Here is a 54,839-nt window from a genome sequence, read left to right on the forward strand (position 1 = left end):
GCCGAGCACCACGGGCTGCTGTGGGGCGCCGGCTTCGTGATCGGCGGCGCGGGCGGGGCGGTCTACACGCTGGTCGTCATCGCGCTGGGGCACCACCTGCGCGGCAGCGGCCTGGTCAAGGCGATGGGGCTGCTGGTCACCGCCTACACCATGGGCACGGCCGGCGGACCGGCGGCCGGCGGCTGGCTGTTCGACCAGGCCGGCCTGCGCGGCCTGGCCGGCGTGCTGCTGGCGGTGGCGCTGCTGGGCTGCGTGCTGACCTGGCGGGCGGTGCCGGCCACCCGCGCATCAGCCTGACCGCGTCGGCCGGCCGGCCGCATGCCGCACCGCCGGGCGGTGCCCGGGCAGCTGCCGCAGCAACTGGCGCACCACCGCATCCACCTTGCCGGCGCGGCAGGTGAGCACGATGTCCTGCTGGAACGACAGCCCGTCGGGCCACACCCGGCGCAGGCTGCGCAGCGCCTGCGACTGCGCGACCAGGTGGTCGGGCAGCACGCCGGCATGGCAACCGGTCAGCACCAGCAGGGCCACGCCCTCCAGGCTGTCGGCCTGTGCCGACGGCCGGGCCTGGCGCCAGGCGCTGCGCAGCGGCTCGGGCACATCGTCGCCGTAGGGATCGGCCACGAAGGGCAGCTGGGCCAGCGCCTGCAGGCTGCGCGCGGCGGCAGCGTCGTCGTGCCAGGGGTGGCCCGGCGCCACCCACAGGCTGTTGGGCTCGCTGTACAGCGGCAACTGCTGCAGGCCAGGCGCTGCCGCGCGGGCGCCGATCACGCCAGCGTCCAGCTGCCCGGCCAGGATGTCGCGCTCGATCTGCAGCGGCCGCAGCGCGCTGATGCGCAGCTGCAGGCCCGGCATGGCGTGGCTGCAGCCGGCCAGCATGTCGGCCAGCAGGTTGTTGCCGGCCAGCGTGGTCAGGCTCATCAGCGCGTCCACCACGCCCAGGCGCAGCAGCGGAGGCGGCGCCTGGCCCAGGGCGGCCACGCCGCTGTCGAAGCTGCGCATGGCCGCCAGCAGCGGCAGGGCCAGCGCATGCAGCTGGCGGCCGTCGGCCGTGAGGCGGAAGCCGCCGCGGCCGCGCTCGGCCAGCCGCAGGCCCAGGCGGGCCTCCAGCGCGGCCATCTGCTTGCTGACGGTCGACAGATCGACCCGCAGCGCCGCCGCCGCGGCCGAGAAGCCGCCGGCCGCCACCACCGCCACGAAGACCTGCACCAACCGCCAGTCGGCCTCGCCCAGCGCGGGCAGGGCGCCGTCCGCGAACATGGCGTGCGGATCCAGTGAACGTGGCGGTGCCGGCATGTGTGGCGCTGGGTTGTCTGGCTAGGCTGCCGGTCTTGATTCTCGACGCTGTGCCGCCGCCGCGGCCCGCCCCCTGCCATGCATGATTTCGCCTTCCTCTCCGACAGCAGCTTCCTGCGCGTGCCACGCCAGGCCGCGCCGGCCGAGCGCCCGCTGGCCATCGCCGGCATCGCCTGGGATGGGTCCACCACCAACCGACCCGGCGCGCGCTTCGGCCCGCGGGCCATCCGCCAGGCCAGCCACATGCTGTGCGACGGCATCCACCCGGTGCTGGACAGCAACCCCACCCCGCTGCTGACCGACCTGGGCGACCTGCTGCTGCCCAACACCAGCCTGGCCGGCATGCGCGCCGCGCTGGCGCCGCAGCTGCCGGCCCTGCTGGCCGCGCACCACATGGTGTGGCTGGGCGGCGACCACTCCATCACCCTGCCCATCCTGCGGGCGCTGGCCGCCCACCACGGCCAGCCGCTGGCGGTGGTCCACTTCGACGCGCATTGCGACACCTGGCAGGACCACTTCGGCGAGCCCAGCGGCCACGGCACCTGGGTCAGCGAGGCCATCCAGGAAGGCCTGGTGCACCGCAGCTGCTTTACCCAGCTGGGCATCCGCTCGGCAGGTGATCCGGCGGCCACCCGCTATGTGCGCGACCAGGGCGGCCTGCTCTACACCGCCCGCGACCTGCGCGGCCGCGAGAGCAGCGCCCAGCTGGCCGAGGTGGTGCAGGCCATCCGCCAGCGCCTGGACGCGCAAGGCCGCCCGCCGGTCTACCTGAGCCTGGACATCGACTGCCTGGACCCGGCCTTCGCCCCCGGCACCGGCACGCCCGAGCCAGCCGGCATGACCAGCGCCCAGGTGATGACCCTGCTGGAAGACCTGGCCGACCTCGACTTCGTCGGCATGGACTGCGTGGAGGTGGCACCGCCCTACGACCATGCGGAAATCACCGCCAGTGCGGCGGCTGGCTTCATCTGGACCTACCTGGCGGGGCGGGCGCGGGCCGTCAGCGCTCGGCGCGCGGGGTGAGCGCCAGGTCGGTGATGAAACCCAGGCTGTCGCCGCCCGTGTTGTCCGCATCGGCGCCCACGGCGATGGCCAGCAGCGGCGGCACGCTGGTGGTTTCGTCGCCGAAGGCGCGGAGGAAGTCCGCCGCCAGGTCACGCTGCACGGCCTGCCAGGACCGCACGGCGGTGCCGAGGGTGAGGTAGCGGACCCGACGGGTGTAGGCATTCGGCACCACCGTGCCCTCGGGCCACGACGGATCCCACACGTAGCACACGGTGGCCGACGGCAGGCGCTCGCCGGTGCGGCTCTCGGCCAGCCGCAGCAGCTGGCGTTCCAGGAACGGCACGGCGGCGCGGGGCATGTCGAACAGGGCGCAGACCTTCAGCGCCACATCATCGCCCTGGCGGCTGCGCAGGTCCGCCGCGGCCAGCGGCTGGTCGACACGCCAACGCCAGGCCAGCCGCCCCGCGGCGCCGTCCTTCAGCGGATGCACCAGGTTGCCGTAGGACGCCACCGCCTGGATGCGCAGCACCACACCGCCGTCCAGCGGCGCCAGCTGGAAGCGGGTGACCGGCAGCGTCTGCGCCGGAAGCTTGGCCAGCACCCAGGGCGCTGGCGGCAGGGAACCGGGCGACCCCGCCAGCGGCGCCAAGGGCGGCACCAGCAACTGCGCCGCCGCCAGGCAGGGCGCCAGCGCGCCGATCAACCCGGCCCAGCGCCGCACGTGGTGGTGGCGCATGCGGTCAGGCCAGCGGTCGCACCGCATCGCCGGCACCGCCATCAGGCCCGCGCAGGATGCGGTCGAGACGGGACACATCGGCACCGCTGCCCGCGGGCCACCAGGCCTCGACGTCGGTGCGCCAGCCCGGCGGCAGGTGCACCAGGTCGGCCGGCTCGTCGATGTCGGCCACCGGCGCCAGCTCGGCCCAGCGCACGCCGGCGGCACGCAGCCGTTCGCGGGTGTCGTCCATCACGCGGGCATGGCTCCAGGCCATGCCGTCGAAGCAGCGCGCATCGGCCCGGCGCTGACCCACCAGGACGTAGCCGCCATCCAGCGCAGGCACGAACACGGCATCGTGGTCCTGCAGCGCCTGGGCGGCCTGGCGCAGCACGGCTGCATCCAGCCCCGGCGCATCGGTGCCGATCAGCAGCGCGCGGCCATGCGCCGCCAGGCTGCGCGCCAGGGCGCGGTGCATGCGCTGGCCCAGGTCGCCGCTGCCTTGCGCAGCCAGGGTGGCGCCGTGCTGCGCGGCTGCGGCCTGCAGGGCAGGGTGCCCGGCATCGGGCGTGGCGCACAGTTCCACCGGGCCCACACCAGCCGCCGTGGCCTGGGCCAGGGCATGGCGCAGCATGCGCTCGGCGAGCGCCGCGGCGCCGGCCGTGCCCAGCACGGGGGCCAGGCGTGTCTTGGCCAGGCCGGGCACGGGGGCCTTGGCAAACACGATCACCGCCGTGCTCACCGGTAGGCCTCCGCCAGGCGTGCCGCCGATTCGCCACGCCAGTAACGCCAGCGCAGCCGCCACATCAGCAGGATGGTGCGCCAGACGCCGCGCTGCTCCCAGCGCCGGCCCGAGGTGCAGACCCGCGCACGCAGGCAGGCCGGCGGCCCCAGCCGCTTGAGCCGCCGCGAGATCTCGATGTCCTCCATCAGCGGCTGGACCGGGAAGCCGCCCACCTGGTCGAAGGCATCACGGGTGACGAAGATCGCCTGGTCACCGGTGGCGATGCCGCTGCAGCGCGAGCGCAGGTTCATCAGCGCCGCCACCACGCGCAGCATCCAGGGCCGGCCGGCGATGCGCACGTCGAAGCGGCCCCAGGACGCGCCGGCGGCCAGGGCCTGCGCCACCAGCACATCGGCCAGCGGTGGCAGGCGGGTGTCGGCATGCAGGAACAGCAGCGCCGCCCCGCGGGCCTGCGCGGCGCCGGCGTTCATCTGCAGTGCACGTCCGCGCGGTGCGTCCACCACGGCATCGACCCAGGGCCGGGCCAGTGCCGGCGTGGCGTCGCTGCTGTGGCCATCGGCCAGCACCAGCTCGACACCCCGCGCCCGCAGGGGCTGCAGGGCCTGCAGCGTGGCCTCGATGCCTGCGGCCTCGTCCAGGGCCGGCACCACGATCGACAGTGCCGGTCTCATCGTGCGTCGTTCAGCGCCCAGTCGTAATCGGTGAAGGCGATGTCGACACTGCCGGCGCGGATGCGCGCGCGGTCGGCCGGCGCGTCCGCCAGCTGGTCGGCGTAGCGCGCGGCAAACGCCGGCAGCGAGGCGATGCCGCGGTGGCCGAGGCGGAAGTCCTCGCCATACCAGTCGAAGATCTTCGACAGCTCCAGCCGGCCGCGCTGGGCGTTGTAGCGGTTGCGGGTGCGGTCGCTCATGAAGCGCAGCGTCTGCTCGTCCATCTGCGCGTCCAGCCGGGCGGCGACGAAGGCCTCCTCGCGCAGCGCCGGGCAGCCGATGCTGGCGCAGTTGACCGCGAAGTGCACCCGCGGATCGTCGTATTCACCGCGCTTGCGCAGCATGGCGTGCTCGATGTCGTCCAGCGACACCTTGCCGCCCAGCAGGCTGATCCACTGGGGCTTCCAGGGGCTGCTGAGCAGGCTGCCGAGGTCCTTGATCGACTTCAGATCCGGGTAACGGGTGAGGATCAGCTCGACCGTGAAGGCGTTGTAGGCATTGGTGAGGAAGGCCTGGCGCTCGGCCTTGGACCAGGCGCCGAAGCTGCCCGACGCCACCGCCGACAGGCTGTCGAGGTAAGTCTTCAGCGCCGCGCGGTCGGCCTTGAAGCCGGCATAGGCCACCTGCGTGGCCTGGCCGCCGCGCAGCAGCCGCACATGCTTGCGCAGCAGCGCCGTCCAGGCCGCGTGGCTGTGGTCGAAGCCGGCGGACTGCGCCCGCAGCGGTGGCGGCAGCAGGGCCGCGGTGCTGGCCAGTGCCAGGCCCAGCCAGTGGCGTCGTGGCAGTGTCGTCATGCCCGCTCCCAGGCGTGGTAACGCCCCACCCACTGCAGCAGCGTCTGCGGCGCATGGGTGCGCTTCCATTCGCCGGCCACCGCCTTGTTGGCCTCGGCCAGCGTGGGGTAGGTGTGGATGGTGCCGAGGATCTTGTTCAGGCCCAGGCCATGCTTCATGGCCAGCACGTATTCGGCCAGCAGGTCACCGGCGTGCTCGCCGACGATGGTCACGCCCAGGATCCTGTCCTTGCCGGGCACGGTGAGCACCTTGACGAAGCCGTGCGCCGCACCGTCGGCGATGGCGCGGTCGAGGTCGTCGATGCCGTAGCGTGTCACCTCGTAGGCCACGCCCTGCTCCCGGGCTTCCACCTCGCTCAGGCCCACCCGCGCCACCTCGGGGTCGGTGAAGGTGGCCCAGGGGATCACGCGGTAGTCGGCCTTGAAGCGGCGGAAGCGGCCGAACAGCGCATTCACCGCCGCATACCAGGCCTGGTGGGCGGCGGTGTGGGTGAACTGGAACGGCCCGGCCACATCACCCACGGCATAGATGTTGGGGTACAGCGTCTGCAGGTAGGCATTGGTCTCGATGGTCTTGCGCGGGGTCAGCGGGATCCCCAGTTCCTCCAGCCCGTAGCCGGTGACACGCGGGCTGCGGCCCACCGCGCACAGCAGGTCGTCGAAGGGAATGGCCACCTCCACGCCGCCGGCCTTGGCGATCAGCCGTTTCTCCCCGTCCACCACCTCGACCCGCACCGCCTGGTGGCCGGTGAGCACGTTCACGCCATCGGCGCGCAGCGAGGCGGTCACCAGGGCCGAGACCTCGGGGTCCTCGCGCCCCATGATGCGCGGCGCCATCTCCACCTGGGTGACGGCACTGCCCAGCCGGGCAAAGCTCTGCGCCAGCTCGCTGCCGATGGGACCGCCGCCCAGCACCACCAAGCGCTTTGGCAACTTGGTCAGGCCCCACACCGTGTCACTGGTGAGGAAGCCGGCTTCCTTCAGCCCCGGGATCGGCGGCACGAAGGGGCTGGCCCCGGCGGCGATGACGATGTTCTTCGTCGTCAGGGTCTGCTGGCTGCCATCGGCCAGCGCCACCTCCACCGTCCAGGGGCTGGTGATGCGGGCGTGGCCCTGCAGCACCTCCACGCCCAGGCCGGTGTAGCGTTCCACCGAGTCGTGCGGCGCGATGTCGGCGATGACCCGGTGCACCCGCTGCATCACCGCGGCGAAGTCGACCCGGCCGGCGGCATCGGTCACGCCGAGCTCGTGGGCCTTCTTCAGCTGCTGCGCCATCTTGGCCGAGCGGATCAGCGCCTTGCTGGGCACGCAGCCGAAGTTCAGGCAGTCGCCGCCCATCTTGTGGCCTTCGATCAGCGTCACCTTGGCCTTGACGGCCGCGGCAATGTAGGCCGAGACCAGGCCACCGGCGCCGGCGCCGATCACCACCAGGTTGCGGTCGAAGGACCGTGGCCTGGTCCATTTGGCGTAGACCTTGCGCTGTGCCAGCCAGCCCACGCCGGCCTTGGCCAGCAGCGGGAACAGGCCCAGCAGCACGAAGCTGCCCCACAGGCCCGGCGAGAGGATGTCGCCGGCCGACTGCACCGCCGCCAGCTGCGTGCCGGCGTTCACGAACACCGCGGTGCCGGCCAGCATGCCGACCTGGCTGACGGCATAGAAGCGGCCCGCGCCGATGGGCGTCAGGCCCATCATCAGGTTCACCAGCCAGAACGGGAACACCGGCACCAGGCGCAGCGTCAGCAGGTAGAAGGTGCCGTCCTGGCGCACACCCTCGTTGATGGGTGCCAGCGCCTGGCCGAAGCGGGCCTGGATGGTGTCACGCAGCAGGTAGCGCGCCGCCAGGAAGGCCAGCAGGGCGCCCAGGCTGGACGCGAAGCTCACCAGCAGCAGGCCCCAGCCCAGGCCGAACATGGCGCCGGCCGCCAGCGTGAGGATCAGCGCGCCGGGGATCGACAGCGCCGCGGCGGCCACATAGATGGCAAAGAAGATGGCGGCGGTGGTGATCGGCTGGGCCTGCACCCGCGCCTGCAGCGCATCGCGGCTGGCCTTGAGGTTGTCCAGCGTCAGCAGCGCACCCAGGCCGAAGTGCTGCCAAGCCCACACGGCCGCCAGCACCAAGGCCGCCGCGCCGGCCCACAGCAGGGCTTTGGGGGGGCGGGCCATCAGCGGGCGCCCTCGGCCTCGGCCGCCGCCGCTTCCAGCGCACCGCCGCAACTGCTGCCCTGGCCGGCCGTGCAGCCGTAGCAATGGTCGGCGATGCGGATGTCGGTGCCTGCCGCGCCGTGTTGCAGCAGGTCACGCAGGTGCGGCTGCGACTGCCCGCCGATGCTGGCGCGCAGGCCCAGCATCTGGTTGAAGTCGCAGTCGAAGAGGAAGCCCTGCCAGTCGACGCTGAGCAGGCTGCGGCACATCACGGTGTCGAGGTTCTCGGCGCGGTAGCTGCCATGCAGCAGCTGCATGTAGCTGCCGAACGTGCCCTGGCTGACCAGCGTGCTGCCGAAGCGCTGGATCGGCATGTTGGTCAGCGCGAACAGGTGGTCGAAGCGGATGCCGAAGTGCAGCAGCAGCTCGCGCTTGTAGTCGGCCTCCAGCGGCCCCTGCGGTGGCGGCAGCACCGGGCCCTGCGGGTTGTAGACGAGGTTCAGCACCAGACCGCGGGCGGGGTCACCGTAGCCCAGCGCATTGAGCTGGCGCAGCCCGGCGATGCTGCGCTCGAACACGCCGTCGCCGCGCTGCCGGTCGACATTGGCCGGCGAGTAGCAGGGCAGCGAGGCGGTGACCTCCACCCCCTGCCCGGCCAGGAAGGCCGCCAGATCGTCCTGGCCCGGCTCGGACAGGATGGTGAGGTTGCAGCGGTCGATGACCCGCACGCCCAGTGCCCGGGCCTGGCGCACCAGGTGGCGGAAGTGCAGATTCAGCTCCGGCGCCCCGCCGGTGAGGTCCAGCGTCGCCACCCGGCGGGTGCGCAGCACCTCGATCACCAGGGCGACCGTGTCGCCGTCCATCATCTCGGTGCGCTGCGGGCTGGCCGCCACGTGGCAGTGCAGGCAGCTCTGGTTGCACTTGTAGCCCAGGTTCACCTGGAGGGTGTCCAGCGAGCGGCGCCGGATCGGCGGGAAGTCGGTGGCGGCGAGCAGGGGCAGGGTGGCGTGCATGGGTGTCCGGTTCGGCAGGAAGCGACACCCGGTATTCGCGCCAGCGCGCCGATCGGTTACAGCCGGCACCGCCGCCGCGGCCTGGGTGCCTTGGGCGGCACAATGGTCTCACTGAACCGGCACACCGACCCACCCATCCTGCGGGCCGGTGTAACCAAAGGGGCTTGCGCCGCGACATGCCTGTTGACGACAGCCACGGCGACTTCGAGTCAGCCCTCAAGCCGCTTTGGCTGCGTGCGCAGTCGGGCGATGACGCCGCCTACCGGCAAGCCTTGGGCCTGCTGGCGGCGCGGCTGCGCGCCTACTTGAAGCGCCGTCTCGCGGGCTGGCCCGACGAGGTGGAAGACCTGGTTCAGGAGACGCTGTTGGCCCTGCATCTGCAACGTGGCACCTACGACCCGACGCTGGCTGTCAGCGCCTGGGCCGTGGCGATCGCACGCCACAAGCTGGTCGACCTGTGGCGCCGGCGTGGCCGGCGCGACAAGCTGCACGACGCCATCGACGATGTGGACGAGCAACTGCTGGCGGCCGAGCCCGACGACGGCGGCGCCCGGCGTGATCTGGAAACGCTGTTCGGCGCCTTGCCGCAGGCCCAGCGGCAGGCCATCGTGCTGACCAAGCTCGAAGGCCTCTCGGTGGCCGAAGCGGCGGCGCGCACCGGCGCGTCCGAATCGGCCATCAAGGTGCAGGTGCACCGCGGCCTGAAACGCCTGGCGGCCCTGGTCCGCCAGGACACCCGGGATGACCCAGGCACGCACCAGCCTGGTCCAGCACGCCCGACATGAAGACCGATGCCCTGATCGACCTGCTGGCCCGCGACGCCGGCCCCGCACCCCGTGCGCTGGCGGCGCGCCGGCTGTCGCCTGCCGCCGCCGCCGGCCTGCTGATGAGCGCAGCGATCTCGATCGCCTGGTTCGGCGTCATCCCGGCGCCGATGTTCGCCACCGCCGTGCCGTGGACGAAGATGGCCTATGCCGGCGCCCTGGCGCTGGCCGCCGGCTGGCTGACGGCGCGCCTGTCGCGGCCGGCGGCGCCGACCGCCCAGCCGCGGCGCCTGACCGTCCTGGTGCTGCTGGCCATGGCGGCGGTGGGTGGCGTTTCGCTGGCCGCCACGCCACCCGGTGCGCGCCTGGATGGCCTGCTCGGCCATTCCTGGGCCTCGTGCCCCTGGAGCGTGTTGGCGCTGTCGCTGCCGGCGCTGGCAGCCGCGCTCTGGTCGGTGCGCGGCCTCGCGCCAACGCGGCCCCGGGCCGCCGGGTTCGCGGCCGGGCTGTTGGCCGGCTCGGTGGGCGCCTTCGGCTATGCCTTGTCCTGTCCCGAGGCCTCGCCGGCCTTCGTGGCTGTGTGGTACACGCTGGGCATCGCCGTCACCGGCGCTGTCGGCGCCGCCCTCGGGCCCCGGCTGCTGCGCTGGTGAGCGGCCTGGCCGCGCGGCGCCGTCTGCCGGGCGCAGCCGATCGGGTCAACGACCGGCGGCCGCCGTTCACGTGCCGTGGGACTTGCCGGTGTCCAGGTTGTAGTCCTTGGCCGACAGGCTGGTCTTGGCCCTCTGCTTGGGCTTGACCTCGATGACATTGCGCTTGACCTTGCGGCGGACCTGGCCGTCCCGCAGCTTCGCGGCCACCACGTTGTCCGCAATGTCGTAGTCCTTGTCGAAGGTTTCGGCCCAGGTGATCCACAGGGTCTTGAAGTCGATCGCCAGCACCTTGTTGGCATCGGTGGCGTGGGCGGTGTAGAACAGCGAGTCGTCGTGCAGGTTGGCGGCATGCCGGCGCACACACTGCCAGCGTGCACCCTCGCCGGCCAGCTTGGTGTAGGCGTCCAGGTTGTGTTCGGCGCCGCCCAGCGTCTCGGCCAGGATGTTGGGCGCCGGCAGGGGGCTGTTGCCGTCGTGCTTGTCGTGCACGTTCGAGAACTTCAGGTGGCGGTAGTGGTCGCCCACCAGGCCGGAGGTGTCCTTGAGCGCCGCTTCCGTGCCCACGTCGTACATCGACGGCACCGCGCGGGTGTCGGCATTGGTGCTGTCGTAGATGGCCTCGACATAGCCCGTCCAGTGCTTGGCATGCTGGAAGATCAGCTCCAGCCGCTGGTCATGGCCGCCATCGTCGAAGGACACCATCACGCCGAACATGAACGGATCCACCTTGTCCAGGTCCTTGTCGTTCAAGGCCTGGTGGCTGGGCGTCCACTTCTGGTTCTTGTCGGCGATGCGCAGTTCGTTCCTGGCGTACTGGTCGACGGCCACGCCCACCGCGGCATTCAGGGTGGCGGCCTGCTGGATGGCGGCGATCCTGCTGGCGGCCTTGGTGGCATGTTCCTTCACATAAAGGTTGACCTCCCGGCCGTCGGACACGGCGTTGCGCTTGCCGTCGTCCGTGTAGCCGGTGGCCAGCTTGGCCTGCGCCAGGTTCTTGCCCTGCACCACGGTGGACGCAGGCGCAGCGGTCGGCAGGCGGGCCGCCAGGCTGGTGGAAGGCCGATCCGGACCGGCGGCCCAGGCCGCTGCACGCGCGCCCATCGCATCGGCCTCCTGCTCCAGCTGCTGGTCCTGGTTGACTGCCCAGCCACCGGCCATCTGCAGGCTGGGCGCCACCCGGCCCTGGGCCTGCTGCACCACATGCCAGGCCTCGTGCGCCAGGTGGTGGTCCTGGCCCGGCGCCAGGTGGATGTCATGGCCCTGCGCAAAGGCCTGCGCACCCAGCGCGGCCGGCATCGGTGAACCACGGTGCACCCGCACGCCGCCCAGATCGAGCCCGGACAGCGCCTGGATGCCCTGGCGCAGCGGCGCCGGCAGGCTGCCCACCTGGGCAGGCCCGGGCGGCTGGCGGGCCAGGCCGCGATGCCCGGCTGTGCTGGCGGGCTCAGGGTGGTTCGCGGCCTTCCGGCTCGCTGGCAGATGCTGGCGCATGGGCGGGGGCTCCTGGTGGCAGACGGGGCCGCCCAGCCTGGCTGCGCCCCCGCGCAGCGCACTGTAGGCACCGCCCGGGCGCACCACAAGCCGCCCGTCGGTCCGGACCCCTAGGTTCAAGCCTGGGTGCGCTCAGGCGGTGCCGCCATGGGGCAACGCCAGGAAGAACCGCACCATTTCCGCCGAGGCATCCGGCCCGGCGCCGTCGGTGTGGGACCCGCTGGCATGGCCGCCAGACCAGGCATGGCCCGCGCCGTGCACCGTCCAATGCTCGATGCGGGTGTGGCCCAGCGCGTCGGTGTGCACAGCGCGGCTGTAGCGGCGCCCGCCGGGCGCCTGGCCGGTGTGGGTGACGGCCTGCAGGCCGCCACCTGCTTCGGCGGCATGGGCTGCCCGGGCCTGCTGCACGATGGCTTCGCCATTGGCGGGCTGCACGGTGTGGTCCCGGTCGCCATGGAAGACGATGACCGGCACCGCCTGCACCGCCTTCCTGCCGCCACCGGCCGCAGCGCCGGGCAGGTTCTTCAGGGCCGGCAGGCCGCTGCGCCCGCCCTTCATCGCGGCCAGGGCCGACGGGATGTCGTGCGCGCTGGCATAGGGCAGGCCGGAGTGGGCGCCGACGCCGGCAAACAGATCGGGGCAGGTCTCGCCCAGCACCACGGCCATGGCCGCGCCGGCCGACAGACCGGCCACGAAGATGCGCCGGGGGTCGGCACCATGCCGCTGCGCCACCTCGCGGACGATGCCCGCGATCAGCGACGGCTCGCCGCCATCGCCGGCCTGGTCCTGCGGCCGGAACCAGTTCCAGCATGCCGACGGGTTGGCCTGCGCCGGCTGCTCGGGATAGACCACCAGGAAGCCGTGCGCATCGGCCAGCCGGTTCATCTGCGTGCCTGTCGCGAAGTCGTCGGCGGACTGGGTGCAGCCGTGCAGCATCACCAGCAGCGGGGGTGGCCCGTCCGGCAGGACCGCCGGCACATGCAGCTTGTAGGCCCGGGTGCCGGCGGCGTTGCTGAAGTGGTGCGTGGCCAGACCGCCCGGACGCTGCGGTGCCTCGGCCAGCGGCCCGGGGGCCAGGGCGCGCCGGAGGGTCTCGGTCACGCCACGCATCGGCCCGGTGCCGGTGTCGAGGCCGGCGGAGGCCAGCGCCCGCTGGATGGTCGCGTGGATCGCCTGGCCGTCGAACGACGGCGCACGGGCGTGGAAGGGAGGCTTCATGGTGGGCTTTCTGCGGGTGGTGTCGGGGGAAGGAGGGCGGTCAGCGGATGCGGTCGGCCAGCGCCCGCCGCACCGCCGGGCTGGCCTGGAACGCGCCCAGCACGGTGACGGAGGCGATGGCCGCGCGTGCCAGCACGGGCGGCACGTCGTCGGCGATGCGGGCGAGGCCGACGACCTGCACCTGCAGCGTCTGGCCCGCCGCCACCACCTGCTCCAGGTCGGCGCGGCTGAAGTGCTGCAGGCCGACGGTGAGCGTGCGGCGCGAGACGGTCTGCTTCAGCGTGTCGGCATGCAGGGCCAGCTGGTTGCGCAGCGCCGTGCGCACCAGGTCCGAGCGGTTGGAGTAGAAGCCTTCCTGGACCAGCAGGTCCACCTGGCCCAGGTCGACGACGCCGACGTTGACGGTCATCTTCTCGGTTTCGCCGGCGCGCTGGCGGGGTTCGATCGCTGCTGATTTCTGCTGCATGTCATCCATCTGGATTCCAATTGGAATCCCATTGGAGCATGAATCGGCAACGGACGGACCGAAGCGACGGTTTTGCCGCCACCCGGCCGCCACGTCGAGGTGGTGGACTTCGCCGCCGCGCCGGCGTCGCGCCTCAGGGCGCCAGGTAGCGCAGCAGCCGCGGATCGTCCTTCACCTGGGCCACCGGGCCATCCAGCGCCACGCGGCCGCGCTCCATCACATGGGCGGTCTGCGCCACGCGCATCGCCAGCTCGATGTGCTGCTCCACCAGCACCACCGCCATCGTGGTGGCCAGCTTCTGCAGCTGCTCGGCGATCTCCTCGATCACGCCGATCCACACGCCTTCGGTGGGCTCGTCGAGCATCAGCAGCCTGGGCCGGCCGAGCATGGCGCGGCCGATCGCCAGCATCTTGCGCTCGCCGCCCGACAGCGTGCCCGCCGCCTGGTTCAGCCGGCTGCCCAGCTTGGGGAAGACGGCCAGCACCTCGTCGATGCCGCTGCGGTCCTTCTGGCGGATGGCGCCGAGCTGCAGGTTCTCGCGCACGCTGAGGTTGGAGAATGCAGCGTTCTCCTGCGGCACATAGCCCACGCCGATGCGGGCGCGTTGCTCCATCGGCATGGTGGTGATGTTGCGGCCGTCGAACTCGATCGTGCCCGACATCGCCGGCAGGTCGCCGGCCAGCGCCTTGAGCAGCGTGGTCTTGCCGGCGCCGTTGCGACCCAGCACGCAGACGGCGCCTTGCGCTGGCACGTCCAGCGACAGGCCGAACAGGACCTGGCTGCGGCCGTAGCCGGCACACAGGTCGGTGACTTTCAGAAGGGGCGGGGGCACGTCAGACTCGTGTGGTGTAGACCTGCTGGACCTTCGCGGACTGCTGGATCTGGTCGACCGTGCCCGAGTCCAGCACCTTGCCCTGGTCCAGCACGGTCAGCACGTCGCAGATGTCGCGGATGAAGTCGAGGTCGTGCTCGACGATCACCAGCGCGCAGGTGGACTTGATCGGCATCAGCAACTCGCCGGTCACCCGGCGCTCCTCGGGGCTCATGCCGCCGGTGGGCTCGTCCAGCAGCAGCAGCTGCGGCTTGGGCGCCAGCGCCATCGCGATCTCCAGCCACTGCTGCTCGCCGTGCGACAGCGCGCCGGCGAGCTCGTCGGCACGGTCGGCCAGGCGGAAGCGCTCCAGCGCATGCATCACCTCGCCGCGCATCCTGGTGCGGCTGCGCGAGCGGATCAGCGCCCACACGCCCTGCTCGGCCTGCAGCGCCAGCAGCACGTTGTCGTAGACCGACAGCTCGGGCAGCACCGCGGTGATCTGGAACTTCAGGCTCAGCCCCAAGCGTGCGCGCTCGTAGGGCGTGGCGTTGGTGATGTCGGTGCCACCGAAGTGCACCGTGCCGCTGCTGGGCAGGTGGGCGCCGGCGATGGCCTTCAGCAGCGTGCTCTTGCCCGAGCCGTTGGGTCCGATCAGGCCGTGGAAGGTGCCGGCGCGCACGGTGACATCGACGCCGCCCAGCGCCTGCAGCGTGCCGAAGCGCTTGGTGACGCCGCGGACTTCCAGCAGTTCACTCACTTGGGGCCCTTCCGCCCGCCGAAGGAGCCGATGCGCTCGCGCGGCGAGACGAAGAAGCCGAGGATGCCGGTGGGCTTGAACACCACCACCACCAGCAGCACCACGCCCAGGATCACCGGCCAGTACTGCTTGATCGCGTCCTGGTCGGCCAGCACATAGCTGATGGTCTCGATCAGGAAGGCGCCGATCACCGGCCCGATCAGCGTGCCGCTGCCGCCGAACAGCGCGTACAGCACCGCGGTGGTCGACAGGCCCGGCCCCATGTTGCCCGGGCCGATGAAACCCTGGTGGTACGAGTAGAGCGCGCCGGCCAGCCCCGCCAGCAGGCCGGCGAAGGAGAAGATCAGCGCCTTGAACACCTGGGTGCGGTAGCCGAAGAAGGCCAGCCGCTCCTCGTTCTGCCGCATGCCGGCCAGCACCAGGCCGAACTGCGAGCGCACGATGTAGCGCGAGGCGCCGTAGCACAGCGCCAGGATGGCCAGCACCATGTAGTAGAAGGCCGGCCCCTCGACCATCTCGAACGATCCCCACTGCAGCAGCTTGACCGACGACAGGCCGTTGCCCGCGCCCACGTACTGCCAGCCCGAGACCAGCCGCTCGGCGGCATAGGCGCCGGTCAGCGTGCCCAGCGAGACGAAGATCACCGTCGGCGTGCGCCGCCCCAGCAGCAGGAAGGCGGCGAACGCGAACGACAGCAACAGCCCCACGCCCATGGCGATGGGCAGCGTGCCCCAGCCGTGGCTGAACTCCAGGTCGCGCCCGATCAGCGCGATGGCATAACCCGCCACGCCGAAGAACAGCGCCTGGCCGAAGCTCATGATGCCGGAGTAGCCCCAGCACAGGTCGAAGCTGATCGCCAGCAGCGACAGGATCAGCACATTGGTGGCCAGCGTGATCAGCTCGGGCTTGCTCGTCAGCAGCAGCGGCGTGGCCAGCGCGATGGCGAAGACCGCGATCTCGATGACCGGCAGGATGCGCCGGGGGGGCCGGGTCAGCACGGGATCAGCACTCCTTGGGGTCGACCATGCCGTGCTTGGAGATGATGTCCCAGCGCAGCTTGTCGCCGTCCTTCTTGCACTGCGCCACGTACATGTTCATCTTCGCGTGCATCTTGCCCGGCACCATCTCGGCGCCGCCGCCGGGGCCCTTGTCGATCTTGGCCTTGTCCAGCGCGGCCGACACCGTCTCGCGGTTGGTGTCGCCCTTGGTGGCCTTGACGGCCGCCTCGTACAGGCGGATGCCGCGGTACATGCCGGTGGCCGCGCTGCCGGCGGTGAACTGGTACTTGGTGCCGGGGAACTTCTTGGCATAGGCGGCCAGCAGCTCCTTGCTGAACGGGTCGTCCACGGTGTGGAAGAAGTCCAGACAGGAGTACACGCCTTCCAGCTCGCGCGCCGGCACGTAGTTCAGCGAGTTCTCGTCGAAGTAGACGCAGGCCTGCGCACCACCGCGCTGCGGGAAGCCCGATTCATACAGCTGCTTCATGAACGGCTGCAGGCCCGGGGGAATGATGGTGTTGAACACGCAGTCGACCTTGCCGTCGCGGATCTTGTTGATCGTGGCCGAGTACTCGGCCTGGTCCAGCGGGTAGTACTCCTCGAACACCACCTCGCCGCCGTTGGCCTGGATCACCTTGCGGGCGTACTTGTTCAGCAGCTGCGGCCACACATAGTTGGCCGAGGGCATGGCGAAGCGCTTCTTGCCCACCGTCTTGATCAGGTAGGGAATCAGCTCGTCGATCTGCTGCGCCGGCGACGGGCCGGTGTTGAACAGGTGCTTGGTGCACTCCTGGCCTTCGTACAGCTGCGGGTAGATGTAGAGCGTCTTGCCGCGGTTGACGATCGGGTCCTTGATGGCCTGGCGCATCGCCGAGGTGATGCCGCCGAGCACCACGTCGACCTTGTCGCGCTGGATCAGCTTGCGCACATTGGCCACGGCCGCCTTCGGGTCGGAGGCGGTGTCCTCCAGGAACAGCTCCACCGGCCGGCCGGCCATGCCGCCGGCGGCATTGATCTGCTCGACCGCCAGCTGCGCGACCTGCCAGTTGGAGTTGCCCGATGGCGCGATGGCGCCGGTGATGTCGGTGGCGATGCCCAGCTTGATGGCGTTCTTGCCCTGGCCCCAGGCGGCCGGCAGGAACCAGCTGCCGGGTCCGCCCGCCGTCCAGCCGGCCAGCGCCAGCGCGGCCGACCGGGTGACGATGCGGCGGCGGTCCGGACGGGCCGGTTGGTTGGAAGCGTCGTCGAACTTGTCTTGGCTCATTTTCTTGCTCCTGCGATGAAGCCCTGTGGGCGTAACTTGACGATGACCAGCGCGATGAGGAACACCAGGGGATCGGCCAGCACGGGCGGCACGGCCCATGGCAGGCCGGCGGCCATCGCGCCGATGGCCGCCGCTCCCAGCACCGGCCCTTCGAAGGTGCCGACGCCGCCCAGCATCACCGACAGGAAACCCTGCACGAGGAAGCGCAGGCCCATGTCGGCCGACAGCTGGTACAGCGGCACCACCAGTGCACCGGCCAGGCCGGCCAGCGCGGCACCGAAGGCGAAGGTGGCGGTGTAGAGGGTGCCCGTCGAGATGCCGCAGGCGCGCGCCAGCATCGCGTTCTCGAGCGAGCCGCGGATGCGCAGGCCGAACGAGGTGCGCACCAGGAACAGCCAGCTGCCGGCGATGACCGCCCCCGTGGTGACGATGATCACCGTGCGCCAGATCGAGAAGTCCAGCCCCAGCATCGACCAGGAGCCGGGCCAGGGCTCGGCCACCGAGCGGTAGTGGCCGCCCAGCAGGCCGCGCACGATCTCGCGGATGATCAGCCCGATGGCATAGGTGCCCAGCATCGCGATGATGGGCGACGCATAGAAGCGGCGGATGATGGTGCGCTCCAGCACCACGCCGAACAGGCCGACGACGATGGGCGCCGCGATGATGCCCACCCAGATGTTCAGCCCCGCCTCGCTGACCACGAACACGGTGTAGGCGCCCAGCAGCACCAGCTCGCCATGGGCGAAGTTGAAGATGCCCATCATGCTGGCGATCACGCCCAGGCCCAGCACGATCAGCACCATCACCGCGGTGAAGGCCAGGATGTCGAAGGCGAAGCGGACGATGTCGAGCATGGCGATCCGCTCAAAACCAGCCAGGCTTGACGCCGGTGCCGAGCATGGCGTCGTAGTGGTCGGTGCGGCGGTCGCGCAGGATCTGGTTGAAGTCGTTCCAGTTGCGCGCGCGCCGGGCCAGCGACAGGTTCAGGTCGGCGATCAGCGTCTCGGGCTCGGTGCGGCTGGCCGGCCCGGCCACCGGCCAGCCGGTGTGGGCGCAGATCAGCGAGCTGCCGAGGAAGGGCTGGCCGCGCTCGGTGCCCACCCGGTCGGCGCAGGCGACGAACAGCGAGTTGACATGGGCCGCGCCCATGGCCAGCACATTGGCCATCGCCGGCTGGGCCGGGTCCTGGCCGGGGATCGGCACCCAGTTGGTCGGCACGCAGACGATGTCGGCGCCCTGCAGCGCGCACAGCCGCCAGGCCTCGGGGAACCAGCCGTCGTAGCAGATCAGCATGCCGATGCGCCCGATCGGCGTGGCGTAGACCGGAAAGCCCAGATCGCCCGGCTCGAAGAACAGGTTCTCGGCCGCCCACAGGTGCATCTTGCGGAAGGTGCCGATGTGGCCATCGGGCCCGACCAGCACCGCCGCGTTGTACAGCCTGGGGCCCACCCGCTCGGCCAGGCCGGCGACGATCCAGGCGCCATGCCGCTTCGCCGCCGCCATCCACGCGGTGCAGGCGGGGCCGTGCGGAATCTCCTCGGCCAGTGCAAAGGCCTCGTCGCGGGTGGCGAAGACATAGCCCGACGACGTCAGCTCGGGCAGCACCATCAGCTTGGCGCCCTGGGCGGCCGCGGCATCGATGCGGGCGACGCTGTCGGCGATGTTGTCGTGCAGCGCACCGACGCGCGGCTCCATCTGGATGCAGGCGACGCGGACCGGGCTTTCGGCGGGCAGGGTGCGCATCGGACGTCTCAGCGCTGCGGCTGGCGGGTGTGCCAGTCGGTGGCGCGCTCGTAGGCACGGGCGATGCGCAGGATGCGGGCCTCGCCGAAGGGCCGGCCCATCACCTGGAAGGCGGTGGGCAGGCCGCCCTGGCCGAAGCCGCAGGGCACCGACACCGATGGCGTGCCGGTGACATTGGCCGGCGCCGACAGCCGCACATAGACCCCCGATGCGGTCTCCTCGACCCCATCGGGCCAGGTGATGGTCGGCTGGTCGCGGCGCATCGCCACCGCCGCCACGGCCGGGCCGATCAGGGCATCCAGTCCGTCGAACATCGTGGCCCAGGCGGCCTGGATCAGCGTGCGCTGGCGCAGCGCGGCGATGTAGTCGACCGCGGGGATCAGCATGCCGGCCTCGAGAAAGGTGCGCACATCCGGCTCATAGAGATCGGCCCGCTCGCGCAGCATGCTGCGGTGGTAGGCCGAGGCCTCGGGCATGCACAGGCCGAATTCGATGGCCGAGATCATGTCGGTCATCGGCACCGTGACCTCCACCAGCTCGGCGCCCTGGCTCTCCAGCAGCGCCAGCGCGGCGCGCACGTTGGCCGCCACCTCGGGCTCGACATGGTCGAAGAAGAAATTGCGCGGCACGCCGATGCGCAGGCCCTGCACGCCCAGCTCCAGCTCGGCGGTGTAGTCGGCCACCGGCACATCGGCGCTGCCGGGGTCGCGTGGATCATGGCCGGCCAGGGCGCCCAGCGTCACCGCGCAGTCGCCCACCGTGCGGGCCAGCGGGCCGGCATGGTCCAGCGACCAGCTCAACGAGGCGATGCCGACGCGGCTGACCCGGCCGTAGGTGGGCTTCAGGCCCACCGTGCCGCAGACCGCGGCGGGGATGCGGATCGAGCCGCCGGTGTCGGTGCCCATGGCCATGAAGCAGCCGCGCGCCGCCAGCGTGGCGCCCGAGCCGCCCGACGAGCCACCGGGGATGTGCGCGGTGTTCCAGGGATTGCCGGTGGTGGGCGTGGCGATGCCGTAGGCGAACTCATGCGTGTGGGTCATGCCGACGATGCAGGCGCCGGCCTGCTCCAGCCGCTGCACGCAGGCGGAGTCGGCCGCGGCGATGTGGTCATGCCGCACCTTGGAGCTGCAGGTGGCCGGCAGGCCGGCCATGTCGTAGAGGTCCTTCACCGCGACGGGCACGCCATGCAGTTCGCCGCGCCAGTGGCCGGCCAGGATCTCGCGCTCGGCCTGCCGCGCGGCGGCCATGGCGCGGGCCTCGGTCAGCCGCGCGTAGGCGTTGATGCGTGGCTCGTCAGCGGCGATGCGCTCCAGCGACAGCCGGGCCAGTTCCACCGGCGAGACGTCCTTCGTGCGGATGGCCGCGGCCACCTCGCGCATCGACAGGTCGAGCAGGCCGGCCATGTCAGCGCCCCGTCCAGCTGGCGTGGAAGGCGATGGCCGGCGGCGTCTCGCCCAGCTCGGTGCTGTGCAGCACATCGAGCAGGGCATAGAAGCCGTCCATCGCTGGCACGAGTTGTGCGACGCGCTCCGCATCGAGCGTCAGGTCTGCGAGTGTCGCGGCGGCCTCGACCAGCGGGGCGTTGGTGGGTGTGCGCATGGACATGGTGGCAATCACTTTCCCAGGCAACTATTTCGGCCCATGCTACGCCGCGACTTCGGGCGCCGTCAACCGTGTTCTTGCCCCGCGTTGCGCGGGCCCTGGCGGCGGTATGCTCGGCCGGGCGTCGGGCGCAGGCGCCGGTCGGCTGACCGGTGGTCACGACGCAGACGGGGGCATCGGGTGGGGCAGTTGAAGCCAAGCGATGTGTTCGGGCGCGGGCTGCTGCAGCGGGCCCGCGTGCACCGGCGCGGGCCGTTCCATGTCGGCGTGCTGATCCCCACGTCGGGTGCGATGGGGCTGCTCGGGCCGTGTGCGCTGGCCTGTGCGGCGCTGGCGCGCGACAGCTGGAACGCCCAGGGCGGCCTCGATGGGCGCGAGGTGCGGTTGACGCTGCTGAACGCCAGCGAGGCCAACACCGGGCTCGACGACGACGTGCGCGACCTGGTCGCCGATGGCGCGGTCGATGCCCTGGTGGCGCTGAGCAACACCGCCGTGTGCCGGCGCATTGCCGGCGTGGTCGATGCCCGCGTGCCGCTCATCTACACGCCCTTGTACGAGGGCTGCGGCCTGCCGGCCTGGGTGCATGCCATCGGCGAGACGCCGGAACGCCAGCTGCTGCCGGCCATCGACTGGCTGGCCGGGCGCTACCGGCCGCGGCGGTGGTACCTGCTGGGCAACGACTACAGCTGGCCGCGCCGCACCCATGCGCTGGCGCTGCCGGCCATCCGCACCAGCGGTGCCGAGGTGGTGCGCGAGCGCTACGTGCCGCTGGGCGAGCGCGACTATGACGCCATCATCGACGACGTGATCGCCAGCCGTGCGCAGGTGGTGCTGCTGTCGCTGCTGACGGCCGACGCGGTGCACTTCTGCCGTGCCTTCGAACGCGCCGGGCTCGGCGGCAAGGTGCTGCGGCTGTCGACCTGTGTCGAGGAGAACACCGTGCTCGGCGTGGGCGATGCCAACTCCGAGGGCATGTTCGTCGCCGCGGGCTACTTCGATGCGCTGGATTCCGATGCCAACCACGCCTTCAAGGAGCGCTACCGCGCCCGCTTCGGCGACCGCGCGCCGGCGCTGAACTCCGCCTCGCAGTCGGTCTACGAGGGCTTCGCCCACCTGCAGCGGCAGGCGCAGACCCGGCGCGGCCCGCTGCTGCCGGGCGCACGCGACACCCAGCGTGGCGCCTACGACGCCGGCCGCAGCCCGATCTACCTGGGCGAGGTGCGCGGCCTGGGCATCCGCCCGCTGCGCACGCTCACCGATGCGCCTGGATGAAGGCGCTGAGCAGTTCGCGCAACTGCGCCTCGCGCTCGGGCCCGAAGCTGTCGCGCAGGCGGTCCTGGTGGGCGCGCACATCGGCGCGCAGCGCGGCCACCTTCTGCAGCCCGAGGTCGGAGATGTGCAGGATCACGCGGCGCTGGTCCTGCGGATCGACCGCGCGCTGCACCAGCGCGGCCTCGGTCATCCGGTCGACCAGTTTGCAGGTGGCCGGCAGCTGCATGCCGGCCTGCTCGGCCAGCGCCGACATCGACCGGCCCTGCTCGTCGGCCAGCACCTCCAGCACCCGCCAGAACTCGGCCGGCAGGCCTTCGGTGCCGACCAGCCGCCGCAAGTCCAATGTGGCCTGGCGGCTGGCCTGGCTCAGCAGACTGTGCAGGGCCTGACCGGCAGGCTGGGGTTCGGATTTCCGTCGGGTCGCCATGGGATGCGGAGGTCGCACCGCCCTGGTGCGAAACGGGCTGACAGGCACCAAACCAGTATAGCCACCGGCCTGTTCTTCACCGTCACGGGCCGCCGCGCAGCTGCCACCAGGCCGGCAGCAGATTGACGACCTCCGGCCGCCGGTAGCGGTCATCCAGCAGCCACAGCCAGCCGCGGTCGTCGGGTGTGCGCAGCACCCGGCCGGCCGCCTGGGTGACACGCTGCATGGCCGGCACCAGATCGGCATGGGCGCCACCGGCGCCGAACAGCGCGGCCAGCCGGGCCTGGATGGCGTCCTGCGCGGGTGACACCGGCGGCAGGCCCAGCGTGGCGATGAAGGCCCCGATCAGCAGCGGCCCGGGCAGATCCACGCCTTCGGCAAACACGCCACCCAGCACGGCAAAGCCGATGCCCCGGCCCTGCGGCTGGAAGCGCGCCAGGAACTCGCTGCGCGCGCCGCTGTGCATGCGGCGCGCCTGCCGCCACTGCGGGATGTCCGGCCGCAGTCTGGCCAGTTGCGTCGCGGCCTGGTCCAGGTAGTCAAAGCTGCTGAAGAACGCCAGGTAGTTGCCCGGGTGCTGGTCGAACTGGCGGGCGACCACGGTCAGCAGCGCCTGCAGCGAGCGGGCGCGGTGCGCGTAACGGGTCGACAGGCCGTCGGCCACACGCACCGTCAGGTGCTCGGCAGGGAAGGGCGGCGGCACGTCCAGCCAGGCGGTGTCGGCCGGCAGGCCCAGCAGCTGCATGGCATGGGCCGGCGGCGCCAGCGTGGCCGAGAACAGCGTGGTGCTGTGCAGCGCCTCGAAGCGCCGGCGCAGAAAGCAGGCCGGCGCCACGTTGCGCACGCCCAGCACGGCATCGGCGGCCACCGGCGTCGGGGTCTGGACCTCGAACAGCGCATGGTCGTTCAGGGCCTCCACCAACCACTGGAAGCGCTGCAGCGCGAAGTGGAAGTCCAGCAGCGTGCCCACGCTCAGCGGGTGCTGGTGGAAGTGCTCCGACAGGGCGCCCGCTGCCGTCTGCAGGGCCTGCACGAAGGCGTCGGGCGGGGCATCCAGCACCGCATGGGGCGGGTCGGCCGCAGCGACGACGTCGTCGCTGGCTTGCGCCAGCCGGTCCAGTGCGCCGCGCACCGTGGCCGGCGCGGTGTCGGCCGCGCCGCGGATGTCGCCCAGCCGCAGGTCGGCGCTGTACATCTGCCGCACCCGGTCGACCAGGTTGTGCGCCTCGTCCACCAGCACCGCCAGCCGCCAGTCCAGCGCCTGGTTCAGCCCCCACAGCAGGCCGTGGCTGTCGAACAGGTGGTTCACGTCGCCCACCAGCACGTCGGCCCAGCGCACCAGCTCCTGACCCAGGTAGTAGGGGCAGATGCCGTGGCGCAGTGCGGTTTGGCGCTGGCCGGCCGCATCCAGCCAGCCCTGGTCCACGGCCTCCTGGCGGGCGGCGGGCAGGCGGTCGTAGAAGCCGCGGGCCAGCGGACAGGCGTCCCCGTGGCAGGCCTTGTCGGGGTGCACGCAGCCCTCGTCCTTGGGCACCAGGGTCAGCACCCGCAGCGCCGTGCGGGTGGTGCCGGCGCGCAGGCTGTCCAGCGCGTCCAGCGCGGCCAGGCGACCGGTGCCCTTGCAGGTGAGGTAGGCCAGCTTGTCGATGCCGTGCACCGGCATCGCCCGCAGCAGCGGGAACAGCGTGCCGATGGTCTTGCCGATGCCGGTGGGCGCCTGGGCCAGCAGGCAGCCGCCGCGCGCCGCCGTCCGGTAGACCGCTTCGGCCAGCACCCGCTGGCCGGGACGGAAGGCCGGTTGCGGAAACGCCAGCGCCTGCAGCGCCCCGTCACGCGCGCTGCGGTGGCCGGCTTCCTGCTGCGCCCAGGCCAGGAAGGCGTCGCAGCGCTGCGCCAGCAGGGCGTCCAGTTCTTCGGCACCGCAGACCTGGCGCAGTTCCACCTCGGACTGGCTGGCCACGTCGAAGTACACCAGGGCCAGCGCCAGCTCCGGCAGGCCCCGGGCGCGGCAGAACAGCGCGCCGTAGGTCTGCAGCTGCGCCCAGTGCAGCAGCCGGCGGTTGGCGGGAATCGTGTCCGGGTGGCCGCGGATGGTCTTGATCTCTTCCAGGCAGCGGCGGCGCGGGTCATGGCCGTCGGCCCGGCCACGCACCCGCAGCGGGCCGCAGGTGGTCTCCAGCGCGATCTCGGTCTCGTAGTCGGGGCCGCGGCGCAGCGCCACGGTGGATTGGCCCATCAGGCCCTCCAGCGCGGTGGCCGACGGCGTGAAGCGCCGGTCCAGATCGCCACGCTTGGCGGTGAACTCGCACAGCGCGCGGACGGAGACGGTGTAGGTCCAGGCGGCTGGCGTCTGGTCGGGCGCTGGATCCGGCGGCATGGCGCGATTGTCAGGACACCGGTGAACAACGGGCGCCGGCCCTGGCGCCCGGCCAGATCGGCCCCCCCGGTTGGGGATCCAGGCCGGGCGGGGATTGCCCTAGGATGGTCTCGTGCGCCTCACCCACCTCTTCTGGCCCCCTGATCGCAAGCTGTTCCGCCGGCATTCGCGCTGGCGCGGCGCGTTGCCGGCCATCGCCGCCATGCTGGTGGCGGTGCTGGCCGTGGCCGTGGGGCATGTCAGCTGGCGCTGACGGCCGCCACCTGGTCATCGCCGAACAGCTGGAACACCAGGCCGCGCAGCCACTGGTGCATCGGTGACCGGTGCACCTTGGCGTGCCAGAACACATTGATCGCCACATCGGGCAGATCCACCGGATGCGGCAGGTGGCGCAGCCCGAAGGGCGCTGCCAAGCGGTCGGCCAGGCGTTCGGTGACCGTAGCCACCAGGTCGGTGTGCTGCAGGATGTGACCCACGCTGACGAAGTGCGGCACGGTCAGGCGCATGTGGCGCTGCACGCCGGCGCGGCGGATCAGCGCATCCACCTGGCCATGCCCGGTGCCCGCCGACACGATGACCAGGTGCTCGGCCGCCTGGAAATCGGCCAGCGACAGGCGCTGGCGGTCCAGCGCATGGCCCTGCCGGAACAGGCAGACATAGCGCTGGCGGAACAGGCACCGCTGGAAGAACCCGGCCTTCAGCTGCGGCAGCGGCCCGATGGCCAGGTCGACCTTGCCGGCCTCCATGTCCTCGCGCAGGGTGCTGGTGGTGGTGCGCACGGTCGTCAGCGTGGCGCCCGGCGCCACCTGCCGCAGATGCGCCAGCAGCGCAGGCAGGAAGATGATCTCGCCGATGTCGGTCATGCCGATGGTGATCGACCGCTGCACGCTGGCCGGATCGAAGCGGCTGTGCTGGTTCAGGCCGCCGTGGATCAGCGCCAGCGCCTCGCCGATCGGCCCGGCCAGCTGCTCGGCGAACGGGGTGGGCTGCATGCCCTGGGGCGTGCGCACGAACAGGTCGTCACCGAACTGGCGGCGCAGCCTGGCCAGGGTGTTGCTGACCGCCGGCTGGGTGATCCCCAGGTTCTCGGCCACCCGGGACACCCGCCGCTCGACCATCAGCTGCTGGAACAGCACCAGCTGGTTGAGGTCGATGTCCGACAGCTCCATGGGGCCTCCATCACCAGCGGTGATACATCACATTCACGAGATTCTATTTTCCGAATGGGCTGAACCGGGAATGATCCGCCGGGCCGGCGGCAGCACCGCTGCCGGCCCCGACGATGCCGACGCCTCGACCATCCGAGGCCCCCAGGAGACAGCCCATGCACGCCGCCAACCCAGCGCCCGAGGCCCAGCGCCAGCGCGCCGACTACTACGGCCGCATCGGCACCCGGCACATGACGCCGCTGTGGGAGGTGCTGGGCGCCCTGGTGCCGCCGCAGCCGCGCTCCCCTGCCCAGGCCCACCTGTGGCGCTATGCCGAGCTGCGTGAGCAGGTGATGGAGGCCGGCCGGCTGATCACCGCCGAGGAGGCCGAGCGCCGGGTGCTGATCCTGGAGAACCCGGCGCTGCGCGGCCAGTCCTGCATCACCCCGTCGCTGTATGCCGGGCTGCAGCTGATCATGCCGGGCGAGGTGGCGCCGGCGCACCGCCACACCCAGACGGCCCTGCGCCTGGTGCTGGATGGCGCCGGTGCCTACACGGCCGTGGACGGCGAGCGCACCACCATGCGCCGTGGCGACTTCATCATCACGCCTGCCTGGACCTGGCACGACCACGGCAACCTGGGCAGCGAGCCGGTGGTGTGGCTGGACGGGCTGGACATCCCGATCGTGCGCTTCCTGGACGCCGGCTTTGCCGAGCGCAGCACCCAGCAGAGCCAGCAGCCGCTGCGCCCGGAAGGCGACGCGCTGGCCCGCTACGGCGCCAACATGCTGCCGCTGGATGAGCAGCCGCGGCCGGCCGATCCGGCCAAGCTGTTCATCTACCCGTTCGACCGCACCAAGGCGTCCCTGGTGGCCATCTCGCAGGGCACGCCCGACGCACACCACGGCTTCAAGCTGCGCTACGTGAACCCGGCCACCGGTGCCTCGCCGATGCCGACGATGGGTGCCTTTGCCCAGCGGCTGCCGGCCGGCTTCGAGACACAGCCGGTGCGGGCCACCGACGGCACGGTGCATGTGTGCCTGGAAGGTGGCGGCGAGGCGCGCCTCAGCGGCCCGTTGGGCGACGTCACCTGGCGCTTCCAGGAGAACGACGTCTTCGTCGTGCCATCGTGGCATGCGCTGCAGCTGCGCGCCGATCGTGATGCGCTGCTGTTCAGCTTCTCGGACCGCCCCGTGCAGCAGGCCCTGGGCCTGTGGCGCGAAGAGCGGCTCTGACCCTCCGGAGACAGGCCATGGCCACGACAACCACCATCTTCCCCGACCAGCCGGTGTGGGAGGGCGACGGCACCCACCGCATTCCGTTCCGCGCCTACACCAGCGACGCCATCTACCGGCAGGAACTGGAGCGCTTCTTCTACAAGGCCCACTGGTGCTACGTCGGCCTGGAGGCCGAGGTGCCGAACCCCGGCGACTTCAAGCGCACGGTGATCGGCGAGCGCTCGGTGATCCTGGCGCGCGATGCCGACGGCCAGCTCAACGTGGTGGAGAACGTCTGTGCCCACCGCGGCATGCGCTTCTGCCGCGAACGGCATGGCAACCGCAAGGAGTTCGTCTGCCCCTACCACCAGTGGAACTACACCCTGAAGGGCGACCTGCAGGGCGTGCCGTTCCGCCGCGGCGTGAAGCAGGACGGCCAGGTGCATGGCGGCATGCCGGCCGACTTCAAGACGGCCGACCATGGCCTGACCAAGCTGAAGGTGGCCACCCGCGGCGGCGTGGTGTTCGCGTCCTTCGACCCCGATGTCGAGCCCTTCGAGGACTTCCTGGGCCCGACCATCCTGGGCTACTTCGACCGGCTGTTCAACGGCCGCCAGCTGAAGATCCTGGGCTACAACCGCCAGCGCATCCCCGGCAACTGGAAGCTGATGCAGGAGAACATCAAGGACCCGTACCACCCGGGCCTGCTGCACACCTGGTTCGTCACCTTCGGGCTCTGGCGGGCCGACAACAAGAGCATGCTGCGCATGGACGACAAGCACCGCCACGCGGCCATGATCTCCACCCGCGGCACTGGCGGCCAGGGCGGCCAGGTGACCCAGGTGTCCAGCTTCAAGGAAGGCATGCAGCTGCAGGACCCGAGTTTCCTGGACATCGTGCCCGAGCCCTGGTGGGGCGGTCCCACCGCTGTCATGACGACCATCTTCCCCAGCGTGATCCTGCAGCAGCAGGTCAACAGCGTGTCGACGCGCCACATCCAGCCCAACGGCACCGGCAGTTTCGACTTCGTCTGGACGCACTTCGGCTTCGACGACGACAGCGACGAGATGACCCACCGCCGCCTGACCCAGGCCAACCTGTTCGGCCCGGCCGGCTTCGTGTCGGCCGACGACGGCGAGGTGATCGAGTTCAGCCAGCAGGCCTTCGAGAGCAAGCCCTTCCACCGCGCCGTGGCCGAACTGGGCGGGCGCGAGGTGGGCGACACCGAGCACATGGTGACCGAGACGCTGATCCGCGGCATGTACGCCTACTGGCGCAACGTGATGGAGGCCTGAGCGGTGGGCACCATGACCTTCGACGACTGGCTGGCGCTGAACCAGCTGTATGCCGACTACGCCAGCGCGGTCGATTCCAACCGCTGGGACCTCTGGCCCGAGTTCTTCACCGACGACTGCGTCTACCGGCTGCAGCCGCGCGAGAACCATGAGCGCGGCTTCCCGCTGGCCACGCTGGCGTTCACCAGCAAGGGCATGCTGAAGGACCGTGCCTACGGCATCCAGGAAACCCTGTTCCACGACCCGTACTACCAGCGGCATGTCGTCGGCGCACCGGTGGTGCGTGAGGCCGCGGACGGCCGCTGGCGCTGCGAGGCCAACTATGCGGTGTTCCGCACCAAGCTGTCGGAGGTGTCCACCGTGTTCAACGTCGGCCGCTACCTCGACACCGTGGTGCGCACGCCGGCCGGCCTGAAGTTCGCGGTCCGCGAGTGCATCTACGACTCCGAGATGATCCCCAACTCCATCATCTACCCGATCTGAGGCCGCCATGGACAACACCACCTGGGTCGACGCGCTGTCGGCCACCGAGCTGCCGGCCGACGATGTCACGGGCGTCATCGTGGCCGGGCGCGACATCGCGGTCTACACCGTCGGCGATGCGGTCTATGCCACCGACAACCTCTGCACCCACGGCCACGCCCGCCTGTGCGACGGCTTCCTGGACGGCCATGAGATCGAATGCCCGCTGCACCAGGGCAAGTTCGACGTGCGCGACGGCCGACCGGCCTGTGACCCGGTGACCGAGGCGGTGCGCAGCTACCCGGTGAAGATCGAGGGTGGCCGGGTCTTCGTGGCGCTGGACTGACCACCCGTTGTTGACATAATCCATATCGTCGCGGTTGCGTGGATGCTGCAGCGTCCGGCAGGCGCTGCAGCATCAGCGCGTCTGCGACGGCCCGGTGGCGGCAGGTGCCAGGCCCAGGGGCTGCAGGCGGTCCAGCAGCCGGGGCAGCTGGCGGCGTGCGCTCGCTTCGCCGGTGCTGCGGGCCTCGCGGAAGTAGCCGGGCCAGGGCGATGCCTGCCAGCCCAGCCCCGCGTCGATCACGAAGTCCGCCTGGGCGGCCTCCGGTGCGATGCGTGCCAGCCGTTGGCCGATGCGCGCGCGCTGCGACGGCGAGGCATCCGCCGGCGCCGTCTCCAGCCGCGGCGTCACATCCACCGCGATCACGAACTGCGCGCCGGCCTGGCGGGCGGCCCGCACGGCCAGCGGCAGGGATTCATCGCCGTCCTCGTACTCGGTGCCCTGGATGCCGACCGGCGACAGCACGCCCGGCACCGCGCTGGACGCCCGCACCGCCACGCCGGCGTTGCCGCTGGTGAAGAACACCGGCGCCTTGTCGGTGCGGCGCGTGGCGCCGATCACCACGCGCCGCGGCAGCTGTTCGATGCGGCGCTGCCCCAGCCCGGTGTTCACGTAGTCCTGCAGGCGCTGGCCGTGGATCCAGCCGCGGTCGGCCAACGGCGAGAGGTCGAAGAGCGTCAGCGGGCCGCCGTCCCGGGACAGCGCATCGATCTCCGCGGCCGATCGGCCGTCGGCCCAGAACACGCCCAGCAGCGACCCGACGCTGGTGCCGACCACCAGATCGATTGTGACCCCGGCTTCTTCCAGCACGCGCAGCACGCCGATGTGGGCATAACCGCGCGGCCCGCCGCTGCTCAACACCAGGGCCACCCGCGGCGGCGGCACCAGGGGCTGCAGCGTGGTCTGGGCCACCGGGCTGTCGGGCCCGGTGTGGTTGAAGGCAGTGCAGCCGGCCAGGGCCAGGCTGGCCAGCAGAGGCAGGGCGCGCCTTGTCAGGCCGGGCGTCAGCAGGGTCATCGGTTTCACTCCACAGCGGCCACCTGCAACACGGCAGTCTCATGTTGACAGCGTCAACCATTGTTCCTGCAGCCGTAGACACTGTCAACTTTCGATGTCTGCCGAACGCTGTTCCGGCGCATCACATCCCTGGGAGTGCTTGGATGGACGTTCTTCGCCCTGCCCCCACCACCGGCCGCCAGTGGACTCGACATCCCGGTGGCCACGTGAGCGACGGCCGCAGCCGAGCCGCGCAACGCGACGGGCCGTGGGCCGTGGTCTTCATGAGCTCGCTGCTGGGCATCGACGTGGTGGCGCAGGTCACGATGCGCGCGCTGGGGCCAGGTGCAGGTGATCGCGCAAGTGATGAAGGGCATGCCCGCCCACCGGGCGGGCACCAAGGGCCCGCTGCGGCCCTGAGCTGCCGCGGCGCAGGCGCCGGGAGCCACGGAACGCCTGTGGTAGCTTCACCCGCGCCCGCCACCGCGATCCGAGCCCCATGCCCTCGAAGAAGACTGCCGCCACGCCGCCGCTCGAACTGCGCGACGCCTGCATCGTCGCGGCCCAGCAGGTCATCGCCGAGCGCGGCATCGAACACCTGAGCCTGCGCGAGGTGGCGCGCAGGCTCGGGGTCTCGCACCAGGCGCCGTACAGGCACTACCCCAGCCGCGACCATCTGCTCTCCGAGGTGATGCGGCGCTGCTTCCAGCGGTTTGCGCAGCATCTGGACAGCCGCGCCCGCTTCGACGATCCGGTGCAGGACCTGGAATCGCTGGGGCAGCAGTACCTGGCCTATGCCCAGCAGCATCCGCTGGAATACCGGCTGATGTTCAGCACCACCTGGCCCGAGGCCGCCGGATCACCGGCGCTGGTGCGCGATGCCACCCACGCCTTCGACGTGCTGCGCAGCGTGCTGCGGCGCCTGCATGGCGACACCGCCAGGGCGCGCGAGGCGGTGGAGCTCGATGCGCTGTACATCTGGTCGACCATGCACGGCCTGGCCGGGGTGATGAACGGGCCCTGCATCGGCCAGCTCGATCTCCGGGCCAAGGTGCTGAAACAGGCCGTGCCCCACGCGATGGACCGCCTGCGCACCGGCCTGGGCCAGCCGCCTGGCGGCTGACCAGGCAGGCGGGACGGCAGGCGGCGCTGGTGCAGAGACGACCATTGGAACGGGAGCCGACGCGATGAACAGACTGCGGCCTGGCGCCTGGCTGGGCGCCGCGCTGACGGCCATCACCCTGCACGCCACCGCCCAGGCCCCGGGCCTGAAGCTGCATGTGCCCTCGCCCGACTGGCGCGACCAGGTCATCTACTTCGTGCTGACCGACCGCTTCGACGACGGCAACCCGCGCAACAACGACCAGGGTCTGGGCGAGTACGACCCGCGCCAGAGCCACACCTACAGCGGCGGCGATCTCGCGGGCCTGCAGCGCCGATTGGACTATGTGCAGGCCCTGGGCGCCACCGCGCTGTGGCTGACGCCGCCGGTGCTGAACCAGTGGCACGACGCCACGCACGGCTTCTACGGCTACCACGGCTACTGGGCCAGCCACTTCAAGCGCATGGACCCGCACGTGGGCACGCTGGCCGAGTACCAGCGCCTGTCGGACGCCCTGCACCGGCGCGGCATGTACCTGGTGCAGGACGTGGTGGTCAACCACACCGGCAACTTCTTCAGCCACGGCCCGGGCTGGCGCGCCGACGATCCCGCCGCCGACTACCGGCCCAACACCGGTTCCCGGCCGCAGCGCCGGCCGCTGCAGCCGCCCTTCCACCTGAACGACCCGCGTCGCGCCGCCGACCGCGCGGCCGGCATCTACCACTGGACGCCGGAGATCCGCGACGTCACCGTGCGCCGCGAGGAGCTCGACTTCCAGACCTCGGGGCTGGACGACCTGAACACCGAGAACCCGCGGGTGCGCCGTGCGCTGCGCGACAGCTTCGGCTGGTGGATCCGCTCGGTGGGTGTCGACGCCTTCCGCATCGACACGGCCTACCACGTGCCGCCCGAGTTCTTCGAGGACTTCCTGTACGCCGACGACCGCCAGGCGCCCGGCATGGCCCGGGTGGCCGAGCGCACCGGCCGGCGCGACTTCCTGGCCTTCGGCGAGGGCTTCGGCATCGATGCGCCTGGCCAGACCCGCTACACCCGCAAGCTGGAGAGCTACATCCGCGGCGACGACGGCCGCGCCCGCCTGGGCGGCATGCTGAACTTTCCGCTGTATGCCGGGCTGGTGGATGTGTTCGCGCGTGGCCGGCCCGCCACCGACCTGCAGCGCCGGGTGCAGGACATGGTGGCCGCCGATGCCCGCGGCATCGATCCGCGGCGCCTGCCCACCTTCATCGACAACCACGACGTCGACCGCTGGCTGGCCGTCAGCGGCGAGGCGGCGATGAAGCAGGCGTTGCTGGCGATGATGACGCTGCCCGGCATCCCGGTGCTGTACTACGGCACCGAGCAGGGCCTGGTGGCGCAGCGCGCGTCGATGTTCGCCGCCGGCTGGGGCTCGGGCGGCCGCGACCGCTTCGACACCGCATCACCGCTGTTCCGCTACACCCAGTCGGTGGTGGCGCTGCGCCAGGCCAACCGCGGCTTCTCGCGCGCACTGCCGCAGGTGCTGCAGGCCAGCGGCGCCGGCCCCGGCGTGCTGGCCTGGCGCACCGCGCATGACGGGCAGGTGCGGCTGGTGGTGTTCAACACCGCCGACACGCCGCGCTTCGTCGACAACCTGCCGGTGGGCCCGGCACAGGCGCGGCTGCGCCGGCTGTTCGACATCCACGGCGATGCGCCCGCCACACTGGCGGCCGATGCCGGCGGCCAGGTGCACCTGCGGCTGCCGGCGCGCAGCGGCACGGTCTGGGCGGTGGAGCCGGCCACCGACGGCCCGGCTGTGTCCGCGGAAGAAGCACCCCGGCTCGACCCGCTGCCGGCCGAGCCGATGACTGGCGACTTCAGCCTCACCGGGCAGGCGCGCCCGGGCACCGAACTGGCCCTGATCGTCGATGGCGACGAGTCCCGGGCGCAGCGCGTGCACGCCGGCGCCGACGGCCGCTTCACCGCACGCATCGACACCCGGCGCATGAGCGATCCCGCGTTGGCGCACCGCGTGGTGCTGCGCACGCTGGACGGCAGCCGCGTCAGCAATGCGCTGAGCTTCCGGATGGCGCTGCCCTGGCAGACCCTGGCCGACGTGCCGCAGCCTCTGCAGGCCGGCGGCGGGCCCACGGGAAGCTACCGCTATCCCACCCACGAGAGCTTCACGCAGCAGATGGACCTGCGCCGCACCCGGGTGCTGGCCGCCGGCGGCGCCCTGCGCATCGAACTGGACATGGCCGATCTCACCAGCGTCTGGGCGCCGGCCAACGGCTTCGACCATGTGGCCTTCTCCATCTTCGTCGAGCTGCCGGGCCGCGCGGGCGGCGCACGCGTGATGCCCGGCCAGAACGCCGAGCTGCCCGACGGCATGCACTGGCACCTGCGGCTGCGGTCGCACGGCTGGAGCAACGCGCTGTTCGGCCCCGAGGGCGCCAGCGCCACGGCCGACGGCCGCAGCATCACGCCGGCCGCCGCCATCCACACCGATGCCGCCCAGCGGCGGGTGGTCTTCACCCTGCCCAGCGAGGCACTGGGCGACCCGGCCAGCTTCAGCGGCGCACGGGTGTTCGTCACCACCTGGGACTGGGACGGCACCTGGCGCCCGCTGGCCCCGGAGGCCGGCAGCTTCACCATGGGCGGCGGCATGGCCGACGGTCCCAAGGTCTGGAGCGCCAGCCCGGTCATCCGCCTGCCCTGACACCGCCCGCCTCAGGCACCGGCGCGCTTGCGGGCCTCCAGCGCATACGGGATGCCACCGTCCTTCAACGCCGCATTGAAGGCCGACAGCGCGGCGGCGTCCGCCTGCAGCCCGCCCACCAGCAGGGCCAGCATCTCGGCGGGCGACGACTCCAGGCCGGCCAGGGCGTCACGCAGCCGCACATCGATGCGCGACACCTCGAACGGCTGCAGCACCAGCGGGCCACCCGGTTCCGGCGGCAGCGACACCACGGCCGCACCGCTGGCCAGCGGCAGCGTGGCCTGCAGCTGGCTGGTGATGGTGTTGGCCGCGGAGAAGAAGGTGGCGCGGCTCTGCGGCGTCAGCAGCACCTTCACCGGCGCGGCCGCCTGCGGCACGGTGAACAGCGAGAACGGCGGCCCGGGCGGGAACACCGCCGGCAGCTTGATCACCACATGGCCGCGCACCTCGAAGTTGGGCACCAGCAGCGGCGTCGGGTCGAAGGCATTGCCGAACACGCTGGGCAGCACCGCCACCAGCGCCGTGCCCTTGGGCGGCACCAGGATGCTGCCGCGGCTGGGCCGGAACACCGTGGCGCTGACGCCGCCGTTGAGCACGCCCGACTGGTTGTCGGTGCCCGGCGGCGTGTCGACGAAATAGATGCAGTTGCCCGCCAGGCTGCGCTCGGGCCGCGTCGGGTCGGCCGGCGAGACCACGAACTCCAGCGCGTAGCGGTAAGGCTGGTCCTCGAGGTTGGTGATCTCGAGAAAGTAGCCCTGCACCACCCGGTCCACGTTCACCCCAGCCGCGGGGCCTGGCGCCTGCGGCTTGAAGATCAGCTCGAAGTGAGAAACGATCATGGCAGCTCCCTGTTGCGCCGCGGGCCCCGGCCTGCTGGTTGCAGGCCACCCTGGGCCGGGCTGCCGCCATCGTGGGCGCCGGTGCGCGGCGCGGCATCCGCCAGGCAAGGGACCGCAGGCGGCCGGCAGGGCCTGCCATGCCCCCGGTTGATGACGGCCGGCGCCGCTACAGTCGGCCACCGTTGCCACCCACCCCGCACGCCATGCCCGACACCGCCCAGCCGATCTCCGCACGCGCCCTGGCGGCCCTGCTGCAGCAGGGCGCGCTGGCGCCCGATGCGCTGGCCCGCCAGACCCTGGCCGCGATCGCCGCGGCCGAGCCGGCGCTGCAGGCCTTCACCTGCGTGCTGGACGCCGACACCGCCGCCGCCCAGGCGCGCCAGCTGCAAGGCCCGCTGGCCGGCCTGCCGGTGGCGGTGAAGGACATCTTCGACACCCGCGATCTGCCCACCGCCTACGGCAGCCCGGCCATCTACCCGCCGCGCCCGGCCGGCAGCGATGCGGCCCTGGTGGCGCTGCTGCGCCGCGCCGGCGCGCTGGTGATCGGCAAGAGCAGCACCACCGAGTTCGCCTACCTGCACCCCACGGCCACCACCAACCCGCGCGCGCCGGGGCGCACGCCGGGCGGCTCGTCCTCGGGGTCGGCCGCGGCGGTGGCCGCGGGCCTGGTGCCGCTGGCCGTGGGCACGCAGACCGGCGGTTCGGTGGTGCGGCCGGCGGCCTACTGCGGCGTGGTCGGCTACAAGCCCACCGCCGGCTGGCTGCCCACCGGCGGGCTGAAGTGCTTCTCCTGGTCGCTGGACACGGTGGGCCTGTTCAGCCGCGACGTGGCCGACATGGCCTGGTTCGCCGAGGCGCTGACCGGCCGCGCGCTGGCACGGCCGGCCGCGCCATCGGCCGACCGGCTGGTGGTCGGCGTGCCGACCGACTTCCCATGGGAGGGCCTGTCGGCCAATGCCAGCGCCGCCATCGCGCACGGCTGCCGCGCGCTGGCCGCCGCCGGGATCGAGGTGCGCCCCTGCACCCTGCCGGCCTGGGCCGCCACCGGCTTCGACGACCATGCCGTGGTGCAGGGCCACGAGGCCTGGCGCTGCCTGGACTGGGAGTTCGACTACCATGCCGCGCAGCTGTCACCGGTGCTGCGCGACTACCTGGCCAGCACCCGCCGCATCACGCCAGCAGCCTACGAGGCGGCGCAGCTGCGCACCTTGCAGGCCCGCGCCGACGCCCAGGCCTGGCTGGCCGGCGTCGACGCCCTGCTCACGCCCAGCGCACCCGACGAGCCGCCGCCCGGCCTGGGCAGCACCGGCCACTCCAGCTTCAACCGCCTATGGACCCTGCTGGGCCTGCCCTGCATCAACGTGCCCGGCGCCGTGGGCGACCACGGTGCGCCGATGGGCCTGCAGCTGATCGCCGCGGCGGGCGCCGATGCCCGGCTGCTGCAGGTGGCACAGCGGCTGGAGCAGGCACTGGCCGCCGCCGCCGGGCCGGCACCGTCAAGCCTCTGAGGCCTGCGGCACCCGCGCCGCGCGTGGCGGCAGCGCCGCCGCCACATGGTCGACAAAGGCCCGCACCCGCGCCGCCAGCTGGTGGCGCTGCGGGTAGACGGCATAGACATCGGCATCGGGCGTGCGGCACTGCGGCAGCACCTGCACCAGCCGGCCGCTGGCCAGGTGGTGGGCGATGTCCCATTCGGCGCGCATCAGGATGCCGTGGCCGTCCAGCGCCCAGTGCACCGCGATCTCGCCGTCGTTGGTGCTCAGGTTGCCGCGGGTCTTGATGGCATCGGTGGTGGCGGCCTTGCCGCGGCCGCTGGTCAGCCGCCACAGACCGTAGGCCTCCTCGCCCTGGCGGATGCCGATGCAGGGGTGGCGCACCAGATCATGCGGCACCCGCGGCGTGCCGTGGCGCGCCAGGTAGGCCGGCGCGGCGCACAGCAGGCGGCGGTTGGGCGCGATGTGCCGGGCGATCACCCGCGCCTCCGGCGGCGCGCCGAAGCGGATGCAGACATCGAAACTGTCGTCGGTCAGCGGCGGCGGGTTGACCGACAGCTGCAGCTGCACCTCCAGCTGCGGGTGCCGGCGTGCGAAGTCGGAGATCAGCGGCGCCACATGGCTGCGGCCGAAGCCCAGCGTGGCATTCACCCGCAGCAGGCCGGTGGGCATGCCGCGCGAAGCGCCCAGCAGCTGCTCCAGGTCGTCGATCTCGCCGAGGATGCGGCGCGCATGCGCCAGGTACAGCTCACCCTCGGGCGTGAGGCCCATGCGCCGGGTGGTGCGCACGACCAGCGGCACGCCGAGGCGCCGCTCCATCAGCGCCAGGTGCTTGCTGACCGCCGGCGTGGTGATGCCCAGCTCGCGCGCGGCCGCGCCCAGGCTGCCGGCGCCGGCCAGCACCGAGAAGAACCGCAGGTCACCCGGCTGGACGCCACTGCCCATCGCCAATGCACCGCCCATTGATTGTGAACTTCAGGTGAACAATGCCTGAACTTTAGCCCCGACCCTGTGCCCGGTCCAGTGCCTACAGTCCCGCCCACTGCAACCCACGGACGGAGACCCCGCATGAAGATCTACAAGATCGCCACCATTCCCGGCGACGGCATCGGCAAGGAAGTGGTGCCCGCCGGCCAGCAGGTGCTGGAGGCGCTGGCCGCCGGCAGCCGCGGATTCGGCTTTGCCTTCCAGAACTTCGACTGGGGCGGCGACTTCTACCGGGCCCACGGCGTGATGATGCCGGCCGACGGCCTGGACGCACTGCGCCCCATGGACGCCATCCTGTTCGGCTCGGCCGGCGACCCGCACATCCCCGACCACATCACGCTGTGGGGCCTGCGGCTGAAGATCTGCCAGGGCTTCGACCAGTACGCCAATGTGCGGCCCACCCGCATCCTGCCCGGCATCGACGGGCCGCTGAAGCGCTGCGGACCGAAGGACCTGGACTGGGTGATCGTGCGCGAGAACTCTGAGGGCGAGTATTCCGGCGTGGGCGGCCGCGTGCACCAGGGCCACCCGATCGAGGCGGCCACCGACGTGTCGATCATGACCCGCGCCGGCGTCGAGCGCATCATGCGCTACGCCTTCAAGCTGGCGCAAAGCCGCCCGCGCAAGCTGCTGACGGTGGTGACCAAGAGCAATGCCCAGCGCCACGCCATGGTGATGTGGGACGAGATCGCGGTGCAAATCTCCAAGGAGTTCCCCGACGTCACCTGGGACAAGGAACTGGTCGACGCCTGCACCGCCCGCATGGTGAACCGCCCGGCCACGCTGGACACCATCGTCGCCACCAACCTGCATGCCGACATCCTGAGCGACCTGGCCGCCGCGCTGGCCGGCAGCCTGGGCATCGCGCCCACCGGCAACATCGACCCCGAACGCCGCTACCCCAGCATGTTCGAGCCCATCCACGGCTCGGCCTTCGACATCATGGGCCAGGGCCTGGCCAACCCGGTGGGCACCTTCTGGTCGGTGGTGATGCTGCTGGAGCACCTGGGCGAGGCAGCCGCCGCCCAGCAGGTGATGGCCGCCATCGAGCGTGTGACCGCCGACCCCACGCTGCACACCCGCGACCTGGGCGGCCGGGCCACCACCGCCCAGGTCACGCAGGCGGTGTGCCGGCTGCTGGCGGACTGAACGGCGTCAGAACGAGGAGACAACCATGCAAAAGAATTCCCTGCGCCGCCACCTGGTGGGCGCTGTTGCCCTGGCCGCCATCACCGGGGCCCTGCCGGCCCTGGCCGACACCTGGCCCAGCAAGCCCATCACCCTGGTCGTGCCCTTCCCGGCCGGCGGCACCACCGACGTGCTGGCCCGCGCCCTGGCCGAGAAGCTCACACTCAGCCTGGGCCAGCCGGTCATCGTCGAGAGCAAGCCGGGTGCCGGCGCCACGCTGGGTGCCGACATGGTGGCCAAGTCCCGGCCCGACGGCCACACCCTGCTGGTCGGTGCGGTGCACCACACCATTGCCAGCAGCGTGTACAAGAAGCTGCCCTACGACTTCCAGAAGGACTTTGCGCCGATCACCACCATCGCCCTGGTGCCCAACGTGCTGGTGGTCAACGCCGCCACCCCGGCGAAGAACGTGGCCGAGCTGGTGGCCCTGCTCAAGGCCAAGCCGGGTGAGTCCAACTACGGCTCCAACGGCAACGGCACCGCGCAGCACCTGATCGGTACCCAGTTCGAGAACATGACCGGCACGAACTTCGGTCACATCCCCTACAAGGGCAGCGGGCCGCTGACCACAGACCTGCTGGGTGGCCAGATCACGATGTCGTTCGACACGGTGACGCCGGTGCTGCCGCACATCAAGGCCGGCAAGCTGCGGGCACTGGCCGTCACCACGGCCAGGCGCTCGTCGGCCCTGCCCGACGTGCCCACGCTGGACGAGGCTGGCCTGAAGGGCTTCAACATCGGCACCTGGTTCGGCGTGCTGGCACCGGTGGCCACGCCCAAGGATGTGCTGGCCCGGCTGAACACCGAGATGGTCAAGGTGATCCAGTCGCCCGAGTTCCGCAAGCGCATGGACGAGATCGGTGCCGAGCCCATCGGCAACAGCGCCGAGCAGATGGCCCAGCAGATCAAGGCCGAGACCGAGAAGTTCGCGAAGCTGGTGAAGGACGCGAAGGTCGTGATCGAGTGAGGCCGGCTCAGCCGCGCGCCTGCAGTGCGGCGGCCATGGCCTGGGCCGCACGCTCACGGCCCAGCGCGATCAGTTCCTCGGCCCGCCAGAACTCGAAGAAGCCGCAGGCATTGCGCGGCACCTGCACCAGCACATCCGGCGGGCAGCCCGAGAGCTTGAGCCGGGTGATGGTGTCCTGCATGGTCTGCATCGACGCGAAGGCCACGTCGATCAGGCCGCGGCCGTCGCCATCGGCCTTGCGCTGCGGCCGCAGGCTGTCGACGAACTTCAGGATCTGGCGGCGGTAGCGGTTGTCGCCGTGCGGCGTGTCGGCCACCGGCGGCGGGCGCAGCTCGACCGGGCCGCTCAGGTCGACGGCGATGGTCAGGTCGGTGGCGTCGTCCACCGTCGGTGCCACCGGCACCGGGTTGACCACGGCGCCGTCCACCAGGGTGCGGCCGCCGCGCCGCGCCGGGGTGAAGACCGAGGGCGTGGCCATCGACGCGCGGATGGCGTCGAACAGCGGGCCCTGGCGCAGCCACACCTCCTCGCCCGATTCCAGATCGGTGGCCACCGCGGTGAAGCGGATCGGCAGCGTGGCGATCTCGGCATCGCCCACCAGCTCGCGCAGCACCTGGATGATGCGTTCGCCCTTGAACAGCCCGGCGCTGCCGATGGTGGGGTCCAGCAGACGCAGCACATGCATGCGCTCCAGCGCCAGCACCCAGTCGGCATAGACATCGAGCTTGCGGTTGGCATAGATGCCGCCGATCAGCGCGCCGATCGACGAGCCGGCGATCGACTGGATGGCATAGCCCTGTTCGGTGAGCCACTGGATCACGCCGATGTGGGCCAGCCCGCGCGCGCCGCCGCTGCCCAGCACCAGCGAGACGGTGGGGGTGGTGCCGGCGGCGGTGGCAGGTGCGGTGGGCAGGTGCGGCGCGTCCATGGCGTGGCGGGTGGGCGGAGTTGGCGGTTCCGCGCTGGGATGCCGGGTGGCTAGCAAAGTTCGCACCCAGGGCGCCGGCCTGTCGTTTGCCCTGACGTGGCCGCCGGCCGGGCCGGTTTCCAATGCAGCCTGTCGCCTCCACCACCCGGCACCATGGCCCTGACCTTCTCCCACGCCACCGGACCCACCACCCCGCCGCTGCGCGACACCACCCTGGGCGCGCTGCTGGCCTGGGCGGCCGAGACCACGCCCGACCGCATCGCGCTGATCGAAGGCACGCCCGACCCGGCCAACCGCCGGCAGTGGACCTATGCCCAGCTGTACGCCGAGAGCCAGCGCACCGCCCGCGCCCTGCGCCAGCGCTTTCAGACTGGCGAGCGGGTGGCGGTGTGGTCGGCCAACCGGCCCGAATGGGTACTGCTGGAATTCGGCTGCGCGCTGGCCGGGCTGGTGCTGGTCACCGTCAACCCGGCCTTCCGCGCGCAGGAAGTGCAGTACGTGCTGAACCAGTCGACCTCGTCCGGCGTGTTCGTGGTCGACCAGTTCCGCGGCAACCCGATGCTGGCCACGGTGCAGCAGGTGGCGCCGGCCTGCCCGACGCTGCGCGAGATCATCCGGCTGGACGACTGGGCTGGCTTCATCACCGCCGGCGACGACACCACCATCGCCCTGCCCACAGTGCAGCCGCGCGACCCGGTGATGATCCAGTACACCTCGGGCACCACCGGCTTCCCCAAGGGTGCGCTGCTGCACCACCACGGCCTGGCCAACAACGGCGCCCACACGGCCGACCGCATGGGCGTGCCCGACGGCGGGGTGTGGATCACCACCATGCCGCTGTTCCACACCGGCGGCTGCGTCTGCTGCGTGATCGGCGCGGTATCGCAGCGTTGCACCAATGTGCTGCTCGAGGCCTTCGACCCCGGCCTGGTGCTGGAGCTGTTCGAAACCTACCAGGGCAACGCCATGGTCGGCGTGCCCACCATGCTGATCGCCATGCTGGAGCACCCGCGCTTCGCCGAGACGGATCTGTCGTCGGTGCGCGCCATCTGCGCGGGCGGCTCCACCGTGCCGGCAGCCCTGGTCACCCGGCTGGAACAGACCCTGGGCGCGCCATTCACCATCGTCTTCGGCCAGACCGAATGCTCGCCGGTGGCGCAGATGACCCGGCCCGACGACAGCGTGCAGGACAAGGCCGAAACGCTCGGCGGCCCGATGCCGCATGTGGAGGTGAAGATCATCGACCCGGCCACCGGTGCCACGCTGCCGGTGGGCCAGATCGGCGAGTACTGCACCCGCGGCTACCACGTGATGCACGGCTACTTCGACATGCCCGAGGCCACCGCCGCCGCCATCGACGCCGACGGCTGGCTGCACACCGGCGACCTGTGCGCGATGGACGCGCGCGGCTACTGCACGGTGGAGGGCCGGCTCAAGGACATGATCATCCGCGGCGGCGAGAACATCTACCCGCGCGAGCTGGAGGAGCTGCTGTTCCGCCACCCCAGCGTGGGCAGCGTGGCGGTGGTGGGCCTGCCCGATGCCAAGTGGGGCGAGGAGGTGGCGGCCTTCCTGCGGCCGGCGCCCGGCGCGGTGATCGACAAGGCCCAGCTGATCGACCACATGCGCCAGCACCTGGCGCCGCACAAGACGCCGCGGCGGTGGTTCAGCGTGGCCGAGTTTCCGCTGACCGGCTCGGGCAAGATCCAGAAGTTCAAGCTGCGTGAACTGCAGCAGGCGGGGCAGCTGACGGAGCTGTAGGCCTCAGCCCGGCGCCGTCAATCGCCGTCAATCGACGTCGTCCGCCGCGTAGTGGCCCATGCGCTGGGCCTTGGTCTCGATGTAGCCGCGGTTGTGCGGATTGGGCGGGGTGTGCAGCGGCACACGCGCCACCACGTCGATGCCCAGCGCCTGCAGCGCCTCCACCTTGGCCGGGTTGTTGGTCAGCAGGCGCACCTGCTGCACGCCCAGGTCACGCAGCATGCGGGCGGCGATGCCGTAGTCGCGCGCATCGTCGGGCAGCCCCAGCATGCGGTTGGCCATCACCGTGTCGGCGCCGGCCTGCTGCAGCGCGTAGGCCCGGATCTTGTTGACCAGGCCGATGCCACGGCCTTCTTGCCGCAGGTACAGCAGCACGCCGCGGCCGGCCTCGGCAATCGCCTTGAGGCCCGCTTCCAGCTGGGCGCCGCAGTCGCACTTCATGCTGTAGAGCGTGTCGCCGGTCAGGCACTCGCTGTGCATGCGGATCAGCACCGGCTCGTCGGCGCGCAGGTCGCCCAGGCTCATCGCCGCATGCTCCTGGCCGGTGTCCGGGTCCACCAGGCCGTGCAGGTCGAACTCACCCCAGCGGGTGGGCAGCTTGCAGCTGACCAGCTCGCCGGGCGGGGCATCGGCCAGGGCCGTCTTCAGTCGTTCGTTCATGGCAGCCCCGCATTGTCGGCGATCGGCCGGGCAACGGCCGGCGCCTGCGGGACACGGCCGGCTGCCGGCTGCTAGACGATGCGTGAACCGTGGCCCGCCCAGTAGGCATCGCGCAGCTTGCGCTTGTACAGCTTGCCGGTGGGCAGGCGCGGCAGCTCGTGGCTGAAATCGATGCTGCGCGGGCACTTCAGGTGGGCCAGGTGGGCACGGCAGAAGGCGATCAGCTCGGCGGCCAGCTCGGGCGTGTGGGCCTGGCCGGCCACCGGCTGCACCACCGCCTTCACCTCCTCGCCCAGGTCGGCATTGGGCACGCCGAACACCGCCGCATCGGCCACCTTGGGGTGGGTGATCAGCAGGTTTTCGCATTCCTGCGGGTAGATGTTGACCCCGCCGGAGATGATCATGAAGGTGCTGCGGTCGGTCAGGTACAGGAAGCCGTCGTCGTCGAGGTAGCCCATGTCGCCCACGGTGGTCATGGTGCCGTCAGCCGAGCGGGTCTGGGCGGTGCGTTCCGGATCCTGGTAGTACTCGAAGGGATTGGCGGTCTTGAACCAGATCTCGCCGGTCTGGCCCTTGGCCACCGGCTGCATCTGATCGTCCAGGATGTGGATGTCGCCCATCAGCACCCGGCCCACGGTGCCGCGGTGGGCCAGCCATTCGGGCGTGTTGCAGGCGGTGAAGCCCATGGCCTCGGTGGCGCCGTAGTACTCGTGGATGATCGGTCCCCACCAGCCGATCATGGCCTCCTTCACCTGCGCCGGGCAGGGCGCGGCGGCATGCACCGCGATCTTCAGCGACGACAGGTCGTGCCGCTTCCGGTCGGCCTCGGGCAGCTTGAGCATGCGGCTGAACATCGTCGGCACCAGCTGGCTGTGGGTGATCTGGTGCTGCTCGACCAGTTCCAGGTAGTGCAGCGGATCGAAGTGCTCCATGATCACCACCGTGCCACCGTAGCGGATCACCAGGCTCACGTTGGCCAGCGGCGCCGAGTGGTACAGCGGCGCCGGCGACAGGTAGCGCATGCCCTCCTCGCACTGCCACAGCTTGGCCAGGAAATGGAACAGCGCGATCGGCTCGGACGGCGGGTTCTCCGGCAGCGGCCGCAGGATGCCCTTGGGGCGCCCCGTGGTGCCGGACGAATACAGCATCGACGTGCCCAGCGCCTCGTCGGCGATCGGCGTGGCCGGGTGGGCGGCGATGGCGCTGGCGTAGTCGGTCACCCGCGCGGCGCCGACCGTGCCCTCCACCGCCGCGCCGCCGCCCACCACCAGGCACAGCGCCACGCCCGGGCACTCGGCCAGGGCCTGGCGGGCCACCGGCAGCTTGTCGATGGAGGTGACCAGCAGCTTCGATTCGCTGTTGTTCAGGATGTAGGCCAACTCGTCGGCCTGCAGGTAGCCGTTGATGCAGGTGTAGTACAGGCCGCTGCGCTCGCCGGCCACGCAGGCCTCCACATAGCGGCTGTTGTTCTCCATGAACACGGCGTAATGGCCCAGGCGCTGCAGGCCCTGGGCACGCAGCAGGTGGGCCAGGCGGTTGCTGCGGGCCTCCAGCTCGGCATAGGTGACGGTCTCGCCGCTGCTGGCCATGATGAAGGCGGGGCGGTCGGCGAGCTTCTGGGCGTAGATTCCGGGGTACATGCGGTCTCCTGCGGCGTGCGTGGTGCACCGCGGGCATTGTCCGGAGCGCCTCCGCGGCCGGCCTTGGGTGTTTGCCCGGTCTGTCGCCAGGGTGTCATCAATGCGATCCTTGCTGCGCCCGGGCGCGGCGGCTAACCTGCGCGGCCGGTGGCATTTCCACCGCCCTCCACCTTCCACCACCTGGACGACACCATGATCACTGCCGAGAAGCTGCTGAAGTTCGCGCCCAACATCAAGGACGCCGCCGCCCACGCCGCTGCCCTGGAGGCGGCCCGCAAGGAGAGCACGGTCGACAACGTGCGCCGTCTCTGTGCCTTCCTGGGCCAGATCTCGGTGGAGACCGGCGGCCTCACGCTGATGGAAGAGAACATGAACTACCGCAACCCCGAGCGGCTGGACGCGCTGTTCTCCAAGGTCAAGGGCATCGAGGACGCGAAGGCCCTGATCGCCAAGGGCCCGCAGGCCATCGCCAACCGGGTGTACGGCGGCCGTGCCGACCTGGGCAACGGCGACGAGGCCAGCGGCGACGGCTGGAAGTACCGCGGCTCGGGCTACAAGCAGCTCACCGGCCGCTACAACTACCGCGAGATGGGCAAGCTGATCGGCCTGGACCTGGAGAACAACCCCGACTGGGTGCGCGTGAACCCCACCGCCGCCAAGGTGGCGTTTGCCTTCTGGGACGCCAAGAAGTGCTCGCCGCTGGCCGATGCCGGCGACATCGAGGCCGTCACCGAGCGGGTGAACGGCCCGGCCAAGCTGGCCCTGGCCGAGCGCCGCGCCGCCACCGACCGCGCGCTGGACATCTGGTCGACCTGATGCAGGCAACGGCAGCCGCAACCACCCCATCCACGCGCCGCCAGTGGCCCGCCCGGGCCCTGGCGGCGTTGTGCCTGGCGACGCTGGGCGTGGCAGCGCCCGCCCTGGCCGCGCCGCCGGCCCTGCCGGCCTCGGCCGCCACGCCGGCAGGCTTTGTGCCGGCCGGCTGGCAGGTGGCCCAGCAGGTGGACATCGACCTCAACCGCGACAAGCGCACCGATGCCGTGCTGCTGCTGCAGCCCGAGGCGCCGCCCGCACCGCCGGGCACCGGCCAGTCGCCTGAACGGCTGCTGGCGGTGCTGCTGCATCAGCGTGACGGCTGGGTGCTGGCGGCGCAGAACGCCCGCCTGGTGCCGCGGGTCGATCTGGCCACGCAGGAAGACCCGCTGGTCAACGGCGAACTCGCCGCCGGTCGCGGCGGCTTCAGCCTGTCGCTGGGGCTGACCAGCACGGCAGGCTCGTACCTGTCAGCGGTGCAGACCTACCGCTTCCGGCTGGAACGCGGCTGCGTGCGCCTGATCGGCCACGACACGCTGCAGACCCACCGCGGCACCCAGGACACGCAGGACACCAGCATCAACTTCCTGACCGGCGCGGTGGTGGTGCGCAGCGGCAATGCGCAGACCGATGCGACAACCCAGCGCCGCAGCCGGCTGAGCGCCAACCCGCGCCGCTGCCTGCCCGACCTGGACGGCGCCGACCGCTTCCAGCCGCTGGGCGCGCCGCGCTGATTCAGCCGCCGCAGCCGGCCTCGGCCCGCGCCGCCACCGCGTCCACCCAGCCGCTGAAGGCCGCCAGCAGCGGCGCATAGTGCGCCGGCCGGTCTTCCAGCTGGCCCAGCGCGGTGCAGGCCGCCTCCAGCGTCGACCGCTGCGCCGGCTGCTGCGCGCGGCGGATGCGGTAGCGCGACGGCGCGACCGCCGGCAACGCCCAGCGCGGCAAGGCCTGCAGCGCGGGATGGCGGCGCAGCAGCGCCCGGGCCTGGCGCCAGGTGCCGTCCAGCAGCACCAGCTGCGCCGGCTGGGGCAGCGCATCTGCGGGCCGCGGCGGTGCACCGGGCGCGTCGGGGTACAGCAGCAGGCTGCTGCCGGGCGGCCCCAGCCAGGCGGTCAATGCTGCCGGGTCGAAGCTGTCGCCCACCTGCACACGGCAGGCCGACAGGCTCAGACCCAGCAGGCGCAGGCTGCCCTTGGCCTGCGCCGCCTCCTGCGGATGCTGCAGCACCAGCAGCGGCAGCCGGTTGGCGATGGGCCGCACCCAGGCACACAGGCAGGCCGGCAACGGCAGGTGACAGCGGGAGCAGACAGGGCGCATGGCAGGCCGCAAGCTAGCACGGCCGCAGCCGTACACTGACCCGCCACCCGGGCCTGCACGCCTCGCCCCATCCCCCCTGCCCCAGCCCCACCCCCGCGTGCCCATGCCCGACGAGCCGACCCTTCCCGCCGCTGCCGACCCGTCTGCACCGGGATTTGCCACCCTGGGCCTGCTGCCGGGCCTCACGGCCGCGGCAGCCGCAGCAGGCTGGCTGCAGCCCACGCCGGTGCAGGTGCAGGTGCTGCCGGCCGCGCTGCACGGGCGCGATGTGCTGGCCCTGGCGCCCACCGGCTCGGGCAAGACCGCCGCCTTCCTGCTGCCGCTGCTGCAGCGCCTGGTGGCCCAGCCGCAGCGCCCGCCCGCCCGCCCGCGCCGCCTGCGCGCCCTGGTGCTGGCCCCCACGCGCGAGCTGGCGCTGCAGACCGCCGCCGCCGCCCGCGCCCTGCTGGCAGACCTGCCCGCTGCGCCCAAGCTGGTGCTGGCGGTGGGCGGCGCCTCGATCAACCCGCAGCTGATGGCCCTGCGCGGCGGCACCGACCTGCTGGTGGCCACGCCCGGCCGTCTGCTCGACCTGCTGGCCCACAACGCCCTGCGCCTGGACGACGTGGCCACCCTGGTGCTGGACGAGGCCGACCGCCTGCTGGACCTGGGCTTTGCCGACGAACTGGGCCAGGTGCTGGCCGCGCTGCCCGCGCGCCGCCAGACGCTGCTGGTCTCCGCCACCCTGCCCGACGCGGTGCGGGCCCTGGCTGCGCAGGTGCTGCACGATCCGCTGCAGGTGGACGCAGCAGCCGGCGACCACGCGGCACCGGCGCCGGCCATCACCCAGCGCGCCATCGTCGTCGACAGCGGCCGGCGCACCACCTTGCTGCGTCATCTGGTCGCCAGCGAAGCCTGGCCGCGCACGCTGGTGTTCGTGGCCACGCAGTACGCCAGCGAGCATGTGGCCGACAAGCTGCGCCGCCAGGGCCTGCAGGCCGAGGCCCTGCACGGCAGCCAGAGCCCCGGCCGCCGCGCCGCGGCGCTCGACGCCTTCGCCGCCGGCCGGCTGCCGGTGCTGGTGGCCACCGACCTGGCCGCCCGCGGCATCGACCTGCCCGGCCTGGGCGTGGTGGTGCAGCATGACCTGCCGCGATCGGCGGTGGACCACACCCACCGCATCGGCCGCACCGGGCGCGCCGGCGCCAGCGGCCTGGCAGTGAGCTTCATCCTGGCCGATGCGCCGGGCAGCGAGGCCCACTTCCGGCTGATCGAGAAGCGCCAGCAGCAGCGGGTGCCGCGCGAGGTGGTGCCCGGCTTCGAACCCGTCGCCGAGCCGCTGCCGCCCGCCGTGGCCGATGGCAACGGCGGCATCAAGGGCAAGCGGCCGAGCAAGAAGGACAAGCTGCGCGCCGCCGCGGCTGCAGCTGCCGGCGCCACCGCCGCGACGAGGACTCCACGATGAGCGACACCCCCACCCCCGGCAAACCCGCCAACCAGCTCACCGGCGTGGCCCTGGTGCTGCTGCAGTTCGCGCTGATCGCGGTGATCGCCTGGCGCGCCGGGCCGTCGTTCCTGGCGCTGCAGGCCTCAGTGCTGGCGTGGGTGGTGCTGGCGGCCGGGGTGGCGCTGGGCGGCTGGGCGCTGGCGGCCAACCGGCCCGGCAACTTCAACATCCGGCCGGTGCCCAAGGCCGGCGGCCAGCTGGTGCGCAGCGGGCCCTATGCCTGGATCCGGCATCCGATGTACTCGGCCATCCTGCTGATGGGCCTGTCCGGCGTGTACGGCGTCGACATCCCTGGCCGCATGCTGGTGGGCACCGCGTTCTTCGCGCTGCTGGCGGTGCTGTGGATCAAGGCCGGGCTGGAGGAGCGCTGGATGGCTGCCCAACACCCGGCGTACGCGGACTACCAGAAGGCATCATCGAAGTTCATTCCGTGGCTGGTATGAGCGGGCGGGTGGGCGTCTTCCGCGGAACCCACGGTGCACGACGCCGCCGGGCCAGACCCGGCCTCTGATCGGCAAGTGGGTCAGGGTGCCGACCAGCGCGCCGGGTGCGCAGGGAGCCGAAGCGAGGATGGGCCAGTCAGCATGTCGCGGCGCGGAGACATCCGCCGACACCCCGTACAGCAGCAGTGTGGCGGACAGGACCGATGCACATGTCGACGCCCTTCAAGACATCGTGCGGCGCCTGAAGGCAGCTTTCGTGCCCGCGGCAGCGAGCGCCGGCGGCTTCCCAAGTGCCGTAGCCAGCAACCCTTGCTGGACCCACACCGCCCTGTTCATCGCACCGTTCTTCGTGGACGCCCTCCCCATTGACTGCGTTTCTTGTTCGTCATGCCGTGGCACCCGATGGCAGCTGGGCCAGCACGTACTGCACCTCCACGCCGACAGCGCCGCCATGCTCCAGCATCACAGGGTACAAGTTCTGGTAAGCCGGGGCCGTGTTGTCAGGGCATAGCTCGGCCATGACCGACAACCAGGTCATGGGGATCGCACCGGCTTGAACCATGCGCTGCTTGCCCTCCGCGTGTGCCTCGGCACTGACACCGCCAGAGCAGTCCGCCACGAAGTACACCTCGTAGTCGGCTGCAAGTGCGGACACCACCGTCTGAGCCAGGCACACCTCGGTCCATAGCCCGCAGAGGACCAGCTGGCGTCGCCCGGTGGCTTCCACTGCCGCCACAAACGCTGGATCGGACCAGGCATTGGTGTTGCGCCGGTCAATCGGCGTCACGCCGGGAAAGAGCGCGCTCAGCTGCGAGAACAACGGATCGCTCAACGGCCCACCTCGAGCCATGATGGTGCTCAGTACCACCGGCACATCGAGCGCTTTCGCCACCTTGGCCAGGCCGGTCACGTTGTTCACCAACTCGGCATGTGGAATCGATGCCACTGGGAAGGTGACGAAAGGCTGGTGGTCGATGAAGGCAAAGACGCAGGCGTCGAGACGCAATCGGTTGATCGTGTGCACGAGTGACTCCGGTTGATTGATTTGTATCAGTGATCATCAGTGATACTGACGATATGGTGGACTGCAGCATCCCATGCATGAAAAGAGAACCCTTGGCGAGCAGGCCCCTGCGAGCCACCACGGCGTACATCGGCCACCAACTGATGGGTTTGGCGATGCGCTTTCGCGCCGATTGCGAACATTCGCTGAAGCACCTGGATCTGCTGCCCAGGGAGTTCGGTCTCCTCAATGAGGTGGTGCTGCACGCAGGCCAGACGCAGGCGCAGATCGGTCAACGCCTGGGTATCGATCGAACAACCATGGTCACGATGGTGGACCGCTTGGCGGCCGCCGATTGGCTGGAGCGAACGCCCGATCCTCAGGATCGGCGCGCCTACCGACTGGTCGCCACCGCCAAGGGCCTGCAGCTGCATCTGGTCGCCGCCGAGGTCATGGCAGCCGCCGAAGAACGGCTGCTCAACCCGCTGAGCACCGCCAAGCAATTTGCCTTGCGCGACATGCTCGCGTGTCTGGCCGGGATGGAGCGATCAGCTTCCGCTGAGGGACAACACCCCACTTCGGGTCTCACCGCCAATCGCAGCGGCGCGTAGGGCGGAGCCCGAAGCGGCTGGCCGGCCGGCGGCGGCCATCACACTGACAGCAGCCATGCCCGGGACCGGCAGCGGGCGCGTCCGAGCGCTGCCGCACATCGGCGCCTGGGTGCGCCTGCGCACGGACTGCGCGCCTCCGGACCCCTATCTTCCATCTCGCGCCGGAGCCGTGCACGGCCCCGGCCGTCACCGCGGAACTCGGTTCCAGCGCGCCTCGTCGGCGCATTGGACAGATGCTCCTTCACACGCCTCAGACCAGGGAACGACCATGACAACCAACTACGTCACGCGCGACAACTACGGCATGTACGCCAACGCTGCAGCCGGGCCAGGCCCGTCGCTGATGGGGGCGAACACCCTCCTTGGCAACGATGTCTATAACCAAGACGGCGAAGATCTCGGCGACATCAAGGAGTTCATGCTCGACATGGCTTCCGGCAAGGTGGCGTACGCGGTGCTGTCGTTCGGCGGCCTGATGGGCATGGGCGACAAGCTGTTCGCTGTCCCTTGGGCGGCGCTGGCACTGGACACGGCGAACAAGCGCTTCACACTCCGTGTCCCGAAGAACGCGCTGAAGGACGCACCGGGCTTCGACAAGGACCACTGGCCGTCGATGTCGGACAAAACATGGGCCAGCGGCGTGCACAAGTTCTACGGCACGCCCTACACGGCCGAATGAGACCCTCCCTCCCGCCAGCGCCCGCTCCCATGCACATCCTGATGGTCCTCACCTCTCACGCACAGCTCGGCGACACCGGCCGCAAGACCGGCTTCTGGCTCGAGGAGTTCGCGGCTCCCTACTATGTCTTCAAGGAGGCGGGTGCCACGCTCACCTTGGCATCACCGCTCGGCGGCCAGCCGCCGCTCGACCCCAAGAGCGATGACGCAGCGTCGCAGACAGCCGCCACGCGCCGCTACAAGTCCGACACCGCAGCGCAGTCGGCGCTGGCCGAAACGGTCGTGCTGTCGACGCTGCATGCGGCCAAGTTCGATGCCTTGTTCTACCCCGGCGGCCACGGCCCGTTGTGGGACCTGGCCGAAGACCCTGCGTCGATCGCCCTGATCGACGCGATGACCGCTGCCGGCAAACCAGTGGCTGCGGTTTGCCATGCACCTGGTGTGCTTCGACATGCCCGAACGCCCGGCGGTCAGTGGCTGGTGACGGGCAAGAACATCACCGGGTTCACGAACACCGAGGAGGAAGCAGCAGGCCTGTCCAAGGTGGTGCCATTCCTGGTGGAGGACATGCTCAGGGACCAGGGCGGCAGGTACTCCAAGGCGGCAGACTGGCAGCCGCATGTCGTGGTCGATGGCCGGTTGATCACGGGCCAGAACCCGGCGTCGTCGGAAGGCGCCGCCCGAGCGCTGCTGACAGCACTCGGGAACGCGTCGTCTCTGGACGGCATCCTGCAGCGTTGAAGCCACGCGCTGTGCGCTGGCTAGCACCGCCGTAGCGCGCGCGGTGTCAGGCCGAGCCTGCGGCGCATCAGCTCGGTCATGTGCGACTGGCTCGCAAACCCATGCGCCAGCGCGATCTCGGCAATGGGCCGGCGGTCGTCGCGGCGCAAGGCCGCAGCCGCCGCTTCGAGCCGCCGCTGCTGCACGTAGCGGTGCGGTGTGGTGCCGAAGCTCGCCTTGAAGACGCGAACAAAGTGGTGCGGGCTCAGCCCGACCTCGTCAGCCAGGCGGGTGAGCGACAGATCGGCGGCGGGGTGGTCCTCGATGAGCGCCTCCAGCCGCTGCTGCTGTCGTGCGGCAAGCCGCCCTGCGCCGCGCGCCGACGCTGATCCGTCCTGCTGGCCACCCTGCGCGGCCAGCAGGCCCAGCAGCGCGACGCCCAGTCCCTGGGCGTACAGGCGGCCTTCCGGCAAGCCTTGCAAGGCCTGCTGCGCCAGCTCGAGCGCCAGGCTGCTGATGCGGTCGTCGAACAGCTCGTGCTGCGTGCGCAGATCCAGCCGCTGCAGCTGGCCGTGCGTCAGGGCCTGCACCTCGGCATTGGCGAACGCGATCATCACGCAGCGGCCCGCCTCGCCTTCCCACCGGCAGTGGCCGAAGCGCAGGCCGCCCTCGTAGATCTCGATCATTCGCGGGGCCGTGCGCAGCGCACGTGTCTGCGCGCCTAGTTGGTACCAGCGGCGGCCTTGGCCGGTGTGGGCCACGAAGATGCGGGGCTGCGAGAAGAGATCGCGCTCCAGTTCGCCAACCGCGGGGATCGGCAGCACCATCACCGGCAGGCCGGACACCGACGCCGGACAGAACGCCAGAGGCGTGGTCGGGTCGTTCGAGGTCGGCAGATCGCGCCAGGTGCACTTGTCCATGCATGCATGATCGTGCACGTTGCAGAACATCCGATCCGCTCGTTTTCCCGAGTACAGACCGATTTCGACAGGAACCGCGAGACGGCGAAAGAACTAAAGTGCATGGCTTCCTACAGTCGCCTCCAGCTCGAGCGTCGAGCATCACAACGAGGAGGCGTCTTTCATGGAACCCAACATCCCCATGCGTCCCGGCTGGGCGCAGCGGCTCACCACAGGCTGCGCCGTTGCGTCCGCCGCGGCCCTGCTGGCCGCCTGCAGCGGCGGCGACGGCGACAGCACGCCGCCATCGCCACCGCCCAGCCAGCCCGAGGCCGCACTCGCTTGCGACGACACGATGAAGTCCGCGTTCAAGCCGGACGCCGACACCCAGGTGCTGCTGGTCAAGCCCTTCAAGCAGGGCGACCCGCTGGCCCTGGCAGGAACCACCGGCACACCACCGACCGCGGCCGCCGACCTGTGCATGGTGAAGCTGCTGGTGGGGCCTGGCAGCCCGGGCACGGCCGGTGCAGCGTCCACTTCGGCCGGCATCGGCATCGAGGTCTGGCTGCCATCGCCGGCGAAGTGGAATGAGCGCATCCGCAACCTCGGCGGCGGCGGCTGGGCCGGGGGCACGCAGGCGTCGACCACGCTGGTCGGCAACGCCAATGCGGCGAGCGTGGCCGCCAGCGGCTATGTGGTCGGCACCACCGACACCGGCCACACCGCGCCGGCCGGCAGCTTCGCGATGCGCGAGGACGGTGGCATCAACGCGACGCTGTGGAAGGACTTCGCCGAGCGCAGCCTGCAGCAGCTCGCCCTGAAGACCAAGGCGCTGGCCCGCGCCTACTACCTGAAGCCGCAGAAGTACGCCTACTGGGAGGGCTGCTCGACCGGCGGCCGGCAGGGCTACAAGATGGCCCAGGAGCATCCCGACGCGTACGACGGCTACGTGATCGAGGCGCCGGCCATGAACTGGACGCGCTTCATCTCCTACGAGCTGTACCCGCAGGTGGTGATGCAGCGTGATCTCGGCGGCAACCTGTCGGGCGCGCAGCTCGGCCTGGTCAGTGCCGCCGCGGTCAGCGCCTGCGGCGTCGTCGGCGGACAAGCGCTGGGCTTCATCACCGATCCGCGGCAATGCCGCTACGACCCGACCCGCGATGCCGCCGTGCTGTGCAACGGCGCGCAGGGCAACGGCGTGGTGGGCACCAGCAGCCATGCGGCCTGCGTGAACCTGGCGCAGGCGCAGGCCATCAACAAGGTCTGGTACGGCCAGACGGCCGACGGCTCGGTGCCCGACCCCTTGGTGGACAACGCCAGCAACGCGACGCTCGCGAACAGCAACCAACTGTGGTGGGGCCTGTCACGGGGCGCGTTCCTCGGCCTGCTGGCCGGTGATGCGGCCAGCCCGCCGTTCTTCGGGCCGTTCCCCATCGCGACCGACATGGCCGCGCTGACGCTGCAGGATCCGGGTTATGCGACACCCACCTTCACCAACCCCTCGGGCAACGGCCAGAACCGCTGGCGCAGCATGACCTACGCCGATCTGGCCGGCGTCTCGGCGCAAGGCGATGCACTGCAGCCGTTCTTCGGCGGCATCAACACCGACAAGCCGGACCTGTCCCGGGCGCGTGCCAAGGGCGCCAAGATCATCCACTTCCACGGCTGGGGCGACCAGTTGATCCCGGCGCAGGGGTCGATCAACTACTACACCCGCATGGCCAACGCTGCGGGGGGCTTTGCCGAGGCGCAGAAGTTCAACCGCCTCTTCATGGTGCCCGCACTCGGCCACTGTGGTGGGGTGGGCTCGGTCAGCGGCCTCAGCGGACCGGCGGCCACGCCGAACAACGTGCCGCTGCCCGGCGCCACCCAGTTCTTCGACCTGCTCGTCGACTGGGTCGAGAACAACAATGCACCGGAGCGGGTGGTCCTGCGCTCGGCCGATGCCAGCGTCTCGATGCCGGTGTGTCCGTTCCCGAAGAAGCCCGTCTACGCCGGCAGCGGGTCGCCGACCGCCGAGGGAAGCTACAGCTGCCAGTAGCCCCAGAGCCCGGGGGTGCTGGCTGACCTCTGGGCTCCCGCAGGGCCTGCACGCAGCCCATCGCCGGCGCGCAGCGCCCGCTCAGCGCCAGGCCTCGCGCAACTCCCGCTTCAGAACCTTGCCGATGGCGCTGCGCGGCAGCTCGTCGGTGAAGCGCAGGCCGGAGAGGCGCTGGGTCTTGCCCACCTGGCTGTTCATCCAGCCGCGGATGTCCTCCTCGCTGGCGCTGGCACCGTCGCGCCGCACGACGTACGCCACCGGCGTCTCGCCCCATTCGGCGCTGGGCACGCCCACCACCGCGCAGTCGGCCACCGCCGGGTGCTGGCGCAGCACGGCCTCCAGGTCGCTGGGGTAGATGTTGAAGCCGCCGGAGATGACCATGTCCTTGCGGCGGTCGAACAGCACCAGGAAGCCGTCGGCATCGAAGCGGCCGATGTCGCCGGTGCGGATGAAGCGGTTGCCGTCGCCGTCGTACCACTCGGCCTCGGCCGTCTTGGCCGGCTGCTTGTGGTAGCCGGTCATCATCGCCGGGCTGCGGCCCACCACCTCGCCGGCCTCGCCCTTGGCCACCACCCGGCCTTGCTCGTCGATCAAGCGGATGTCATGCCCATCGGCCGGCTGGCCCACGGTGTGCAGCTTGGTCGGGTGCAGGTGGGCCTGCAGCATGCAGGTGCCGCCGCCTTCGGTCATGCCGTAGTACTCGGTCAGGCCGCCGGGCCAGCGCTTGAGCACATCGGCCTTCAGATCGGCGTGGAAGGGCGCGCTGGTGCAGAACTTCATGCGGTAGCTGCCGAGGTCGAAGCTGTCGAACTCGGGCCGCGCCATCAGCCGCTGGTACTGCA

The 54,839-nt window shown here is 71.2% G+C and carries 55 protein-coding genes (2 of these 55 running past the window's edge); 24 read left to right on the plus strand and 31 right to left on the minus strand.

Going from position 1 to position 54,839, the window contains the following annotated elements; all coding sequences use genetic code 11:
• Positions 1-297 carry the 3' portion of an MFS transporter gene (locus FFT10_RS10560; RefSeq protein ID WP_137732784.1) on the plus strand. It extends 903 nt beyond the left edge of the window, so only the last 297 of its 1,200 coding nucleotides appear in the window; the start codon falls outside the window, past its left edge; it ends in the stop codon at positions 295-297.
• Here the strand turns inward: FFT10_RS10560 and FFT10_RS10565 are convergent.
• On the minus strand, positions 289-1,260 hold the full coding sequence (locus FFT10_RS10565; protein ID WP_162520761.1) for a LysR family transcriptional regulator: 972 nt from the start codon (positions 1,258-1,260) through the stop codon (positions 289-291). The genes FFT10_RS10560 and FFT10_RS10565 overlap by 9 nt on opposite strands.
• A gap of 114 nt (positions 1,261-1,374) precedes the next feature.
• Between FFT10_RS10565 and speB the strand changes: the two genes are divergently transcribed.
• Positions 1,375-2,319, plus strand: a complete 945-nt coding sequence (speB, locus tag FFT10_RS10570; RefSeq protein WP_137732786.1) for an agmatinase — start codon at positions 1,375-1,377, stop codon at positions 2,317-2,319.
• On the opposite strand, the gene FFT10_RS10575 is transcribed toward speB, so the two are convergent.
• From FFT10_RS10575 to arsS, 6 genes are read right to left on the minus strand one after another with little or no spacing between them, the layout of a single operon-like run.
• Positions 2,297-3,037 (minus strand): DUF3047 domain-containing protein, encoded by a 741-nt coding sequence (locus FFT10_RS10575; protein ID WP_162520762.1) that lies wholly within the window; start codon positions 3,035-3,037, stop codon positions 2,297-2,299. The two genes, speB and FFT10_RS10575, sit on opposite strands and share 23 nt — an antisense overlap.
• Positions 3,038-3,041: 4 nt before the next feature.
• Complete coding sequence (locus FFT10_RS10580) at positions 3,042-3,758, minus strand: TIGR04282 family arsenosugar biosynthesis glycosyltransferase (protein WP_137732788.1); 717 nt, start codon at positions 3,756-3,758, stop codon at positions 3,042-3,044.
• Positions 3,755-4,432 (minus strand): TIGR04283 family arsenosugar biosynthesis glycosyltransferase, encoded by a 678-nt coding sequence (locus tag FFT10_RS10585; RefSeq protein WP_137732789.1) that lies wholly within the window; start codon positions 4,430-4,432, stop codon positions 3,755-3,757. The genes FFT10_RS10580 and FFT10_RS10585 overlap by 4 nt, the downstream gene beginning before the upstream one ends.
• A complete protein-coding gene (locus FFT10_RS10590) occupies positions 4,429-5,265 on the minus strand; it encodes a DUF547 domain-containing protein (RefSeq protein WP_137732790.1) in 837 nt (278 codons plus the stop codon). The genes FFT10_RS10585 and FFT10_RS10590 overlap by 4 nt, the downstream gene beginning before the upstream one ends.
• Positions 5,262-7,427: a dihydrolipoyl dehydrogenase family protein gene (locus FFT10_RS10595; RefSeq protein ID WP_137732791.1), complete on the minus strand. Its 2,166-nt coding sequence runs from the start codon at positions 7,425-7,427 to the stop codon at positions 5,262-5,264. Before FFT10_RS10595 ends, FFT10_RS10590 begins: the two co-directional genes overlap by 4 nt.
• Complete coding sequence (gene arsS / locus FFT10_RS10600; RefSeq protein ID WP_137732792.1) at positions 7,427-8,419, minus strand: arsenosugar biosynthesis radical SAM (seleno)protein ArsS; 993 nt, start codon at positions 8,417-8,419, stop codon at positions 7,427-7,429. Before arsS ends, FFT10_RS10595 begins: the two co-directional genes overlap by 1 nt.
• Positions 8,420-8,595: 176 nt before the next feature.
• Between arsS and FFT10_RS10605 the strand changes: the two genes are divergently transcribed.
• Both FFT10_RS10605 and FFT10_RS10610 read left to right on the plus strand, forming a co-directional pair.
• On the plus strand, positions 8,596-9,204 hold the full coding sequence (locus FFT10_RS10605) for a sigma-70 family RNA polymerase sigma factor (protein WP_137732793.1): 609 nt from the start codon (positions 8,596-8,598) through the stop codon (positions 9,202-9,204).
• Positions 9,201-9,836: a DUF1109 domain-containing protein gene (locus FFT10_RS10610; RefSeq protein WP_137732794.1), complete on the plus strand. Its 636-nt coding sequence runs from the start codon at positions 9,201-9,203 to the stop codon at positions 9,834-9,836. The genes FFT10_RS10605 and FFT10_RS10610 overlap by 4 nt, the downstream gene beginning before the upstream one ends.
• A 66-nt stretch (positions 9,837-9,902) precedes the next feature.
• On the opposite strand, the gene FFT10_RS10615 is transcribed toward FFT10_RS10610, so the two are convergent.
• The 11 genes from FFT10_RS10615 to FFT10_RS27775 all read right to left on the minus strand — a co-directional run bounded on the left by FFT10_RS10615 (position 9,903) and on the right by FFT10_RS27775 (position 20,186).
• Positions 9,903-11,327: an eCIS core domain-containing protein gene (locus FFT10_RS10615; protein ID WP_137732795.1), complete on the minus strand. Its 1,425-nt coding sequence runs from the start codon at positions 11,325-11,327 to the stop codon at positions 9,903-9,905.
• 132 nt (positions 11,328-11,459) lie between these two features.
• Positions 11,460-12,545: an extracellular catalytic domain type 1 short-chain-length polyhydroxyalkanoate depolymerase gene (locus FFT10_RS10620; protein ID WP_137732796.1), complete on the minus strand. Its 1,086-nt coding sequence runs from the start codon at positions 12,543-12,545 to the stop codon at positions 11,460-11,462.
• A 40-nt stretch (positions 12,546-12,585) separates the two neighbouring features.
• Positions 12,586-13,011 (minus strand): ribbon-helix-helix domain-containing protein, encoded by a 426-nt coding sequence (locus FFT10_RS10625; RefSeq protein ID WP_137732906.1) that lies wholly within the window; start codon positions 13,009-13,011, stop codon positions 12,586-12,588.
• A 133-nt stretch (positions 13,012-13,144) separates the two neighbouring features.
• Positions 13,145-13,843, minus strand: a complete 699-nt coding sequence (locus FFT10_RS10630) for an ABC transporter ATP-binding protein (RefSeq protein ID WP_228027051.1) — start codon at positions 13,841-13,843, stop codon at positions 13,145-13,147.
• 1 nt (position 13,844) lies between these two features.
• Entirely contained in the window at positions 13,845-14,582 is a 738-nt protein-coding gene (locus FFT10_RS10635) for an ABC transporter ATP-binding protein (protein WP_137732797.1), read from the minus strand.
• Positions 14,579-15,580, minus strand: coding sequence for a branched-chain amino acid ABC transporter permease (locus FFT10_RS10640; protein WP_137732798.1), 1,002 nt, complete (start codon positions 15,578-15,580; stop codon positions 14,579-14,581). Before FFT10_RS10640 ends, FFT10_RS10635 begins: the two co-directional genes overlap by 4 nt.
• Positions 15,581-15,584: 4 nt before the next feature.
• On the minus strand, positions 15,585-16,844 hold the full coding sequence (locus FFT10_RS10645; RefSeq protein ID WP_137732799.1) for a substrate-binding protein: 1,260 nt from the start codon (positions 16,842-16,844) through the stop codon (positions 15,585-15,587).
• Positions 16,841-17,698 carry a branched-chain amino acid ABC transporter permease gene (locus FFT10_RS10650; RefSeq protein WP_137732800.1) on the minus strand — a complete coding sequence of 286 codons (858 nt, stop codon included), beginning with the start codon at positions 17,696-17,698 and terminating at the stop codon, positions 16,841-16,843. The genes FFT10_RS10645 and FFT10_RS10650 overlap by 4 nt, the downstream gene beginning before the upstream one ends.
• Positions 17,699-17,708: 10 nt before the next feature.
• Positions 17,709-18,587 carry a nitrilase family protein gene (locus tag FFT10_RS10655; RefSeq protein ID WP_137732801.1) on the minus strand — a complete coding sequence of 293 codons (879 nt, stop codon included), beginning with the start codon at positions 18,585-18,587 and terminating at the stop codon, positions 17,709-17,711.
• 8 nt (positions 18,588-18,595) lie between these two features.
• Positions 18,596-19,990, minus strand: coding sequence for an amidase (locus FFT10_RS10660; protein ID WP_137732802.1), 1,395 nt, complete (start codon positions 19,988-19,990; stop codon positions 18,596-18,598).
• Between the two features lies 1 nt (position 19,991).
• Complete coding sequence (locus tag FFT10_RS27775) at positions 19,992-20,186, minus strand: hypothetical protein (RefSeq protein WP_162520763.1); 195 nt, start codon at positions 20,184-20,186, stop codon at positions 19,992-19,994.
• Between the two features lie 192 nt (positions 20,187-20,378).
• Here FFT10_RS27775 and FFT10_RS10665 point away from each other — a divergent pair, with 192 nt between their 5' ends.
• The gene (locus FFT10_RS10665) at positions 20,379-21,461 is read left to right on the plus strand and encodes a substrate-binding domain-containing protein (RefSeq protein WP_162520764.1); all 1,083 of its coding nucleotides are present in this window, start codon (positions 20,379-20,381) and stop codon (positions 21,459-21,461) included.
• Here FFT10_RS10665 and FFT10_RS10670 read toward each other — a convergent pair.
• Together FFT10_RS10670 and FFT10_RS10675 are read right to left on the minus strand one after the other, a co-directional pair.
• On the minus strand, positions 21,442-21,888 hold the full coding sequence (locus tag FFT10_RS10670; protein ID WP_162520765.1) for a MarR family winged helix-turn-helix transcriptional regulator: 447 nt from the start codon (positions 21,886-21,888) through the stop codon (positions 21,442-21,444). The genes FFT10_RS10665 and FFT10_RS10670 overlap by 20 nt on opposite strands.
• A gap of 82 nt (positions 21,889-21,970) precedes the next feature.
• Positions 21,971-24,265 carry an ATP-dependent DNA helicase gene (locus tag FFT10_RS10675; protein ID WP_137732805.1) on the minus strand — a complete coding sequence of 765 codons (2,295 nt, stop codon included), beginning with the start codon at positions 24,263-24,265 and terminating at the stop codon, positions 21,971-21,973.
• A gap of 112 nt (positions 24,266-24,377) precedes the next feature.
• Here FFT10_RS10675 and FFT10_RS27645 point away from each other — a divergent pair, with 112 nt between their 5' ends.
• On the plus strand, positions 24,378-24,518 hold the full coding sequence (locus tag FFT10_RS27645; protein ID WP_154694082.1) for a hypothetical protein: 141 nt from the start codon (positions 24,378-24,380) through the stop codon (positions 24,516-24,518).
• On the opposite strand, the gene FFT10_RS10680 is transcribed toward FFT10_RS27645, so the two are convergent.
• Complete coding sequence (locus tag FFT10_RS10680) at positions 24,505-25,434, minus strand: LysR family transcriptional regulator (protein ID WP_137732806.1); 930 nt, start codon at positions 25,432-25,434, stop codon at positions 24,505-24,507. The two genes, FFT10_RS27645 and FFT10_RS10680, sit on opposite strands and share 14 nt — an antisense overlap.
• A 155-nt stretch (positions 25,435-25,589) precedes the next feature.
• Here FFT10_RS10680 and gtdA point away from each other — a divergent pair, with 155 nt between their 5' ends.
• The 4 genes from gtdA to FFT10_RS10700 are packed head-to-tail and all read left to right on the plus strand — an operon-like array spanning position 25,590 to position 28,733.
• Complete coding sequence (gene gtdA / locus FFT10_RS10685) at positions 25,590-26,648, plus strand: gentisate 1,2-dioxygenase (RefSeq protein ID WP_137732807.1); 1,059 nt, start codon at positions 25,590-25,592, stop codon at positions 26,646-26,648.
• A 17-nt stretch (positions 26,649-26,665) separates the two neighbouring features.
• The gene (locus tag FFT10_RS10690; RefSeq protein ID WP_137732808.1) at positions 26,666-27,925 is read left to right on the plus strand and encodes an aromatic ring-hydroxylating dioxygenase subunit alpha; all 1,260 of its coding nucleotides are present in this window, start codon (positions 26,666-26,668) and stop codon (positions 27,923-27,925) included.
• 12 nt (positions 27,926-27,937) lie between these two features.
• Positions 27,938-28,408 carry an aromatic-ring-hydroxylating dioxygenase subunit beta gene (locus FFT10_RS10695; RefSeq protein ID WP_137732809.1) on the plus strand — a complete coding sequence of 157 codons (471 nt, stop codon included), beginning with the start codon at positions 27,938-27,940 and terminating at the stop codon, positions 28,406-28,408.
• A gap of 7 nt (positions 28,409-28,415) precedes the next feature.
• Positions 28,416-28,733, plus strand: coding sequence for a non-heme iron oxygenase ferredoxin subunit (locus FFT10_RS10700; RefSeq protein ID WP_137732810.1), 318 nt, complete (start codon positions 28,416-28,418; stop codon positions 28,731-28,733).
• 72 nt (positions 28,734-28,805) lie between these two features.
• Here FFT10_RS10700 and FFT10_RS10705 read toward each other — a convergent pair whose 3' ends face one another.
• A complete protein-coding gene (locus tag FFT10_RS10705; RefSeq protein WP_137732811.1) occupies positions 28,806-29,747 on the minus strand; it encodes a patatin-like phospholipase family protein in 942 nt (313 codons plus the stop codon).
• A gap of 478 nt (positions 29,748-30,225) precedes the next feature.
• Here FFT10_RS10705 and FFT10_RS10710 point away from each other — a divergent pair, with 478 nt between their 5' ends.
• A complete protein-coding gene (locus FFT10_RS10710) occupies positions 30,226-30,849 on the plus strand; it encodes a TetR/AcrR family transcriptional regulator (protein WP_137732812.1) in 624 nt (207 codons plus the stop codon).
• A 64-nt stretch (positions 30,850-30,913) separates the two neighbouring features.
• Positions 30,914-33,523, plus strand: a complete 2,610-nt coding sequence (locus tag FFT10_RS10715; RefSeq protein ID WP_137732813.1) for an alpha-amylase family glycosyl hydrolase — start codon at positions 30,914-30,916, stop codon at positions 33,521-33,523.
• An 11-nt stretch (positions 33,524-33,534) separates the two neighbouring features.
• On the opposite strand, the gene FFT10_RS10720 is transcribed toward FFT10_RS10715, so the two are convergent.
• Positions 33,535-34,362, minus strand: a complete 828-nt coding sequence (locus FFT10_RS10720) for a hypothetical protein (protein ID WP_137732814.1) — start codon at positions 34,360-34,362, stop codon at positions 33,535-33,537.
• 203 nt (positions 34,363-34,565) lie between these two features.
• Between FFT10_RS10720 and FFT10_RS10725 the strand changes: the two genes are divergently transcribed.
• On the plus strand, positions 34,566-35,870 hold the full coding sequence (locus FFT10_RS10725) for an amidase (RefSeq protein WP_137732815.1): 1,305 nt from the start codon (positions 34,566-34,568) through the stop codon (positions 35,868-35,870).
• Here FFT10_RS10725 and FFT10_RS10730 read toward each other — a convergent pair.
• Positions 35,859-36,800, minus strand: coding sequence for a LysR family transcriptional regulator (locus tag FFT10_RS10730; RefSeq protein WP_137732816.1), 942 nt, complete (start codon positions 36,798-36,800; stop codon positions 35,859-35,861). The genes FFT10_RS10725 and FFT10_RS10730 overlap by 12 nt on opposite strands.
• Positions 36,801-36,923: 123 nt before the next feature.
• Between FFT10_RS10730 and FFT10_RS10735 the strand changes: the two genes are divergently transcribed.
• Together FFT10_RS10735 and FFT10_RS10740 are read left to right on the plus strand one after the other, a co-directional pair.
• Complete coding sequence (locus tag FFT10_RS10735) at positions 36,924-37,991, plus strand: tartrate dehydrogenase (protein ID WP_137732817.1); 1,068 nt, start codon at positions 36,924-36,926, stop codon at positions 37,989-37,991.
• A 25-nt stretch (positions 37,992-38,016) separates the two neighbouring features.
• Positions 38,017-38,997: a Bug family tripartite tricarboxylate transporter substrate binding protein gene (locus tag FFT10_RS10740; RefSeq protein WP_137732818.1), complete on the plus strand. Its 981-nt coding sequence runs from the start codon at positions 38,017-38,019 to the stop codon at positions 38,995-38,997.
• 7 nt (positions 38,998-39,004) lie between these two features.
• On the opposite strand, the gene FFT10_RS10745 is transcribed toward FFT10_RS10740, so the two are convergent.
• On the minus strand, positions 39,005-39,925 hold the full coding sequence (locus FFT10_RS10745) for a patatin-like phospholipase family protein (RefSeq protein ID WP_137732819.1): 921 nt from the start codon (positions 39,923-39,925) through the stop codon (positions 39,005-39,007).
• Positions 39,926-40,078: 153 nt separating this feature from the next.
• Here FFT10_RS10745 and FFT10_RS10750 point away from each other — a divergent pair, with 153 nt between their 5' ends.
• Positions 40,079-41,686: an AMP-binding protein gene (locus tag FFT10_RS10750; protein WP_137732820.1), complete on the plus strand. Its 1,608-nt coding sequence runs from the start codon at positions 40,079-40,081 to the stop codon at positions 41,684-41,686.
• A gap of 27 nt (positions 41,687-41,713) precedes the next feature.
• On the opposite strand, the gene ribA is transcribed toward FFT10_RS10750, so the two are convergent.
• A complete protein-coding gene (gene ribA / locus FFT10_RS10755; RefSeq protein ID WP_137732821.1) occupies positions 41,714-42,346 on the minus strand; it encodes a GTP cyclohydrolase II in 633 nt (210 codons plus the stop codon).
• A gap of 71 nt (positions 42,347-42,417) precedes the next feature.
• On the minus strand, positions 42,418-43,986 hold the full coding sequence (locus FFT10_RS10760; protein ID WP_137732822.1) for an AMP-binding protein: 1,569 nt from the start codon (positions 43,984-43,986) through the stop codon (positions 42,418-42,420).
• A gap of 192 nt (positions 43,987-44,178) precedes the next feature.
• On the opposite strand from FFT10_RS10760, the gene FFT10_RS10765 reads away from it, so the two are divergent.
• Together FFT10_RS10765 and FFT10_RS10770 are read left to right on the plus strand one after the other, a co-directional pair.
• Complete coding sequence (locus FFT10_RS10765) at positions 44,179-44,802, plus strand: glycoside hydrolase family 19 protein (protein ID WP_137732823.1); 624 nt, start codon at positions 44,179-44,181, stop codon at positions 44,800-44,802.
• Between the two features lie 89 nt (positions 44,803-44,891).
• Positions 44,892-45,533, plus strand: coding sequence for a hypothetical protein (locus FFT10_RS10770; RefSeq protein ID WP_137732824.1), 642 nt, complete (start codon positions 44,892-44,894; stop codon positions 45,531-45,533).
• A gap of 1 nt (position 45,534) precedes the next feature.
• Here FFT10_RS10770 and FFT10_RS10775 read toward each other — a convergent pair whose 3' ends face one another.
• Complete coding sequence (locus FFT10_RS10775) at positions 45,535-46,116, minus strand: tRNA-uridine aminocarboxypropyltransferase (RefSeq protein ID WP_137732825.1); 582 nt, start codon at positions 46,114-46,116, stop codon at positions 45,535-45,537.
• Positions 46,117-46,219: 103 nt separating this feature from the next.
• Here FFT10_RS10775 and FFT10_RS10780 point away from each other — a divergent pair, with 103 nt between their 5' ends.
• Positions 46,220-47,560, plus strand: a complete 1,341-nt coding sequence (locus tag FFT10_RS10780; protein ID WP_137732826.1) for a DEAD/DEAH box helicase — start codon at positions 46,220-46,222, stop codon at positions 47,558-47,560.
• Positions 47,557-48,045 (plus strand): methyltransferase family protein, encoded by a 489-nt coding sequence (locus tag FFT10_RS10785; RefSeq protein WP_228027052.1) that lies wholly within the window; start codon positions 47,557-47,559, stop codon positions 48,043-48,045. The genes FFT10_RS10780 and FFT10_RS10785 overlap by 4 nt, the downstream gene beginning before the upstream one ends.
• A 385-nt stretch (positions 48,046-48,430) precedes the next feature.
• Here FFT10_RS10785 and FFT10_RS10790 read toward each other — a convergent pair whose 3' ends face one another.
• Entirely contained in the window at positions 48,431-49,069 is a 639-nt protein-coding gene (locus tag FFT10_RS10790; protein WP_137732827.1) for an isochorismatase family protein, read from the minus strand.
• 77 nt (positions 49,070-49,146) lie between these two features.
• Here FFT10_RS10790 and FFT10_RS10795 point away from each other — a divergent pair, with 77 nt between their 5' ends.
• From FFT10_RS10795 to FFT10_RS10805, 3 genes are all read left to right on the plus strand, one after another.
• A complete protein-coding gene (locus FFT10_RS10795) occupies positions 49,147-49,659 on the plus strand; it encodes a MarR family winged helix-turn-helix transcriptional regulator (RefSeq protein ID WP_162520766.1) in 513 nt (170 codons plus the stop codon).
• A 268-nt stretch (positions 49,660-49,927) separates the two neighbouring features.
• The gene (locus FFT10_RS10800; RefSeq protein ID WP_137732829.1) at positions 49,928-50,338 is read left to right on the plus strand and encodes a PRC-barrel domain-containing protein; all 411 of its coding nucleotides are present in this window, start codon (positions 49,928-49,930) and stop codon (positions 50,336-50,338) included.
• A gap of 29 nt (positions 50,339-50,367) precedes the next feature.
• Complete coding sequence (locus tag FFT10_RS10805; protein WP_137732830.1) at positions 50,368-51,078, plus strand: type 1 glutamine amidotransferase domain-containing protein; 711 nt, start codon at positions 50,368-50,370, stop codon at positions 51,076-51,078.
• Between the two features lie 20 nt (positions 51,079-51,098).
• On the opposite strand, the gene FFT10_RS10810 is transcribed toward FFT10_RS10805, so the two are convergent.
• Positions 51,099-51,977 (minus strand): AraC family transcriptional regulator, encoded by an 879-nt coding sequence (locus FFT10_RS10810; RefSeq protein ID WP_137732831.1) that lies wholly within the window; start codon positions 51,975-51,977, stop codon positions 51,099-51,101.
• A gap of 163 nt (positions 51,978-52,140) precedes the next feature.
• Between FFT10_RS10810 and FFT10_RS10815 the strand changes: the two genes are divergently transcribed.
• Positions 52,141-53,997 (plus strand): tannase/feruloyl esterase family alpha/beta hydrolase, encoded by a 1,857-nt coding sequence (locus tag FFT10_RS10815; protein WP_228027053.1) that lies wholly within the window; start codon positions 52,141-52,143, stop codon positions 53,995-53,997.
• Positions 53,998-54,078: 81 nt separating this feature from the next.
• Here FFT10_RS10815 and FFT10_RS10820 read toward each other — a convergent pair whose 3' ends face one another.
• Positions 54,079-54,839, minus strand: the end of a protein-coding gene (locus FFT10_RS10820; RefSeq protein WP_137732832.1) for a class I adenylate-forming enzyme family protein. 775 nt of this gene lie beyond the right edge of the window; only the last 761 of its 1,536 coding nucleotides appear in the window; its start codon lies off the right edge, out of view; the stop codon is at positions 54,079-54,081.

Origin of the sequence: Pseudaquabacterium pictum (assembly GCF_005403045.1) — a bacterium.
Lineage (GTDB): Bacteria > Pseudomonadota > Gammaproteobacteria > Burkholderiales > Burkholderiaceae_C > Pseudaquabacterium > Pseudaquabacterium pictum.

Bases quoted from the DNA above. Each gene is read 5' to 3' on its own strand.
- FFT10_RS10775 (WP_137732825.1), bottom strand. From the start codon at position 46,116: ATGCGCCCTGTCTGCTCCCGCTGTCACCTGCCGTTGCCGGCCTGCCTG.
- FFT10_RS10590 (WP_137732790.1), bottom strand. From the start codon at position 5,265: ATGACGACACTGCCACGACGCCACTGGCTGGGCCTGGCACTGGCCAGC.
- FFT10_RS10670 (WP_162520765.1), bottom strand. From the start codon at position 21,888: ATGGCGACCCGACGGAAATCCGAACCCCAGCCTGCCGGTCAGGCCCTG.
- FFT10_RS10675 (WP_137732805.1), bottom strand. From the start codon at position 24,265: ATGCCGCCGGATCCAGCGCCCGACCAGACGCCAGCCGCCTGGACCTAC.
- FFT10_RS10695 (WP_137732809.1), top strand. From the start codon at position 27,938: ATGACCTTCGACGACTGGCTGGCGCTGAACCAGCTGTATGCCGACTAC.
- FFT10_RS10745 (WP_137732819.1), bottom strand. From the start codon at position 39,925: ATGGACGCGCCGCACCTGCCCACCGCACCTGCCACCGCCGCCGGCACC.
- FFT10_RS10780 (WP_137732826.1), top strand. From the start codon at position 46,220: ATGCCCGACGAGCCGACCCTTCCCGCCGCTGCCGACCCGTCTGCACCG.
- FFT10_RS10625 (WP_137732906.1), bottom strand. From the start codon at position 13,011: ATGCAGCAGAAATCAGCAGCGATCGAACCCCGCCAGCGCGCCGGCGAA.
- FFT10_RS10645 (WP_137732799.1), bottom strand. From the start codon at position 16,844: ATGAGCCAAGACAAGTTCGACGACGCTTCCAACCAACCGGCCCGTCCG.
- FFT10_RS10585 (WP_137732789.1), bottom strand. From the start codon at position 4,432: ATGAGACCGGCACTGTCGATCGTGGTGCCGGCCCTGGACGAGGCCGCA.
- FFT10_RS10765 (WP_137732823.1), top strand. From the start codon at position 44,179: ATGATCACTGCCGAGAAGCTGCTGAAGTTCGCGCCCAACATCAAGGAC.
- FFT10_RS10615 (WP_137732795.1), bottom strand. From the start codon at position 11,327: ATGCGCCAGCATCTGCCAGCGAGCCGGAAGGCCGCGAACCACCCTGAG.
- FFT10_RS10725 (WP_137732815.1), top strand. From the start codon at position 34,566: ATGCCCGACACCGCCCAGCCGATCTCCGCACGCGCCCTGGCGGCCCTG.
- arsS (WP_137732792.1), bottom strand. From the start codon at position 8,419: ATGCACGCCACCCTGCCCCTGCTCGCCGCCACCGACTTCCCGCCGATC.
- FFT10_RS10620 (WP_137732796.1), bottom strand. From the start codon at position 12,545: ATGAAGCCTCCCTTCCACGCCCGTGCGCCGTCGTTCGACGGCCAGGCG.
- FFT10_RS10660 (WP_137732802.1), bottom strand. From the start codon at position 19,990: ATGGCCGGCCTGCTCGACCTGTCGATGCGCGAGGTGGCCGCGGCCATC.
- FFT10_RS10735 (WP_137732817.1), top strand. From the start codon at position 36,924: ATGAAGATCTACAAGATCGCCACCATTCCCGGCGACGGCATCGGCAAG.
- FFT10_RS10720 (WP_137732814.1), bottom strand. From the start codon at position 34,362: ATGATCGTTTCTCACTTCGAGCTGATCTTCAAGCCGCAGGCGCCAGGC.
- FFT10_RS10680 (WP_137732806.1), bottom strand. From the start codon at position 25,434: ATGGAGCTGTCGGACATCGACCTCAACCAGCTGGTGCTGTTCCAGCAG.
- gtdA (WP_137732807.1), top strand. From the start codon at position 25,590: ATGCACGCCGCCAACCCAGCGCCCGAGGCCCAGCGCCAGCGCGCCGAC.
- FFT10_RS10785 (WP_228027052.1), top strand. From the start codon at position 47,557: ATGAGCGACACCCCCACCCCCGGCAAACCCGCCAACCAGCTCACCGGC.
- FFT10_RS10730 (WP_137732816.1), bottom strand. From the start codon at position 36,800: ATGGGCAGTGGCGTCCAGCCGGGTGACCTGCGGTTCTTCTCGGTGCTG.
- FFT10_RS10700 (WP_137732810.1), top strand. From the start codon at position 28,416: ATGGACAACACCACCTGGGTCGACGCGCTGTCGGCCACCGAGCTGCCG.
- FFT10_RS10690 (WP_137732808.1), top strand. From the start codon at position 26,666: ATGGCCACGACAACCACCATCTTCCCCGACCAGCCGGTGTGGGAGGGC.
- FFT10_RS10655 (WP_137732801.1), bottom strand. From the start codon at position 18,587: ATGCGCACCCTGCCCGCCGAAAGCCCGGTCCGCGTCGCCTGCATCCAG.
- FFT10_RS10800 (WP_137732829.1), top strand. From the start codon at position 49,928: ATGACAACCAACTACGTCACGCGCGACAACTACGGCATGTACGCCAAC.
- FFT10_RS10605 (WP_137732793.1), top strand. From the start codon at position 8,596: ATGCCTGTTGACGACAGCCACGGCGACTTCGAGTCAGCCCTCAAGCCG.
- speB (WP_137732786.1), top strand. From the start codon at position 1,375: ATGCATGATTTCGCCTTCCTCTCCGACAGCAGCTTCCTGCGCGTGCCA.
- FFT10_RS10595 (WP_137732791.1), bottom strand. From the start codon at position 7,427: ATGGCCCGCCCCCCCAAAGCCCTGCTGTGGGCCGGCGCGGCGGCCTTG.
- FFT10_RS10710 (WP_137732812.1), top strand. From the start codon at position 30,226: ATGCCCTCGAAGAAGACTGCCGCCACGCCGCCGCTCGAACTGCGCGAC.
- FFT10_RS10705 (WP_137732811.1), bottom strand. From the start codon at position 29,747: ATGACCCTGCTGACGCCCGGCCTGACAAGGCGCGCCCTGCCTCTGCTG.
- FFT10_RS10575 (WP_162520762.1), bottom strand. From the start codon at position 3,037: ATGCGCCACCACCACGTGCGGCGCTGGGCCGGGTTGATCGGCGCGCTG.
- FFT10_RS10760 (WP_137732822.1), bottom strand. From the start codon at position 43,986: ATGTACCCCGGAATCTACGCCCAGAAGCTCGCCGACCGCCCCGCCTTC.
- FFT10_RS10740 (WP_137732818.1), top strand. From the start codon at position 38,017: ATGCAAAAGAATTCCCTGCGCCGCCACCTGGTGGGCGCTGTTGCCCTG.
- FFT10_RS10610 (WP_137732794.1), top strand. From the start codon at position 9,201: ATGAAGACCGATGCCCTGATCGACCTGCTGGCCCGCGACGCCGGCCCC.
- FFT10_RS10565 (WP_162520761.1), bottom strand. From the start codon at position 1,260: ATGTTCGCGGACGGCGCCCTGCCCGCGCTGGGCGAGGCCGACTGGCGG.
- FFT10_RS10795 (WP_162520766.1), top strand. From the start codon at position 49,147: ATGAAAAGAGAACCCTTGGCGAGCAGGCCCCTGCGAGCCACCACGGCG.
- FFT10_RS10810 (WP_137732831.1), bottom strand. From the start codon at position 51,977: ATGGACAAGTGCACCTGGCGCGATCTGCCGACCTCGAACGACCCGACC.
- FFT10_RS10715 (WP_137732813.1), top strand. From the start codon at position 30,914: ATGAACAGACTGCGGCCTGGCGCCTGGCTGGGCGCCGCGCTGACGGCC.
- ribA (WP_137732821.1), bottom strand. From the start codon at position 42,346: ATGAACGAACGACTGAAGACGGCCCTGGCCGATGCCCCGCCCGGCGAG.
- FFT10_RS10805 (WP_137732830.1), top strand. From the start codon at position 50,368: ATGCACATCCTGATGGTCCTCACCTCTCACGCACAGCTCGGCGACACC.
- FFT10_RS10650 (WP_137732800.1), bottom strand. From the start codon at position 17,698: ATGCTCGACATCGTCCGCTTCGCCTTCGACATCCTGGCCTTCACCGCG.
- FFT10_RS10750 (WP_137732820.1), top strand. From the start codon at position 40,079: ATGGCCCTGACCTTCTCCCACGCCACCGGACCCACCACCCCGCCGCTG.
- FFT10_RS27775 (WP_162520763.1), bottom strand. From the start codon at position 20,186: ATGCGCACACCCACCAACGCCCCGCTGGTCGAGGCCGCCGCGACACTC.
- FFT10_RS10815 (WP_228027053.1), top strand. From the start codon at position 52,141: ATGGAACCCAACATCCCCATGCGTCCCGGCTGGGCGCAGCGGCTCACC.